This window comes from Rhizobium sp. S163, from assembly GCF_030380805.1.
Classification (GTDB): domain Bacteria; phylum Pseudomonadota; class Alphaproteobacteria; order Rhizobiales; family Rhizobiaceae; genus Rhizobium.
Genome location: NZ_JAUDSA010000035.1, coordinates 1 through 57,671 on the forward strand (window position 1 = coordinate 1; position 57,671 = coordinate 57,671).

Genomic DNA, 57,671 nt, shown 5'->3' on the forward strand with positions numbered 1-57,671 from the left:
CGACAAAGCCGAAGGCTTTGCGCTGGCGCGGGGTGGAGCAGCCCGGTAGCTCGTCAGGCTCATAACCTGAAGGCCGCAGGTTCAAATCCTGCCCCCGCAACCAAAACTTCTTTTCGAGACAAGTCTTAGAACAGATTTAAGGCCCGCTGTAGGGCAAGTTCGAACTGAGCATCCCTATCAGCTCGTCGTCTTGAGCCGCATGTTTGGTTGATGGAGCCTTCAGTCGTTACTCCTCGTTCCGCCGACAATCATATGCTCATTCGAGAGCATCGAACTAGCTTGGCTCTCGCCACAACACGCTGATTTTGCTCGAATTTAGTGTATCCGTTAGCTGCGTGCTGCCCAGACCAATCCCCGCCGCAATATCAGTCGCATATGTGCATTATCGAACTCTGCGGCGACGTGACCAAGGGCAGAATAGAACACACGGCCGGCGCCAAATCTACGTTTGAACACAACCGGCATACTCACATTGGCGGCTGCCGGATCATGTTCGCCGGTGAAGGTGGTGGTCGCGAGGATTTCGATCGAGGGGTCGTAGTGCAGGTAATATTGTTCGGATCGATACTCGAAATCCGGAATGTCTCGCATCAAAGGGTCTTCCGGGCGGGTTACCGCGACGCGAAAATCGATGATATTGCCGGGATGGGCGACCCAGGTGACGCCGGAGACATAGCGGAACGGCGCGCTTTCCTTGAATGAGGTCGCGAGCGAGCCGTGGTGTCCACCGAGCCCAAGTCCTCCGCGTACGGCTTCCACGAGGGCGTCGGCATGGGCCCTTTCGAGGCTTTCGCCCGTGATCACGGGCACGAGAAGATCGGCTTGAGCAAGCTGCGGCGAACGGAAGATGCCGAGATCGTTGGTGACTTCGGTCTGGAAGCCGTCTTCGGCAAGAAGGCCGGCGACGATGCGAGCGCATTGCTCCGGCTCGTGACCCTTCCAGCCGCCCCAAACGATGATCGCCTTGCGCATGATCTTTCCCTATCTCTGATGTGCTGAACCGCCGGGCTGCGGCGCGCCGGCGGTTCAACACTGTGCAACGATCTCAGCTGCGGATCGTGGCTTTCCCTTCTTCGACTAGCCGCGCCGCCGCTTCGGCGGGCGTCGTGCGCTCAAACGCCAGCTCGTCGGCGATCGGGCGCAGGACGCGCTGGTCGAACTCGGTCGATCCCAAAGGCGCGGGTGCCGGGTAGTCGCCGACCTGATCCTTGAGCAGGTCCACGTATTTCACGGTGTCCTGCTCCGTCGGGTTCAGGTTTGGCAAAATCGCCTCGCGGACAACCGGCGACAGCGGGACACCGCGTTCGACACCCAGGATCTTGCCGGCCTCCGGGTCGTTGACGAAGAAGCTGATGAACTGCGCGGCGGCTTCGCCGTTCTTCGTCGTCGCGCCGACGCTCCAGATGAGAGCGGGGCGATAGTAGTGGCCTGATGGCCCGCCTTTCTTCTCGCGAGGCAGCATGGTGATGGCGAGCTTGTTCTTCGAGAGGAGCTGGTAGCCCACGAGCTGGTTGGAATAGGCCATGCCCATTGCCGACTTGCCGAGCGCCAGGCAATTGGTGTCGATCGTGTTCTGGTCCAGCGTCTGCACATCGGCGGCAACGGTTCCGCCCTTCTTCCGCAGGTCCTCCCAGAAGCTGTACCACTCCGTGGCGTCCTCGACGTCAAAGCCAAGCGCCGCGTCCTTGTAGAGGCTCTTTCCGCGCTGCCGCAGCCAGGCGTCGAACACGTAGGTGTAGCGCGCGCCGTAGGGGCCGCCCGCGTAATTGGTCTTGCCGATCGCCTTTGTGAGCTCGACCGCCAGCTTGGCGTATTCATCCCAGGTGAGATCAGGCGCGGGCAACGGGATGCCTGCCGTTTCGAATGCCGTCTGATCGAAGAAGAGCGCGAAGGAATTGAGGCCAAGACCTACGCCGTAAAGCTTTCCGTCGACGGTCGTTAGTTTCAGTATGTCCTTGCCGAAAGCATCGACCTTCAACGTAGAGGGTATGAATTCGTCTAGCGGCAGGCAGGCGCCGCGCTTGGAATAATCCGAGATTGTTCCGGGCTCGAGCTGAAACACATCCGCGATCGAGCGGCCGGCCATCTGTGTCGCAAGCTTGGTCCAGTATCCGTCCCCGCTAAGGGATTCGCCGATAATCGACACGCCTGGCGTCTTGCCTTGATAAAGCCGGGCGACATCGAGCGTGCGCTTCGCCCGATCGTTCGAGCCCCACCACATGGCGCGCAGCTGTGTGTCCGCCGCGAAGGCCGGCATGCCGGCGCCGAGTGCAAGGCCGCTCGCCACGCCGGCGGAGCCCATCAGAAATGAACGTCGATTGATCTGCATGCTGGTTCCTCCGGTTGTCTGCCCGGCGTCCTCCAACGCCTTTCGGGCATGTGGCGGGAAGATTACGCAAAAACCTTCTGTTTGCAATAAAATATCTTTCTGTTGCAAATTTGCGTAAATTGCATAAGTCTGCGTCTATGAACGAGATTAAAACAAAGCGGCCACGTCAGGCCGATATTGCCGCCGCCGCAGGCGTCTCCGTATCGACCGTGTCGCGTGTGCTGGCGAATGAGCCCGGTATCAGCGAAAGTGTTCGGCAGCACATTCTGCGCGTTGCCGCCGAACACGGCTACCAAACCAAAGGCTCCTCGGAGCCAATGGCGGGCGGTCTTGCTTTGATTGCCAGCGATGGAGCAACTGGGGGGCTGAGCGTCTTTTACGAAACGATCGTGGAAGGCTTGCGGGGGGGGGCGGCGAACGCGGGAATGTCCTTCGAAGTTAGGCTAGTCCGTGAGGATCGCGCCATGCCGGATATCATTCGCGACCAGATGGAGGCCACTAACGCGGAAGGCCTTTTCCTAGTCGGTATCGACCCCAACCCTGCGCTTCGACAGTGGATCGAGGCGGAGAAGATTCCGGTCGTTCTCGTCAACGGTACTGATCCGAATCTTCGCCTCGACGGCGTCTCTCCAGCCAACTTCTTCGGCGCCCTACAAGCCGGCGAACGGTTGCTTGCGGCGGGACATCGCAATATCCTGCATTTCACCGGTTCTCACCGCCACACCATCCGCGAACGCGTCAGGGGCTTCGACGCGGCGATCGCATCCGTGGAGGGAGCCGCGAGCAGGATGGTTCCGATGAGTTTCCAAGGCAGCGCCAGCCGGGAAGCCCACGAATTGATGGCCGCCATCCTGGATGAAAGCGCAGGATTCACCGCCGCTTTCTGCATGAACGACTTTATTGCCGTCGGTGTTCTGGAGGCCGTCACCGAGGCGGGCCTTCGTGTGCCGGAAGACTTCGCGATCGTCGGCTTCGACGATCTGCCCTGCGCAATGATGACCAATCCGCCGCTCTCCACCATGCGCGTCGATCGGGGCGCTCTCGGCCGCGAGGCCATTGGCCTGATGATCGACAGGTTCCATGATCGGTCGGCGCCGGCCCGCCACGTATGCCACGCGGTCGTCCCTGTTGTGGGCGGCACCGTGCCAATGCAGAAAACCGATGAGTGATAGAGATGACCTATGATCCGGCCAGCGCCAATCCGTTAGCAGGCAACCCGCTGGAGACGCGCGAGGACATGAGCCGCGCGCTCCTTGCTCTCTTCGATCCGTTGCTCCCCTATTTCTCAAAGGGCAACGCACGCGTTCGTCTGGATGGTGCCGGCGCCCATTTTGACCGCGCCGCCGCGGACCTGGAAGGGTTTGCCCGTCCTCTCTGGGGTTTGGCGCCGTTTGGAGCGGGAAAAGGCGACTTTGCCCACTGGCAGCGTTTTGCGGAGGGGCTTGCGAACGGCACGGATCCCGAGCACCCGGAATATTGGGGCGCGGTCAACGGTCGCGATCAGCGAATGGTCGAGCTCGCGGCGCTCGGTTTCGCGCTGGCGCTTGTCCCCGACAAGATCTGGGAGCCCCTGAGCGAGCCGGCGCGAGCTAATGTCATCGCCTATCTCAAGCATGCGCGGCAGTTCGATTATGCGGATAACAACTGGAAGTTCTTCCGCATCTTCGTCGACATCGCCCTTGATCGCGTCGGCGCCGAGTTCGACCGCAGCCTGACAAGGCAGTACCTCGAGGAGCTTGAGGGCTTCTATATCGGTGACGGCTGGTATCGCGATGGCAATGTGCGCCGCATCGACCACTACATCCCCTTCGCCATGCATTTCTATGGGCTGATCTATTCCAAGCTCGTCAATGACGACTACGCCAAGCGCTACCGCGAGCGCGCTGTTCTGTTTGCCAGGGATTTCCGCAACTGGTTTGCGCCCGATGGCGCGACTATCCCCTTCGGCCGCAGTTTGACCTATCGCTTCGCCTGCGCCGGCTTCTGGTCGGCACTCGCCTTTGCCGATCTGGAGGCGCTTCCCTGGGGCGAGATCAAGCATCTCTGCCTGCAGCACCTGCGCTGGTGGAAGGACAAGCCGATGACCAATCGCGACGGCATCCTGTCGATCGGCTTCGGCTATCCGAACCTGTTGATGTCGGAAAGCTACAACTCGGCGGGATCGCCCTATTGGGCGTTCAAGGCCTTTCTGCCATTGGCGATCGCGGATGACCACCCGTTCTGGACTGCGGAAGAGAAGGCTCCGGCTCCGAGCCAAAGCGTCTCGCAGCAGCGCCATCCCGGCATGGTCCTGATGCGGGCAGGTGGCGATGTGGTGGCCCTGTCATCGGGACAAGAAAATCTCCAGATGCGCTTCGGCACGGAGAAATATGCGAAGTTCGCCTATTCGGCGCGCTATGGCTTCAGCGTCGAAGCCGATGAACGGAGCTTCGCCGGCGGTGCGTTCGATTCCGCGCTTGCCTTCAGCGACGATGGACTGCACTACCGCGTGCGTGAGACCAATGTTAAAGCGAAAGTCGCAGGCGACGTGCTCTATTCAAGATGGTCGCCATTCAAGGATGTTTCCGTCGAAACTTGGCTGGTTCCAACAGCGCCCTGGCACATTCGCGTCCACCGGATCAATTCGCCGCGCCAGCTGCAGACGGCCGAAGGTGGCTTTGCGATTGCCAAGCGCGACTTCGATCTCGATGTGCTTGGGGCAGCGCCGGGGAGTGCTCACGTTATCGGGGAAGCTGACTTCTCCGGCATTCTTGACCTGGGCTCGACGGTGAAGCGAACCGGGCTGGCGCAGAAGGCTCTCCCTAACACCAACGTGATCGTCGCCAAGACACTTATCCCTCAATTGCGCGGCGAAATCCCGGCCGGTGAGACTATTTTCGTCACGGCCGTGCTAGCGCTCGATGACCCGGCCGCGGTTTCCAGCGCATGGATTAGCCCCCCGTTGGCACCGGACATTTCGGCGCTTAAAGCCCGGATTGCCGAGGATAGCGTCACTGTCAGCGCCATCGAAGCGCCGGGGCAAATGTCATGAACCGACCGGGTATTGCACTTGCCATGCACCCGCGTCGAACGGAGCATGTCCTCCCCGATCGCCTTCTTGACCGGCTGGAAAGTTTGGGCCGATTGCTCGACCGGGAACCGCTTCAGACCTTCGCTGACGAGAGAGCCAGGCGAATATTGCCCGACACGGAAATCCTCATAACCGGATGGGGCGCCCCGTATGTCGGCCGCGATGCGCTTTCACTGGCCGGAGGGCTGAAGATTATCGTCCATGCCGCAGGAACAGTTAAGGGGCTCATCGACGAGGAAGTGTTTCGCGCAGGCATTTCCGTTAGCCATGCGGCTGAGGCCAATTCGATCCCGGTAGCCGAGTACACGCTTGCCGCTATCCTTTTCGCCGGCAAGCAGGTCTTCCGCTTCCGCGACACTTACGTCGCGGACCGCAACCGCGATCGTACCAATGCGATGCAGAGGCTTGCGATTGGAAACTACGGCCGCACGGTTGGCATAATCGGCGCGTCGCGCATCGGCCGGCGCGTGATCGAGCTGCTGAAGCCCTTCAGTTTCAAAATTATCCTTTTCGACCCCACATTGTGCGCATCGGAGTGCGCGGCAATCGGTGCTGAGAAAGCTGACCTTGAAACCCTGATGCGCACCGCCGACATCGTCTCGCTGCATGCGCCTTCCCTGCCGTCGACGCGGCACATGATCGATGCTGAAATTCTAGCGCTTATGAAGAATGGTGCCACGCTCATCAATACTGCACGTGGTGTTCTCATCGACGAAACAGCACTTCTGGCGACGCTTTCGACCGGCCGAATCGATGCAATCATAGACGTGACCGACCCTGAGATACCAGGGGCTGCGTCCCTGTTCTACGACCTGCCGAACGTGTTCCTCACACCTCACGTTGCCGGCGCCATCGGTCTAGAGCGGGTGCGACTGGGTGAGATGGCCGTCGACGAGATAGAGCGACACCTTGGTGGTATGCCACTGGCTTACGGGATCACCTGGGCCGACCTTGCTAGAATTGCTTAGGGCGGCGTTGTTTGTTGATAGTCATTCCATTGCACTAAGGAGACGTTCGAAGAGGTCGCGACCGAGTGCAACGTTCTTGCTGGTCCCGATTTCGATCGGCGAGTTCCTTTGTGAGTTGCCTATCGACGCCCATCTCCACGTTGCGCTCCATGAATACGAAGGCTTCATTCGCATCAAAAGAATCGATGAATCCACGGATCGCGGCAATCGGCTCCTGCATTGGAACCAGAATTGCTCGTGCTGCCTTGCCTGCCGGTGCTGACATCTCGTTCAGAGACCAGTTTCACGCGGATTCACCAAGCCGTCGACAAAAGAGTGCGACGGTTCCAACCGAACGTCCGCCGGGCACGTAGCGTGAGCGACGTATAATTGCGCCCTTGGATCCGCTTCTTCAAAGCGGCGGGATGAGTCGCCAATGCTCACGCCTTGGCGAGATTCTAATTTGCACTTCCCCACGGTAAGAATTGACGGATCGCAGAAGCTCGCCGTCGCTTGACAACCATCGAAGATCAGCTCCGTGAACACACCTACACCAGAGTTCTGCGACCAAATGCACCAGCTGTATCTAGGTCAAGAAAAGTTCACGCAATTCGGCTCTCGGGGAGAACGGTAGCCCGATAATCGATCTCGTCGGCATCGACAAGCCGACCGGGCAGAGCGTGTCCCCTTCCCGCGATTAAAAGGGCAGGACTTCTGCAATGACCATGAGTAGGGTACGGTCGGTGGTGCCGGAGTGCGGATTGCGATGATCTAACGCACTTCGCCAAATAGCAAACTGGTTGGTATCTTTCGGCCGATCGAGACCGCCGTGGTGCACGTCGTGTCGATTTGGCCCTACGGCAGCCAGTCAACTGCTTTCGTCGTATCCGCAGTAATGGAACGTTCGCCAGGAGGGCGCAGGCATATGCCGTTCCGACTTGGGTGTGTCGCGGGCACATTTGGAGCCAATGAGTGCTCGATCTCGATGTCGGTTTTGTTCGTTCATAGAAGCGCTTAGTTTAGCGTCGGGCTGTGGCCCGAGCGATTGGACGCGTGGCCACCGATCCCAACTCATCCCGACGCAACCTTGCGGCGCGTAGTCTGGATGTCGTTCTCCTCGAACAGGAGCAATCTCTGGCTATGCTGAGTAAGAAATCCCAGGAGTGAGCACGGCGTCCATTTCTTGCGCCGCCCCTGGGCTTTGCGCGCCCGACCGGTCGACACATACGCATGTGTGGTTCATGAAAACCGGAGAAGGCCGTGAGTTGTGACGCGTATCGTAGCTGCACCTTGAAGGGCGAAAGCTATGGATCGCAAGACATCTCCGCCGGCTTGGCTGCTTTGAGAGGCGGATCCATGGGGCTGTTCGGAATTCTGCTGGGACTTGGTTTGCTGATGTGGTTCGCCTATCGCGGCTGGAGCGTTTTGCTTCTGGCGCCTGCGGCTGCCCTCATCGTTGCCGCGGCTTCAGGCCAGCCGCTGTTGCCGCACTGGACCTCAACGTTCATGGGAGGCACGGCGCGGTTTGTCACGCAGTGGTTCCCGATGTTCCTGCTCGGCGGCATCTTCGGCAAGATGATGGATGACAGCGGCTCCATTACCTCGATCGCGCGTTTCCTGACCGAGAGGCTGGGCGTGAAGCGAACCATGCTATCGGTGGTGCTGGCATCCGCGGTCGTCACCTATGGCGGCGTCAGCGTGTTCGTCGCCTTCTTCGTACTCGTACCCATGGCGCGCGAAATGTTCCGCGCGGCCAATATTCCGGCCAGACTGATGCCGGCGGCGATCGGCCTCGGCGCGTTCACCTTCACCATGTCGGCGATGCCCGGCACGCCCTCGACGAACAACGCCATCCCGATGCCCTACTTCGGCACGACGACCTTCGCGGCGCCCGGCCTCGGCATCATCGCCTCGATCATCACCTTCGCCTTCGGGATGTGGTGGCTGGCCCATATCGAGGCCAGGGCACGGGCCGCCAATGAGGGGTATACGGAGGACGAAACGCCTGTCGTCATAAGCGAAAAGGTGCGCGAACAGGCAACGACCTCGGGCGACTTCGACCCGAGCGAACTCACCCATGGCAAGAAGAGCGAACAGGGACCGTCCTTCCTCTTCGCCGTTTTGCCGCTGATCGTCGTCATCGGTGTCAATTTCCTGATGGCGCTGGTGGTATTGCCCCAGATCGATTTCTCCAGCGCCGAAGCAGCACTCGGCATCAATATCACCTCGACGGTTGGTGTCTGGGCCGTGCTGATTGCGCTGGCTGCGGCGATCGTCACGGTGATCGGACTGAATTATGGACGGCTGGGTGCATTGCGCGAAAGCCTCGACGCAGGCGCCAATTCGGCAGTGCTGCCGATCATGACTGTTGCGAGCCTCGTCGGCTTCGGCGCGGTGGTCGCGGCCATGCCGGCTTTCAACGTCGTCCGCGATGCCGTCCTGCAGATGCCGGGCGGCCCGCTCGTATCGCTGGTCGTGGCGATGAACGCGCTGGCGGCGCTGACGGGCACCGCTTCCGGCGGCATGGCCATCGCGCTCAATGCGCTGGGCGCCGAATACATGAAGCTTGCAGCCGAACACGGTATCGATCCCGCGCTGATGCATCGCCTGACGACGATCAGCGCCGGTACGCTCGATGCTTTGCCGCACAACGGCACGGTGCTTCTGCTGTTGCAGATCAGCAAGCAGACGCACTCAGGAAGCTATCTCGACATGGTGATGACCGTGATCGTCGGCGTCATTATCTCGCTTGTCGCGGTCTTCGTGCTTGGGTCGATGTTCGGCTCGTTCTGAAGTGGCCAGATCGTAGTGCCAGCATGAGTTCGATGGAGTGCCTGAAAGACTGGATGTCAATCGTTCCTATTCGACCAACCTTAGGGAGATTCGTGCCATGAAGAAGATGCATCTCTTGATCGTCGCGCCTTTGCTGATGGCAAGTACGCCGGCATTCGCGCATGTTGGCCCCGGTGACCATGGGTCCTTCGTCTCCGGGTTCCTGCATCCTCTCACGGGGCCGGATCATGTTCTCGCCATGGTCGCAGTCGGCCTGGCAGCGGTGATGCTTGGGAGCCGCGCGCGGCTCGCCATCCCCGTCGCTTTCGTCAGTGTCATGATCGTCGGCTTTGTCGCCGCCCTTGCGGGTATGCACCTGCCTGTTGTCGAGCCGGTTATTCTTGCCTCGGCCGTCGTCATCGGACTGTTGGTCGCGGTTGCGCGGCCGGCATCGCCCACGCTAGTCGCGGCCATTGTCGGCTGCTTCGCATTCTTTCACGGGCATGCGCATGGCGCCGAGATGGCAGGTGCGAACGCCTTTTCCTTCGGCGTGGGCTTTGTGCTGGCGACGGCATTCCTGCACGCGGTGGGGATGGGAATCGGCATCGCCGCCGGTCGCCTGACGCGCGGCACGACAGCCCTGCGGATAGCCGGTGGAGCCACCGCGCTTGGCGGCGTGCTGCTGCTGGCGAGCTGAGGCGCATGGGCATTTGAACCGCGAGGGTCGGTGTTCGGCCCAGCCACGGGCGATTGTTTCGGGAGATTTATGTGACGTTTCAACCAACATTGGGCCAACCAATATCGGGCGGCTTGCCGCTTCAGTTGCTGCGGCTGGTCAGTCCAAGCCAGCCGGTCGGCGCGTTCGCCTATTCCCGTGGCCTCGAATGGGCGGTCCACGATCGGACCGTTCGCGACGAGGCGACTGCACGAGACTGGATCTTCAGGCTGATCGAACACAGCTACGCCGTCTGTGATGCGGCGCTGTTCCTGCGCATGATGCATGCGCTCGAAGCTGATGATCGCGCGGCGTTCCTGAAAGCCGATGCTTGGCTGTCTGCCGCGCGAGAAAGCAAGGAAGTGGAGCTGGAGGACAAGCAGATGGGCGCATCGATGCTGACGGTCCTCTGCGATCTCGGCGTCTCCTCCGCCAAGACTTTCAGCGGCAGGAAGCTGACCTACCCGGCGGTCTTTGCCCTCGCGGCCACATATTGGAAGATCGCGCCGGCAGATGCGCTGCGCGGGCTGCTGTGGAGTGCGGTGGAAGGGCAGGTATCGGCTGCCATTCGGCTGGTGCCGCTGGGGCATACCGCCGGCCAGCGCCTTCTTATCGCCGCGGCCGAGATCATCGAGCGTGCCGCGCGCACGGCGGAGACGACTGGTGACGATGAGATCGGCAATGCGGCGCCGGCAATGGCAATGGCAAGCGCATGGCATGAAACGCAATACAGCCGGCTGTTTCGCTCCTAGGCCCTGACTGGGCAAAGAGAGCCGCGCGGATGCAGCCGAATTGATCCAGGGGGATGAGTGCATTGATTTCGTTGTTCCGCGGCCTTCGGTCCATTCTGATACTTGCTGCCGCGGGTGTGCTTTTCGGTGCCTTCCTGATGTTCTGGGAAGCGATCTTGATGCTCGTGGAAACCTTCCGGATGACCCGGCTCAATCCGGATATGTCGGTCATCGTATCGGTCCTGCGTGCGACCGACAAGATCCTCCTGGGCATCGTGTTGATGGTGGTCGGCTGCGGCATCGCGCTTGGCTTTGCCCTCGATATCCCGCCGGAACAGCGATCGAGATTACCGCAGTGGATGATCATCGATACCGTCGCGGAACTGAAGAACCTCTTCTTCCAGATGATCATTCTCTACCTCGTCGTGCACTTTGCGGCCCAGGTAGGTGAAACGCAAACGCCTCCGCAATGGGAGGCACTGGTGTTGCCGGTGTCGGCGCTGCTTCTCGCAGGCGCGATGAAGTTGACCGCCAGTTCGCACCATCTTTCGGAAGAGAAACGACACGACAGAAGCGAGAAGCAGAAGCCAGGCGATCAAGCGTGAAGCGCTTTCAGCGATCGCGGTCGACTTCGAACGGGACGTAACACGCCGAGATAACAGAGGGACAGCAAGGGCCGTCAGGCCGGATTGAGAAAGGTTTTTCGCTAATGGTCAATGGTTGGCATGCCGAGCTCGATTTGTGGTTCGCGAATTCCCACGGGAAGACGCGTCTGATGCGCCGGCGGCATGTCGGGCCGCTGGCTGTGCAGCGCGCTTTTCACCCGGAAGACGATGGGTCGGCGCATGTCTACATCCTGCATCCGCCAGGCGGCGTGGCCGGCGGCGATGTTCTCAACATCACCTGCGGCCTTGCGCCCGAGGCGCGCTGCGTTCTGACGACGCCTGGTGCGACCAAGTTCTACCGCAGCGAAATCGGCACGAGTACGCAGCGCATACGGATCGATGTCGGCGCCGGTGCGGTCTGCGAGAACCTCCCGCAGGAGACGATCCTTTTCGAAGGCGCGGATGCCTCGATCAGCACAAGCGTGACGCTCGGCGAGGATGCAGCCTACGTCGGTTGGGATTTCGTCAGCCTAGGCCGCCCCGCCGCGGGCGAGGGCTTCGCAACCGGACGACTTGCCCAGCGCGTCGAGATTTTTCGCGGCGACAAGCTGATCTGGTTCGAACGAATGGCGTTTTCGCGCGCACCTGACGTTCTGGACGCGCCGGTTTTCTTTGCCGGAAAGCCCATCGTCGGGACGATGGTCTATGCGGGGCCGGCGCTGGAAAACACCGTTCAGCATATCCGCGACGAACTCGGCGAGCAGGCGCGCGGCGTCTTCTCGGCCAGCCAGCTAGAGCGCGTGATCGTCTGCCGCTATCTCGGAAGCCGCATGTCCGAGGGCAAGGCACTTTTTCTGCAAGCGTGGAGCATTCTTCGCGAACGCGGCCTGATGAAGAAGGCCGTCGCTCCCCGCATCTGGGCAACGTGAACAGCAAAACAAGGAGGCAAGCTCATGGAACTGCTACCGCGTGAAAGAGACAAGCTCCTGATCTTTACGGCCGGATTGGTCGCGGAGCGGCGCAAGGCGAAGGGTCTGAAACTGAATTACCCCGAAGTCATAGCCTATATCTCGGCAGCCCTCCTGGAAGGCGCCCGCGAGGGGCGGACGGTGGCGGACCTCATGTCCTACGGCGCGACGCTGCTGACCCGCGAGGAGGTCATGGAGGGCGTGCCAGAGATGATCCACGACATCCAGGTGGAAGCAACCTTTCCCGACGGCACGAAGCTCGTGACCGTCCACAACCCGATTCCCTGAGGAGGCTATCATGATCCCTGGCGAATATTTCATCGAGAGTGGCTCGATCGACATCAATGCGGGCCGGCAGACCCTGAAGGTCGATGTCGCCAATTCCGGCGACCGACCGATTCAGGTCGGTTCTCACTACCATTTTTACGAGACCAACGAGGCTCTGCTATTCGATCGCGGGCCCACGCGGGGATTTCGGCTCAACATTCCGGCCGGCACGGCGGTCCGCTTCGAACCGGGCCAGGAAAGAACGGTGGAGCTTGTGGCGCTCGACGGCAAGCGTGAGGTTTATGGGTTCAACGCCAAGATCATGGGCAAGCTGTAGGAGGCTATGATGGCAACGATCACAAGGCAGACCTATGCCGATCTCTACGGCCCGACCAAGGGCGACAGGCTTCGGCTGGCCGATACCGAGCTCGTCATCGAGATCGAGGAAGACCGCACGGTTTACGGCGAAGAGGTGACCTTCGGCGGCGGCAAGGTGATCCGCGACGGCATGGGGCAGGGGCAACGCCCCTATGCCGAAGTCGCCGACGTCGTCATCACCAATGTCATCATCATCGATCACTGGGGCATCATCAAAGCCGATGTCGGCATCAAGAACGGACGCATTTCCGGGATCGGTAAGTCGGGTAATCCCGATATCCAGCCGGGCGTTAACATCGTCGTCGGCGGCGCGACGGATGTGATCGCGGGAGAGGGCAAGATACTCACCGCGGGCGGGATCGACACGCATATTCACTTCATCGCGCCGCAGCAGGCGGAAGAGGCGCTGGCGAGCGGCACGACGACGCTTGTCGGCGGCGGTGCCGGCCCGACGGTCGGCACGCTCGCGACCACCGTGACAGCCGGCCCATGGGCGATCCACCGCATGCTTGAGGCGGCGGAAGCGCTACCGATCAATGTCGGGCTGCTCGGAAAGGGCAATATCAGCCTGCCCGATCCGCTGCGCGAACAGGTGCGTGCCGGTGTTGTCGGGTTGAAGCTTCACGAGGACTGGGGCACGACACCGGCGGCGATCGACAATTGCCTGACGGTTGCCGACGAGATGGACGTTCAGGTGGCACTGCACAGCGATACGCTGAACGAAAGCGGCTTCGTACGCGACACCTTCGCGGCCATGAAGGGACGCACGATCCACAGCTTCCACACTGAGGGCGCCGGTGGCGGCCATGCGCCGGATATCATCACGGCAGCGGGCGAGGACAATGTGCTGCCATCGTCCACCAATCCGACAAGACCCTATACGATCAACACGGTGGACGAGCATCTCGACATGCTGATGGTCTGCCACCATCTGAGCCCGCAAATCCCCGAGGACGTCGCATTCGCGGAATCCCGCATCCGGCGCGAGACGATCGCGGCCGAAGACATTCTCCATGATCTCGGCGTGTTCTCGATGATGTCGTCGGATTCGCAGGCTATGGGCCGTATCGGCGAAACGACGCTGCGGTGCTGGCAGACGGCGCACAAGATGAAGGTGCAGCGCGGTCCGCTGCCCGAGGATAGCGGGCGCAACGACAATTTCCGCGTCAAGCGCTACATCGCCAAATACACGATCAACCCGGCGCTGACACATGGGTTTGCCGATCAGATCGGCTCGATCCAGGTCGGCAAGCGCGCAGATCTCGTGCTCTGGAAACCGGCTTTCTTCGGGATCAAGCCGCAGCTGGTGCTGATCGGCGGCATGATCGCGATCGCGCCGATGGGTGATCCCAACGCCTCGATCTCGACGCCGCAGCCGGTGCACTATCGTCCGATGTACGGCGTGCTCGGAAGGGCTCTCGGCTCGACGGGCGTTACCTTCGTCTCGCAGGCCGCACTCGACGACGGAATTGGCGAAAAGCTGAAGCTCTCCAAGCAGCTCGCAGCCGTGAAGGGCACGCGGACGGTGCGCAAGAAGGACATGGTGCACAACAATCTGACGCCGAAGCTGGAGGTCGATCCGCAGAACTATAATGTCCGCGTCGATGGCCAGCTCATCACCTGCGAGCCGGCGGATGTATTGCCGATGTCGCAGCGATACTTCCTCTTCTAGGAAGCCTAAAGCCCGGGCGTGAGGTCGCGCTTGGGTCGGACCAACACGCCGCGGGCACGAGGCACGCTGTCTCTTCCAGGCCGAGCGAAGGAGCAGAGATCAATGAATTTGGATCGTTTCCGTGATCATCCATCCTTGTTCTTCGTGGATTGGTCGCTGCGCGGCGTCGGACAGGTCGTCTTTCAGAACAATCCGCTGTCGGGACTTGTCATCCTCGTAGCACTTGCGTGGAACTCGTGGATCTATGCCGCGATCTGCGTTCTCGGCGTCATCGCCAGCACGGCGACCGCGCTCGTTCTAAAGGCCGACAGGGCGGTGATGCGGGATGGGCTTTATGGTTTCAACGGTGCGCTGGTGGGCTTGGCGCTCGTCGCCTTCACCAGCGAGGATTTTCGCACGGGCGCCGTCCCGTCCGTTGCCATGGTTGTCTATCTCGTATGCGCCGCCGCCTTCACCACAATGGCTTTCGCCAGCATCGGCGCGGTTCTGGCACCCTACAAGACCGCGCCTCTGACCATGCCTTTCGTTCTCGTCGGGTGGCTATTTCTGTTCGCGGTGCTGAAGTTCGACGCGATCGATGCGGGGCCGATGGCAAAGCCGGTGTCGCCGGAACAGTTTTCCGATACGGTGCCCTATGTCTTTGCCACCTGGTACGAGGGGATAGGGACCTCGATCGGGCAGATATTTTTCCAGGACAACTGGATTTCGGGCTACCTCATCATAGCCGCCATTGCCCTGAATTCCCGCATCAGCGCCGCGATGGGGCTGCTTGGTGCTGTGGTCGGCACACTGGTGGCGGCCATCTATGGAGGTCCGGAGGGCGCGGTTCGCGACGGTCTCTTCGGCTACAATTCCGCGCTGACGGCGATGGCGCTGTGTGGTGTTTTTCTTGCCTTCAATTGGCGCAGCCTGATTTATGCGGTCTTCGGCGCCGTCATCTCCAGCTGGCTCTGGGCCTCCGTCGCCATTTTCCTGACACCCATCGCAATGCCGGTCCTGACCTCCACCTTCGTGCTCGTGACATGGCTGATGCTCCTGGGGCAGGGAGCGTTCAAAGCGCTTGAGCCGGCATCCGCGGAGTAGCCCACGGCGCCTAAGGAAACCCGGGCCGGATAGAGCCGGCGCAAGCACCTATTCCGCAGCGACGTTGGTCACCGGATCGGGTTCGACGCCGAAGAGCCGCTGCTTCAGCGTCTCGCGAAGGCTCTGAACGACCAGGTAGAGAACCGGGATCACGACAAGCCCAAGAACCGTGCCGAGAAGCAGGCCCCCAAGAACGGTGGCGCCGATCGCCTGGCGGCTCCCCGCTCCGGCGCCTGTTGCGACCACCAGCGGCACGACACCCAAGATCGAGGCGAGCGCGGTCATCAAGACGGGCCTGAAGCGTTGAGACGTCGCCTCGGAGGCCGCGTCCAGCGTGCTCATCCCTTCCTCGCGACGCTCCTTGGCGAATTCGACGATCAGGATGGCATTCTTGGCCGCGAGGCCGATCAGCAGCAGCATTCCGATCTGCGCGTAGATGTTGAGGTCGATCCCGCCGATGACGAGTGCGCCCAGAGCTCCGACCACCGCGACCGTGACCGACAGCATGACGGCAACGGGCACGCTCCAGCTCTCATACTGGGCGACGAGGAAGAGATAGGTGAAGACGATGCCTGCGATCAGGATGATCACGGTCTCGTTGCCCGATTGTTGCTCCTGAAGCGCGAGCCCGGTCCATTCGAAACCGAAGCCGTCGGGCATGGTTTCATTGGCGAGGTTGCCCATGATCCCGAGCGCCTGACCGGAGCTGGTGCCGGCCGCAGCCTGGCCGTTAATCGCGGCCGATGAAAACAGGTTGTAGCGGTTGACCGAGCTCGGCCCATAGATCGTCTGAATAGAGATCATGCTCTGCAGCGGAACGAGCTCGCCGGACTGGCTGCGCACCCTGAGCCGCTGGATGTCGTCTATACGCTGGCGATAGCTGGGCTCGTCCTGCAGCCGGACCTGATACACTCTCGAGAAAATGTTGAAGTCGTCGACATAGGCTGATCCGAGATGTGCCTGCAGCGTGCTGAAGATCGCCGCCGGCGAGACGCCGTAGAGGTCGGCCCGTTTTCGGTCGATGTCGAGATAGACCTGGGGCACGTCGGCGGAGAAGGTGCTGAACACGCCCGCAAGGCCGGGTGTCCGGTTTGCCTGGATGATCAGGTCGCGCATGACCTCGGCGAGCGCCTGCTGGCTCTGACCGGCGCGCGCCTGCAGGCGGAGGTCGAAGCCACCTGTCGTGCCGAGGCCGGGGATCGCCGGTGGGTTGAAGGGCACGATCGATGCCGTCGAGATGGCAGCCAGTTGCGGGCGCAGCTTGGCGATGAGCGCGAAGGCGCTCTGGTCCGCTGGGCGCTCGCTCCATGGCTCCAGCGCGGAAATGATCATGCCGGTGTTCGAGCCGCCGCCGCCTACCATGCTGACACCGGCGATGCCGATCGTATTGGCGATCCCGGGGGTCTGCTGCAGGAGAGCGCTGACTTGCGTAATCGTCTGCTGCGTTCTTTCCAGCGATGCGGCGTTCGGCAGCTGGACGTTCATGAACAGGTAGCCCTGGTCCTCGGCCGGCACGAAGCCGGTGGGCAGAACGCGGTAGAAGCCGTAGATGCCGCCGATGACGGCGACGAAGAGCACGCCCGCCAGGACGAGACGGCGGGCAAACATCGTAAACAGCCCGAGATAGAAGCGGCGGGAGGCCTCCAGGCCGTTGTTCATCCGCCCAAAAAGGCCCGTCTTGCGTTCAGGGGCGGGCCTCAAAATGAGGACGCAGAGCGCCGGGCTCAGCGTGAGTGCGTTGATCGTCGAAAACACCACGGTCACCAGGATCGTGACGGCAAATTGGCGGTAGAGTTCGCCGGTGATCCCGGCCAGAAATGCCACCGGGACGAAGAGTGCGGCGAGCACAAGCGTGGTCGCGACGATCGGTCCGGTGACCTGCTGCATGGTGGCGAGCGTCGCGGCTCGTATATCCATCGCCTTTTCGCTCATCAGTCGCTGGGCGTTTTCCACGACAATGATAGCGTCGTCGACCACGAGGCTGATCGCCAGGATCACGGCGAAGAGCGTGATCGTGTTCGCCGAATAGCCGAGAACGTAGAGAACGGCGAAGCCGCCGATCAGGGAGACCGGGATTGTCAGCGTCGGGATGACGGTGGCGCGCCAGTCTTGCAAGAACGCGTAGACGACGGCCACGACGAGCACGAAGGTGATGGCGAGCGTCACGAAGATCTCGCGGATGGTTTCGCGCACGAAAGAGGTTGTGTCGAAGACGAGCGTGTAGGCCACATCATCGGGGAACTGCTTAGAGAGCCGCTCGACTTCGCCAAGCACGGCGTTCGACACCGCAAGCGCGTTGGCATCGGATGCCTGATAGACGACGACTGTCGCGCTGGGGCGGCCGTTCAGCGTCGAGGCCGTGTCGTAGGACTGGGCGCCGAGCTCCACGCGGGCGACATCACGCAGACGGACAACGCCGCCGTCGCGATTGCTGCGAACAATGATATTGCCGAACTCGGCGGCATCGGCGAGTCTTCCGCGCGCCGTCACCGTGAGCTGTAGCTGCTGCCCGGTCATCGCCGGAGGCGAGCCGATCTGCCCGGCTGATGCCTGGGCGTTCTGGGCTCGGATGACGGTCATGAGGTCGGCCGCCGTGACGCCCAGCGCCTCCATGCGATCAGGCATCATCCAGATGCGCATGCTGTAGGTCGGCCCGAACACGGCGGCTTCGCCAACGCCGGGAAGGCGGGAGATGGCGTCGCGGATGTTGATCGTCGCGTAGTTGCTGATGAAGACTTCGTCGCGAGTGCCTTTCGGCGAATAGAGCGCAAGGCCGAGCAGCATGCTCGACGAGCGGCTGCGCACCGTGACGCCCGCTTGCGTGACCGCTGCCGGCAAGCGGGGGGTCGCCAGAGCGAGCCGGTTTTGGACATTGACCTGGGCAATCGCGGGATCGGTCCCGGCCTCGAAGGTCACGGTCAGGCTGTAGGTGCCGTTGTCGGAGCTCGAGGAAGACATGTACATCATGCCCTCGACGCCGTTGACCTGCTCTTCGATCGGCGCGCCGACGCTGTCGGTCATCACCTGCGCGTTGGCCCCCGGGTAGCTGGCGGTGACCTGGACTTCCGGCGGCGTGATCTGCGGGAACTGCGCGACCGGGATCTGCATGAGCGAAACCGTGCCGGCGATAAGCATGACGACCGCGATCACCATCGCGAAGCGTGGGCGGCCGATGAAGGGAGCGGAAATGTTCATTTGGACACCGCCGGCTGGGACGCGTCCTTGTCCTCGACGATCTCGACCGCGGATCCCGTGGCGACGTTCTGAAGCCCCTCGATGATGACGCTTTCACCACCTTTCAGCCCGTCCTCGACGATCCAGCTTCCTTCCCGCTGCTCGGAGACGCTGATCCTGCGCTCCTCGGCCTTCTTGTCAGGTGTGACCAGCATCACGTACTTTCCCTCGCGGTCCTGTTGCACCGCCCCCAGCGGAATCGTGGGCCGTTCCTTCCGCGCGGTTTCAGAGACGACGACGGTGACGAACTGGCCCGGGATCAGCAAGGAATCGCTGTTTGGAAAGACCGAGCGGACAGCTAGAGTGCCGGTACCTTCATCCACCTCGTTTCCGAGGAAGGCGATGGGTGCGTTTTGCGGATAAATCTGTCCGTTGGATAACCTGAGACGCGTCTGGTAGCGCTGGGCCAGCTCGTCCTTGCTGACATTGCCGGCGGCTTCGCGCAGATCCAGCAATGAGCGGTCGCTGACCGAAAAGACCACCCTCACGGGATCCATCTGCACGACGCGCGCCAATGCGGGTGAGGCGGTGGTGATGAAGCTTCCGGGAGAAAAGGCAGCGGTTCCGATCCGGCCCTTCAACGGAGCCACGATGCGGCTGTAGCTGAGATTGAGCTGCGCTTGCTTGACGGCCGCTTCCGCCGATTGCAGGTTTGCTGCGGCGGTGTCTCGCGCGGTTTCGCTTTGCTCGATCGTCGCGCGCGCAACGGTCTGGTTGAGGGATTGGTTACGCACCATCTGGCGCTCGGCATCGAGCAGCGTCGCCTTGGCGCGGGCGAGGTTGGCATTGGCATCGGCCAGGGCGATCTCAAGCGCCCGGCTGTCGATCTTGAATAGCTCCTGGCCTTCCTCGACCACGGCGCCTTCCTCGAACAGTCTTTCATCGACGAAGCCATCAATCCGGGAGCGAATGTCCACGGCATTCAGTGCTTCGACGCGCCCGACGAATTCGTGCTTTGGCGAAACATCTTCAACTGCAACGGTGATGGTTGCCACTTTCGGCACGTCCTGAGCCTGTGCCGTTGAATGCGAGGCTGCGATGAACGAGGCGAGAAAGACACTAGAAAATCTGCCAGGAATTCTCATCCGTCACACTCCTGAAAGCGTCAATGGCCATGGCCGAAGCGGTGGATGGAACGCGAGTTCAGACGTTCCGCTCCGACGGCGGCACTCGAAGCTTATTTCTGCAGGGCATGGCCCGGAAAGCGGAAAATGCCGTTTAAAAAGTGGTTTCACGCTCATTGTCGTAGAAATGGATACTGTGCACGACGCTGGGATAAACTGCACAGGCACGAGCAAGTGGCCGCGTTGTCACGAACGCGAACGGCGCCGCGAGTGGTCCGGTGGGCTTAGGAGGATGTTTCCGGGAGCGGTTAAGAGCGGTTCGCTGTATCGCCGCTCGCCAGCAGAGAGCTCCAAGGCGGGCCGCCGGCGAAATGGGCGGCGGAAAGTCTCGGCGCCTCGTTGGTCCGGAGCCATCCGGTCTCGCGGGCTTCCTTCGGCGTCATCCCGAACTCGCGCCGGAAGGTTCGGCTATATGTCGATGGGTCCATAAAACCCCATTCCTCGGCAATCAGCGAGATGGAGCGCGTGTCTTTGTCGTCGGAAAGGATATCCCTGGTGCGCAGCAGGCGTTGGCGGCGGATGTAGTTGGAAATGCCGCCGCTGGCCTCGAAAATCCGATAGAGCCGGGACCGCGAGATGTTGAGGTCGCGGCACAGTTTTTCCGGCGATAGATCGCGCCTGGCGAGTTGCGCGGAAATGAGCTTCTTGGCGCGCGCCATGATCACGCCGTTGATTGGTCCTTCGGCTTCGACGATGTGATCGCGCGATGGCGCAAGGCAGGCGGCAAGCAATGTGGTCGTCGCGACCGCGACATGTTCGGCGTCTCGCTCCATCCGGTTGGGAAGCGAGCGGTGCAGTAGCTGGAGGTAATCCACGATCATGGCCGCCATCTCGGGGCGAATGGCGAGATCAAAGGGTTGTGAGAACGCGAAGTCGCGGGGAAGCAGCAGCGCAAGCGCTCCGTCATCCTCGCCTTCCGCCTCATAGGGGGCGGCAAGGCAATGCCAATGCAGTTGGCCGGGGGTGGTCAGCTCGCCATTGTCCGAGACCGTCAGCGGGACGCTAAGAATCCAGTGATCGAAAACGGGATCCTTCTTGCTAGTCCAACGGCGACGATAACCGGTGCCCCGGTAATCCAGGGACATCAGCGCTAGGCTTCCGAGCTGCCAGACCTGCTGGCGCGCGCTGAACGCACTGAACTTTTCGCGCAGCAGCGTGACATCGCCGAGATTGGCATTCCAGGATCGGTAGAGATCAAATTGTTCGGTCGGGGGCGCGGCGGATGTGTCGATGTCGACGACGCATGTGAGGGGAGCTTGGCCCTCGTCCTTGCCGGTAATGTTGATGTCGTGCTGCATGATCCATCCTGCTGTTGATCATCTATGTCTGACAGAAGGTTGGTTGCCCGGAGGGGAGGATGTAGCGCGCGTTTACGGGCAGGGTGTGGCGGATCGCCAATGCGCTTGTGGCTTTCATAAGCATTACTCCGTGTTCGATGGCGATCACGAAGCGTCGGCTTGTCAGCAACAAGGCGCTGGCCGGCAGGACGAGAAAGCCATTTCGGTCGAACTTAGAAAGCTGAGTTCAGGCAGGACATTAGTGGTTGCAATTGCGTGTCGATATCACGCAACTCTATTCATATGTTCCGGTTTGAATATATGCATTCCATCCCAATCCTGTGCAGAGTGTCCATTTCTGCCTCACCAAGCGGAAGGAACGAAATCTCGCCAAAATCGTCAGTTGCCCATCGACATGCCAAGAGAGTTGCTGATTAGCAGCGTGTTCAATGTGGGATTGCTGCCACCTGCCTGATCCATCTTGAGCGAGCCCGGATGCAGCATTCCCTGCCAGCCCAGCGCCCGCACTTCCTTCGGCGACAGTCCGAATTCGCGCTTGAACATGCGGCTATAGGTCGATGGATCGGTAAAGCCCATATTTTCCGCGATCTGCGCGATCGAGTGCACATTGGCGCTATCGGCTAGCGCGCGGCGCGTCTCAAGCAGGCGTTTTCGACGGATATAGTTCGAAATTCCACCCGCGGGTTCGAAAATCCGGTAGAGGCGCGAGCGCGATACGCCGACACTCTTGCACAGATACTCCGGGCTTAGGTCGGGGTCAGCAAGCTTGGCATCGATCGCCCTGATTGCGCGGGTCGTTATCACGGCATCGATGGGAGCCTGTGCCTGCGCCAGCTTGTCGTGAGACGGCGCGAGCACGGCTGCGAGCATGTGTATGGTTGCTTCGGCGACCCTCGCAACGTTGCTCCGGCGCAGATGAGTGAGATTGTGATGCAGCAGGATCAGATAGTCGGCGAGGAATTGGGCGTCTTCGTCCGCGATCTCTGGGTCGAGGGAGGCATCAACCGTGTTGTACGGCAAAAAGAGCGCGATCAATCTCCCCTTGCTTTCGCAGGCATGCGGCGCCGTGAGGTTCGTTATGCCAAGCTTTCGTCGGGAGGTGCTATCGGCGGTGCTCGATGCTCCGCTGCTTTTGACGCTGACGACCCAATTGTCGACGGCCGGCTTTTTCTTGTGCTCCCACCGCAGGAGATGATCGGGAGACGCATCGATGACGGCAAAGGCGATATCGCCGATCTGCCAGACTTTCTCCGTCGCCTCAAAGGTAATCGTCTCGCCGCTCTTCAGGCCGACATCGAGGATGGACGAATGCCAGTTTCGGAAAACCTCGAACCGCTCTGGCGCGCGAGCGCGTGAAGTATCACATTCGATTGCGCATCTCAGTGGTTCGTCCGCGAAAGCCGCGGCGGATGTCGACCCCAATTCTACCCGTGCATTCATGATGTCGCTCCTTGAACACAAGACTAAGCAAGCATGAAGTGACCAGTATCGACGTAAGCGATGGTGCCCCCGGAGGGAAGCTGATTTACACCATGACGGCAATGTTGACTGTGTGCAGAAGGTAAACCTAAAGCGAAGATCACTAATACAATTCTTGCTATGTAAAAGAAAGACGCAAAGCGTGTCCGTTTTCCCGGTTAACGTGTTTCCGGATGGTGGGGAGCTGGAATCAGGCTGCCCCGCCCGTGAAAGGTCCGCTGTGTCAAAGGGTGTTCTTGTGCAGCCGCCCGTCCTTCATGATCGCCAGGAAATTCTTCTGCGGATTTTCGACTAGGGTCAGATCTTCCGTCGGGTTGCCATCGACGACCACTAAGTCCGCCAGGGCGCCTGTCTCGATGACGCCAAGCTTGCCGGGATAAGGATTGCGCATGTTGGAGAGTTCGAGCAGTTGCGCATTGCCTGATGTCGCCATCTGCAGCACCTCGGCGTTCTTGTACCAGTTGCTCAGATGAGTCAGCATGATGTTCTGCCGCGGTCCGAGTTCTGGAGAGAAAAGCACGTCCGATCCCCAGGCTGTCTTGATGCCGTGCTTGCGCGCATATTGGTAAAGCGTTGGGGTTCCGAGGAAGATCTGCTTGGCGCGTTCGACGCCGGGTCCGCTTTGAGAGGCTGCGTCCGCCATCGTGAGGAAGGGCTGGGTGCTGAGCCAGACACCCTTTTCGGCCATCATGATCGCTGTTTCTTCGTCGATCAGATGAGCGTGCTCGATGCAGGTGACGCCCGCGCGCAAGGCGCGTTGAACGGCGCGGGTGGTGTAGGCGTGGAGGGCGACATAGGTGTTCCAATCTGCCGCGACGCCGGCCGCGGCGCGCAGTTCGTCCTCGCTGAAGGTGATCATATCAAGTGGGCTGCGGGGCGATGAAACACCGCCACTGCCGACGATCTTCACCTGTGATGCGCCCTGCAGAAGCTGTTCGCGTACCCGAAGCTGCAATTCGGCTACACCATCGACGATCGCAGCGCCGCCAAAGAGTTCGCCGCTGCTTAGCTTGTTTCCGTCCCTCGGAATCTCGGTGGGAAGACGCAGGTCGCCGTGCCCGCCTGACGTGGTGATCATGGCGCCGGACGGATAGATCCGTGGCCCGGGAATAAGGCCGGCGTCGATTGCTTGCTTGAAGGAGAAAACGGGGCCGCCAAGATCGCGCACGGTCGTGAAACCGCGCATCAAGGTGCGCTCGGCTTCAGCGGTGGAAGCGGCGAAGACGATACCGGGATCTCCGCCGAGGAGCAGGTTCAGCGGCACCGCTGCGAAAATCGTGTGCCAGTGCGCATCGATAAGGCCCGGCATGATTACGCCGTTTCGGCAGTCCAGAACGGTTGCGCCGTCAGGCGGCGGCGCGTGGGAGCGATCGACATCGGCAATCTGGTTGTCGCTGATCAGCACCTGGACATTATCGACGACAGTGCCGGCCTTGCTGTCGAAGAGCCGGGCATTGCTCAAGAGGGTCTTGTTTGGTTTGGCTGCCGTCTGCCCCAGACCCTGCGCGGGCAGGGCGCCGACCAGGGCGGTCGCCGCTAAGCCCGATAGGAGATCACGTCGCGAGAATGCTTCGAGCCGACGCGAAGCCCTCTGCAGGTCAGGATGCGAGCAGCCGCAGCCCGCGTCGTGGACAAGGTGGCGATACTTCTCTCCCATCCGCAGCATTGTCTTTCCTCCCTGGTTTCATTGCGTTGCGGCCGATCTGCATGGCCGCGAAATGATCTGTAATGGCATTGCCCACCACCTAGAACGGCCAGATGAGCGGGACGATGAAGACGGCAACGACGAAGAACCAGGCAAGTAGCGGCAAGCCCAGCTTCCAATACTCACCGAAAGTGTAGCCGCCGGGGCCCATGACTAAGGCGTTCGCCGGCGCTGCTATCGGCGTCAAGAAGGTTGCCGCTGCCGCGACGGCGGTGCTCATCAGGACGGGACGTGGGGAGATGCCCATGCCGGCCGCAGCCGCAACGCCGATCGGGATCGCGATCAAGGCGGTCGCCATATTGCTGATGAACTGTCCAAGCACCGCAGTCGTCACAAACAGACCCGCGAGAAGCATGGTCGGGCTGCTCTGCCCGAGAATATAGAGAAGGTGGTCGGCGGCGAGTTGCGCCGCGCCGGTTTCCGTCATCGCGGTGCCGAGCGGTTTCATCGCGGCGACGAGCACCACCGTCGACCAGCCGACCGCATTGTAGGACTGCTCCGCTGTGAGGATTCCCGACAGAACGATTGCTCCTGCTGCCAGCAAGCCTGCCACCGCTGGCGGCACGAGGCCGGTCGCGAGAAGAAGGATCATCGCTGCCGAGATCGCGACGGTACGCCTAGCGTCGCCGCCCATTGGCGCCGCTTGCCTACGAACGAGATCCGGGGAGCCAACGGTCAGCACATCCGGGTCGCTGAGGCGCGTGTCCAGCGCCTTCCAGGTTCCCTGCAACAGCATCGTGTCGCCGGCGCCGAGCACGACCGCGCCGGTTTGGTTGTTCGCCTCGATGTCACCTACCGGCTCCCCCGCCTTCTGGACCGCGAGGACGATCAGGTCACCGCTCTCGGTCACCATGCCCGGGAAGACGCTTTGCCCAATCAGGCCGGATCGCGGTGGGATCGCCACCTCGGCCAATCCCGATTTGTGGGTGAAGAGGATGTCATCTGCGCCTGCCGTCTGCTCGCGGAAGGAGAGGTGCGTCTCCGCCGCGAACTTCGCGACGACATCGGCATCGCCACGCAGGAGAACATGATCGCCTTCCGCGATGCGCGGCCGGCTGATCGGCCGCGCCGTGTCGCCCTCGTGTACGGCCACCAGTTGCATTCCCTGGTGAGGCGCGATCTCGATTGTCGATGGCGTCTTGCCGACATAGTGACAAGAGCCACGAATGCGCAGGCGGTGCATGTCATTGCCCAATCCATATTGCTCGACCAGCGTCCGGGCGTGCTGGCTGAAATCCGCGGGGATGGCTATTCCGTTTCGTTGCGGCAAAAGGCGCTCGCCAAGCAGCACGATGATCGCCATGCTGCCGAAGAGGAGCGGAAGGCCGACCAGGGCGAATTCGAAGAAGCCGAAGCCTGCGAAACCCGCGTCGATCGCGGCGTCCGAGACAAGGACGTTCACTGGCGTACCGGTCAGCGCCAGCATGGAGCCGGCATGTGCCGTGAAGGCAAGCGGCATGAGAAGTTGCGAGGACTTTCGGCCAAGGCGGACTGCAATCACGATGACGACGGGCAACAGCGCCACGACAGCCCCGGTCGTCCCGACGAACATCGCCAGGATCGCTGCGAGGCTCATCATCAGGACGAGAAAGCGGTTGCGGCTTTTTTCGCCTGCGGCGCGGATCAGGTGCTTACCGATCCAGGCGGTCACACCGGTAATTTCGAGCGCTGAGCTGACAACGAAGAGCGTCGCGATGAAGATGACAACGGGATCGCCGAACCCCGCAAGCGCCTGATCAAGACTGAGGATCCCCGAGGCCCACAGGGACAAGCACACCAGCATGGCGACAACCGCGACCGGCAGCTTGTTCCACACGAAAAGAACGATCGCTGCAGCGACGATGATCGCAACGAGGGCTACCGGGCTCAATTCCACTATCCCTTTGAGAAGACCCGATCTTGAGGTGATTTCAACGGTGCTGACTGCCGACCAGGCCAGTGAAATCGACCGACAGGATGAGCCGTGGGATACTAGATGTCATGAGCCGGGCGTCCCGAAGCTACGCTGTGCGTCCCGGAGTATTCCGGGTCCGATCGATTTCATGGCTGGAGCTATTGACCCCGTGCGGGGCCTAGAAGCAGGTGAACATGATAGGGCTTGGAGAGCGTTCTTGCGATGGTAACCGTGTGTGTTGGCGAAAGGGTCTCGCATCGCCGCCCTGACGTGCCGAGATAACGATGCGCTGGCGGCGGCTGTTCATGGTATTGGCTCTCGCCGCATGTCTCGTGACATGCGCCGGCCCGCAGGCGGGGCTTTTGAACGTAACCCACCCTGCAAAGGAAGCCGATCAGATCACGCTCATCGCGGCGACGACACGGGCGCCTGTCGAGGACCCCTCGGTGCTCTACGGCGGGGAGCGAGGTACATCGGTGTCTTACACCAGGATCGGGATTTCAGTTCCTCCAAATCGAAAGGCCGGCACGCTTGAACTTCCGCGCCGTTCTCCCGGCGATCCCGAGCGGACCTTCGCCGCGACATCCGTAACCCCGATCAAGCGCGAAGATGTCGCCGCCGCGTTTCGTGCCCCAGGGGTCCACAAACGGCGCGCCTTCGTTTTCGTGCACGGCTACAGCACGACTTTCGACCGCGCGGTTTTCCGCTTTGCGCAACTCGTGCACGATTCAGATGCGGATGCTGTCCCGATCCTGTTTTCATGGCCGTCGCGGGGGCGGTTTCTCGACTACAAGCGCGACCTTGATAACGCCTCCTACTCTCGATCGGATCTGGCAAATCTGCTTGAGGCCGCGATCGACAGCCAGTCGATCAACGAGGTGGTGGTGCTCGCCCATTCCATGGGCGCGTGGCTCACGGTCGAGGCGATCAGGCAGGTCGCTCTGCGGCGGGGCGGTGTGCCGAGCAAGGTCTCAAGCCTCATCCTCGCTTCCCCGGATCTGGATGTCGGCGTCTTTCGCCGGCAGGTGGAGGATATGGGGCCGAATCGGCCCAAGATTACGATTTTCGTCGCGCGCAACGATTTGGCGCTTCGGCTGTCGCGGTTCATTGCGCGTGGAGATGCCCGTCTTGGCGGCATCGACCCCTCACAGGAAGATTACCGCAAGGCCCTTTCGGATCTACAGGGTGTTACGGTGCTGGATCTGAGCGCATTGAGTTCGGGCGATCGGGTCAATCACGCGCTGTTCGCCACCAGCCCCGAGGCCGTCCGGCTGATCGGCGATCGGCTGGTGCAGGGGCAGCAAATCTCGGACGCTGATGTTGCGAGACCCACGACGGCTGTCGATGCTATCGGCGCCGCCGCGACATTTGCGGTTGCCGCGCCAATATTGATCTTCGACATGGCGACCAGCCAATGAGACGCCCAAGCCAAAAATGGGACGACCGGCGCAATATTGGGATTCGCCGCGCATCATTATTGCCGCGGCAATTGCTAGCGTAAGTGCGGCGCGTGCGTGAGTATCGCCAAAGGTCGACTTTTCAGCAAAAGGGTGCGGGCATGAGCGATCTGATTTTCATCGGGTTCCCAACGGAAGCGAAGGCCGAAGAGGTGCGGCAGAAGGTCCTGTCGCTTCAACAGGAATATCTCATCGAACTGGAAGACGCGGTTGTCGTCGTGAAGAACGAGAAGGCTCAGATCAAGCTCAATCAGATGGTCAATCTCACCGCAAGCGGTGCTGCCTCGGGCGCCTTGTGGGGAACATTGATCGGGGCGATCTTTCTGATGCCGTTGGTTGGAACCGCGCTGGGCGCTGCTTCCGGTGCGCTTGCGGGCCAACTCAGCGATGTCGGCATCAACGACGAGTTCATGAAGAAGGCCGCGTCGGCCTTGCAGCCGGGCACGGCGGGGCTCTTTCTGCTCGTGCGCAAGATGACTGTTGATAAGGTGCTGGCCGATCTCAAGGGTATTGGCGGCGAACTGCTGCAGACGTCCTTCGATGAGACCAGGGAGGCCGCCTTGCGCGAAGCTCTGTCCGCGGCGCAGGCAGAAGCGGAGACGGCGCCAGCGGCAACCTCGTAACGCCGCCATGCATGGGAGGTTTCATCGATGCCGGCACGCTAGACGGGGAGGTCTTTCTTGACCCCGATCCAGACGACCTGCTGCATCATCCTCGCGACGATCGTTCTTTTTGCGTGGAACAGGCTGCCCGTCATCGCCGTCGCCTTCGCGGCGGCGCTTTCACTATGGGCGACAGGGCTCGTGACGCTGGATCAGGCATTGGCCGGCTTTGGCGATCGCGCCGTTCTTTTCGTCGCCAGCCTCTTCATCGTCAGTGCCGCGCTTGAGAGAACCGGTGTCACCGCGTGGTGCGGACAAGCGCTCATCTCGCTGGCCGGTCAGAACAACCGTAGCCGGCTTCTGTTCGTTCTCATGATCGCGGTTGGGTGTCTCACGTCGCTTCTGAGCGGCAGCGGTGCCGTGGCGGCTCTCATCCCCATCGCGGTGTTCGCGGCGGTGCGGCTCAATCAATCGCCCGCGCAGTTATTAATGCCCTTGGCCTTCTCCGCCCATGCCGGAGCAAACCTGCTGTTGACCGGGGCGCCTAAGAATTTCCTGGTTTCGGAGGCACTTGAAGATGCCAGGCTTGAAGGCTTCGGTTTTACCGAATTCGCCCTTGTCGGCGTTCCGCTTCTCGCCGGAACCGTCTTCGTTATCCTGCTGTTGGGCAAGTATCTGCTCCCCAGGCAGACAAATGCACGGCTCCCCGCCGATTTCAGCGGCCACGCCCAGACGCTGGTCGAACATTACGGCCTTGAAGACGGGCTTTTCCGACTTCGCATACGGCGAGACTCGCCTCTGGTTGGGATGCCCACCGACAACATCGACTTGGGTGCTGCGAGCGACATACAGGTGATGGCCGTCCAGACTACCGCATCCGGTTATCCGGTGCGCGACAGGGCCATGATTGCCGATGATTACCTGCTCGTGCGCGGCGCCGCCCAGGCTGTCGCCGAGGTTGCTGCACGGCTCCATTTGGCTGTCCGCGAGGATGCGCCGACTGGCAGCGGCAGCACCGCATTCAATCGCAGGTCCGGCCTGGCCGAGGTGATGATCCCGCCGCGATCCAAGCTGATCGGTCAATCGATGTTTCCCGGCTTGGCTACCGAGAGCGGCGATCTCGTCGTCCTGGCGGTGCATCGCGGCGGCGCGGAAATTGACTATGCCAGGCCTGAGCTCAAGGCCGGCGACACGATCCTGCTCGAAGGAAGCTGGGAAGCGCTCGATATGCGCCTGGATGATCCCGACGTCCTCGTCGTCGATTCCCCTGACCTCGTTCGCCGCCACGCCGTGCCGATGGGGCCTGGTGCCAAGGTCGCCGTTGCGACGTTGATCGGGCTTGTCATCATGCTGGCATCGAACATCGTCCCACCCGCCGTCGCGGGCATTTTGTGCGCCTGCGTGCTTGTTGCTTCCGGCGCGATCACCGTCGAGCAATCCTATCGCGCCGTTCATTGGACGACGGTTATCCTGATCGGCGCGATGATGCCGATCTCAACGGCGATGATACAATCCGGCACGGCGAAGTTCGTCGCCGACGAACTGGTCTCCGCGCTCGGCTCGGCCGGACCGAGCGCTCTGGTCGCAGGTCTCTTCGTGCTCACGGCGGTGTTGGGGCAGGTCATGAGCAACACGGCGACGACCATGCTGGTCATTCCTATCGCAATGGCGGCGGCCTCCGCCATGCATATCCAGCCGCACCCGGTGCTGATGAGCCTCTGCATCGCCGGATCCGCATCCTTCATGACGCCGATCGCGACAACGACCAACATGATGGTGATGGGCGCGGGCGGCTATCGGTTCGGCGACTACTGGAAACTCGGCACCCCGCTTATGGCGTGGTTCTTCATCGTCGCCGTCTTCCTGGTCCCGCGGATATGGCCGTTCAACTAGGTGTCGATGTCAGGAGCAGGCGACCGCGAACAGGTCACCGTCATACCGATTAGAGACGTCAGGCATGCTTTTGGGACAGGCAACCGATTGCCCGGCCAATGATATTTGTGAGGATGGTCGCTCGAAGGCAATCGGAGGGGATGTCGACTGGATGAATAGCCGAGCGGTCATCACTCTCCTGGCGATCCTTGCTGCGATAGCGGTCTTGTGCGTTCTCCGAATGGCTGCCAGCGTCTTCGCTCCCGTTGCCGGCGCGCTTTTCATCATCGGTCTGGCCTGGCCGCTCCAGCAGAGCCTGCAACGGGCTCTCCCCAAGCTGTTGGCGCTTGCGGTGGTGGTCGCCGTGATAGTCTGCGTCTTCATTGCCCTGGCGTCGATATCCGCTTGGGGTTTCGGGCGCATCGGTCGCTCAGTCGTCAGCGATGCCGCTCGGTTCCAGTTGCTTTATGGCAATCTCGTTCAATGGCTCGACGGGCACGGCATCGTCATCGCCGGCGTCTGGGCGGACTACTTCAACTTCAGTTCGCTGCTCCGCGTACTGCAAGGCGTGACCGTTCGCTTGAACACGATGATCTCCTTCTGGGTCGTCGTGGTCGTTTATGTACTCTTGGGGCTGCTCGATACCGAGGCCGTCGCGCGCAATATTCGAAAGGCTCTAAGCGAAGAGAAGGCCGATGCGATCATCGGCGGCGCGTTGCAGACGGCAGCCAAGCTGCGGCGCTACATGGCCGTGCGCACCGTAATGAGCCTAGCCACCGGCACGTTGGTCTGCGCGCTTTCCGCGCTCTTCGGTCTGCGGTTTGCCGCAGAATGGGGCGTCATCGCTTTTACGCTAAACTACATACCGTTTATGGGACCTTTCGTGGCAACGTTGCTGCCAAGCGCTTACGCCCTGGCGCAATTCGGCTCGCCGGAAGCTGCGATCGTCATCTTCGTCGGGCTCAACGTCATACAGTTCGTGATTGGAAGTTACATCGAGCCGCGTGTTGCAGGTTACGCGCTCGCGATGTCGCCATTCCTGGTGCTGTTTTCGGTGTTTTCTTGGTCGTTCGTCTGGGGCGTGTTCGGCGCTTTCATAGGCGTCCCAATCACGATCGCGATCCTTACCTTCTGCACACGCTTTTCCGCGACGCGCTGGATAGCGGAGATCCTCGGCGCGCCGAGCGAACGTGATGGCAAGTTCCTATGAAGTCAGGCTGAATGGATGGTCATCGGCGAAGCCTGGTCATGCGGATCACGCGGCCGGTGTGAGCACTGAGAGCGATCTCAAAATCGCTGCTGCCGCGCCTTGCGTGATAAATGAATGTTCTGCCCCTGCAATCGACGCGGCGCACATTGCGGAACCCGCGGTTCTGAAGGAGCTGTTGCCCTTGCCTGCAGCTGATCGCGCGGCCGAAGTTGAGATCAGAGCCGACGTGAATGTTGACAGTCACGGCATAAGCCGGAGCCGGAGGCGACGCTGTCAGCACGAGAGCGCAGGTCAAAGCAAACGCAGTCCATATATTCAGGCGCATCCTGCCACTCCATCAATGAAAAGTTCGGCGAGATATTTGTGGAATTAAGGTCTTGTCAATGAGTGGTCACGGCAATGACCCATATTAGGGACGCATCGCCCATCTGCTGGACGATTTACGCATAAGGAATGTGTAATTGCCGAGTATTGCGCCGTTGCACCTGAACGGCTGGCTAGGGTCATTCACATGGATCGTAGAATATCTTCGCCATTTTACGCTCGCCGTGAGGAGGACGCGTAGTCGACGAGCCGCTGCGCCTTCATTCCGCAACGCCCCACCGTTAACAGCATTGCTAGCCAATGGCGAATCTCGTCCGTCTGAGGCTGCGGCGCACTGAGCCTTGACAAGTCTTGTTACTGGTGGACAGGCCAAGTTTGATCTTTGCTCGCGCAGCGTATCCGCTCGACAAGCGGGTAAATGGGATCTTCGACATCGGTGGACCAAGGAATGGATCGTTTATTCGACCGCATCTAACTGATGGTGCCAGGCCTGCTTGCGGACTCAGCCAATTGCGCAGTTGCTTTGCAAGCTTTCTGCAGGGATTCGGGCCTACGCACGCACGGCGTCCCTCAAGGGTCATTCGGCCGTCAGGTGCTCTACGAGGTGTCTCGCGTGAACGGGCAGGGCAGCGAAGTTACGCGAGCAGACCAAAAGGTGTCTTAGCGCCCAAGCGTCCGTGAGTGTAAGCACGCCAAGTGGAAGCACGTCCTGATATCGCTTGGCGTAGATATCTGGAACGATCGCAAGCCCCACCCCACTTGCGACCATCGCGCAAATATCTGCGAAGCTGTGAAGGCGGATGCGTAACTTGAATTGCCGGCCTTCGCGGGCGGCATGGGTCGCGAGATGCCCCTGCAACGCGCTGTCAGCAGGCAAGCCGATAAATGGTTCGTCGATCACGTCGCGGAACGCTACCGATTTTCGTTGCGCCAGAGGATGGTCGAAAGCAGTGATCAGAACGAGTCTGTCGGTTTTGAACGGTCGGGTCTCGAGCGAGCCGGTGTCGGTCGTATCAGCAGCGATGCCCAGATCGGCAAGAGCTCCAGCGACGGCTGCAACGACGTCAGGGCTCTGCCGTTCCTCCAGATCTATGTCTATCGTCGGATGATCCACAAGAAAGCGCCGAAGGGCTTCTGGCAGATGGGCCATTGCGGCGCGGCCCGAAAGCAGGCGGATCTGGCCGCGCAATCCGGTCGCGAATAGTTGGAGGTCGCCCCGCATCTGCTCCATCTGCCCGAGCACAATGCGGGCGTGGTGGGCGACAGCCTCACCTGCTTGCGTCGCTCGCACGCCACGCGCGCTGCGGTCAAGAAGCGGAACTCCGCTCATGTTCTCCATCCCACGAATACGCGCACTTGCGGACGCTAGGGCCATGCCTGAGCGTTCGGATCCTTGAGTGATGCTCGCCGCCTCCACGACATGGAGAAACAGGCGAAGATCCGTCATGTCAAAGCGCATATTTCCTCCCGGCTAGGACCCTTCGGATTTGACGAAGGCTTCCCTTGTATCTTCCACATTGTGCCAAGTCGCCTTCCGCATTTTATTCGGACGCCATTGGGAAAACCAGGAAACACCATGAACGTGACCGAAAAAATCCTGCGCGCCTTTATCTTAAGGCTGCTGCTGCTCTTGCTGGCCGTGTTTGCGGCGCGCCATCTTCCAGATCATGGTCTGCGTGCGACACCGGGGCCGTCGAGCGAGCAGGCCGCGGCGGCACCCGTGGACTGTTATCTGGATACCTTGATTACCGATGAGGCCAGCGCGTCGATCAGCGACATGCTCCTTCATGATTGATGCGTGATCTGGGACTTTCGAGGCGTGCTTTCCAGCATCGGCGCATGGGCACGCGTTATTGGCCACAATACGATTTTTGTTGATGATCGCGATTCGCTCGCGCATGGTTTCCAGATCCGATGAGCGACAACAGCACGCGTGAGATCGATCTGATGACACCGTCCCTCCATGACGACAAGAATAGCCAGGCTCACAACAACCGGCTCAAGGTCGGCTTCGTTCTCGCGCGATCGTTCACGCTGTCTGCACTTGCGATGTTCGTCGACACATTGCGTCTTGCAAGCGACGAGCAGGACCGGTCCGGACGAGTGAAAGCCGACTGGCAGGTGCTTGGAAGTACGCGTCACCTCATCACTTCGAGTTGCGGCGTGCAAGTCGCACCGACGTCGGATTTCGTAGATCCCAGCCGGTTCGATTATATTGTTGTCGTTGGCGGATTGCTCAACAGGGAAGAGCCTGTCGACCGTGAGACAGTGGCTTTTCTAAAGCTGGCAGATGCCAAGAAGATCCCATTGCTCGGTGTTTGCACCGGCACGTTCATTCTTGCCGAGGCCGGCATGATGAAGAACCACGACGTCTGCGTCAGCTGGCTTCACGCAAAGGCTTTCCGGGACCGGTTTCCCGACTTGTCTGTACGCTCGGACAGGATATTCAATCTCGACAGACGTCGAGGCTCCTGCGCCGGAGGAAGCAGTTCCGCCGATATGGCTGCAGCCCTCGTCCGGCGCCACATCAGTCCCGAAGCGGAGCGAAACGCGCTTGAGGTGCTGCAGATCGAGAAGGCCCGCTCTCATCTGGAAGTCCAGCCGCGAAGGCCGCTCTATGAGGAATACAAAGATTCGCGCCTGAGAGCGGTCATGATCCTGATGGAGCAGCATCTCGACGGTGACATGCCGATCGCGCAACTTGCAGCATCGGTCGGCGTTACGCGCCGGCAGCTTGAACGGATTTTTGAGAGAGAGGCGGGCATGTCGCCGGCGCGAGCCTATGCAAAGGTCCGGCTTGAGCGCGCCAAGGTACTTTTGGCGCAGACAAAATTGCCGATGATCGACATCGCCATGGATGTCGGCTTTCACACAGCCTCGCAGTTTACCCGCTCTTTCAAACGCGAATACGGGCAGACGCCGTCATGCTTGCGTTCCACCCTTTCGGGAGCCAACTGATGCACCGAGTTGGGGCCATTACTGAGCTTTGGCGCTATCCCGTCAGTTCCGTTACAGGCGAACAGGTGGACAAGGTTGAAGTCTCCAGCGCCGGGATGATCGGGGATCGCCGGTATGCCCTGGTCGATCGCGCAACGGGTATCGTTGCGCATCCGGAGCGGGATAGACGTAGGCGAGGCTATCTTCATAAGGTCGAGGACTGCAGCCACTGGCATCGAGATTCTTGTGCCGGAATGCGATTGGCAATCCGTCGACGACCCCGGCCTTGCCGCCAGCCTCAGCGAATTCTTAGGCTTCGATGCAGACGTGCGACCCTATAAGCGCACGCTGGAAGCGAGCCGGCGCGATGCGTTCGCGCTCGATCGGTATGACGTATCGCCGCTGCATCTCTGACAAGCGCCTCGGTGGACCATCTGAAGACGTTGCATCCCAGCGGCAATCCCGATCGCCGCCGTTTCCGGCCCAATATCCTTATTCAATCGGAACCCGATATTTGCGGGTTCGAGGAACCCTTGTTCCGTTCGATGACACGAGGCTCCCATCCGGCGCCCGTTACAATGTTGTCTTGCCAATAAGGCCTCGTAGGACGTTGGCAATCGATCGGGCCGCGGCGTGGCTGACTGCAGCTCTGCACGCTTGATCCGACTACGCACTGGTTAGCATGATCGACGGCCGCACCTCAGATCTGTGATCTGATCTCGTCAGCAATCGTGTGAAGATATTTCGAGCCGATTGCGCCAACGAGGCTATAGCCGAGCCCGTTACTGGCCCAGCTCCATCCACGAATGTCGTGCTGGTCGCTCGCGACGATCGGCTTATCCTGGTCGACCTGCATGCGACGGGTCAGCATCACCAGCCGGTTCCCCCTGTCGTCGTCGTACATCAGCATGAGGCCGGATCCATGTGGCGTTGGGACGACGCGACCGCCCATGAGCCGGTAGCCGGCCTTGCTGAGATCGGGGATGATGGCCGGACCACCGATTGTCGCGGACGCCAGGTTTTTCAGATCGTCGCCGCCGTCTGCCCGCACCTCGACCGGTCGCAGGCGATCAGCGGCAAACGCGCTGTAACTCGCCGACGCCTCCTGCGCCAAGGCCGCGACGCCTTCCGTCGGAGGCATACTGTAGCCCTTCAACAGCCAGCCGCCTGAAGCGCCGATTGCCAACAGGATGACGGCAGCGGCAGCCATCGGGGCAACTCGGCTTCGCTTCGCGGGTCGTTGTTTCTCGATGATGTTTGCGAGGTTCAACCGGCTTGGAATAGGCTCGGCAGCGATCGGACCCAAAGCCGATCTGAGCGCCGTAGAACCCTGCTGATAGGCTGAGACGCGTTTCGCGGCATCCTGGTTCGTCCCAAGGAAGGCAGCCACCTCCTGGTGCCGTTCTGCATCGAGGGCTCCGTCGACGAAAGCCTGAAGGTCATCTTCGTTGATCGGTCTATTCGTCATTTGACCCTCCGGATAAATGGACCAACAGGTTTGGCGCTCGTTGGTTTGGTCTCAAGAAGAAGTCTCAATTGCTCCCGTGCGCGAGACAGGCGTGACATCACTGTTCCAACGGGCACGTTAAGCACCGTCGCTGCCTCGGCATAGCTCAGGTCCTCGACTGCGACCAGTAGTAGGATGCTCCGATAGTCCGGCGGCAACCGCTCGATGGCCGCAAGGACATCCTGGCCGAACAAGGTGCTGTCCTGGCTGGCATCGACCGCCGCGGTCGCTTCCGGCATTTCGTCGATCGTGACGAGACCGGCGCGCCTGGCCTCCTGGCGTATCCTGTTGACCGCGAGATTGTGCAGGATGGCGAATACCCAGGAGCGGGCATTGGCATCGCGTCGGTGCGCCCAGTTCGTGACGACCCGCTCAAGGCAATCCTGGACGATATCGTCAGCCGTTTCGCGATCGCGGATCAGCCCGCGCGCGTATCGTCTCAGCGCCGGGATCATCGGCTCTACCTGCGTCAGCAGATCATCCATGTCTCAAATCCTCGAGGGCGAATGGCCCGCAGTCAAACCGCGGACCATCTGGTTTGTGCCAGTCAGGTCACATCAATCGGCCTGCACCTGCAGGACCTTGCCGGGCTTGCCGTCGACCGATGAGGCAACGACGATATACCTGCGTTCGTCCTTGTGCTTGGATTCGACGATCTGTCGGATCGGGCCGACTGCGTTGACGATCGCGGAACCGGCCGGGTTCGTCATGAAGTTGGACAGGCCTTGAAGGGGGCCGCTGCCATCCGCCTTGTCTGACAGCGCCAGCACATACATCGTCTTCGGTTCCAGTCCCGTCACCGATGCCTGCAACACCTGCGTCAGCCCCTGGTCGAAGAGCGTGACGCTCGTCGGTGCCGTCTTGCCCTTGTCGCCCTTTGCCGACAGCGTCAGATGAGCAGCGACGCCTGCGGTGCCGAGCGGCTGCAGGTTCTGCATGCCGTCGCCTTCAGGAACGGCGTTGGGCACATAGTTGACGGCTTGTGCCGCCTGGCCGATCGGGATCGTCGCAATGACCTTGTTGGTCAGCGTATCGATTGCGGCCATCGCATCGGCGTTTTCAAGGCCGACATAGACGCGCGTGCCGTCGCCGGAGGGCCAGACACCGTGTGGCAGTTTGCCGACGGGGATGGTCGCGACCTGTTCGAAATTGTCGGTGCGGAAGACCTTGACCTCGTTGAGGCCGCCGACGGTGATGTAGGCGAAGCTGCCGTTCTTGTTGGTGACGAGGTTGACGTGGTTGGTAATCGGGCCGGTGTCGATCGTCTGGATCAGATCGAAAGGCGGCTGGGCATTGAAGACCTGGGTCTTGCCGACGTCCTTGAGCGTGAACCAGACCTGTTTTCCATCCGGCGATGCCGCGATGTTCGGGCAGAAGGGGCTTGCCTGCTTCACGTGGCCGACGAACTGGTGATCGGCGACGGTGACGACGACGGTCTCGGGATTGAAGGACGAGCAGATGTAGCCGTACTTGCCGTCAGGCGAGAAGATCTGCATGCCGGGACCTGCAGGCACCTTGATCTGCGTTTTCTCCTCGAAGGTGGCGGCGTTGATGACGGAGATATAGTCTTCGCCGCGGACCGTTACCCAGACTTCCTTGCCATCCGGCGTATAGAATGCCTCGTGCGGAGAGCGGCCGACATAGGTGGTGTGCTTCACCGCGTTCGTCGCGGTGTCGATGAAGGTCACCGAGTTCGAGCCGATCGAGACCACCGCGATCGTCTTCTTGTCGGGCGAAAAGCCCATGCCGTGGACCAGCACCTGGCCCTTGTAGAGCGGCGAGAGATTGCCGGGCTGGGGATCGCCGAGCTTGATGACGCCGAGAAGCTTGTTGGTCGCGGGATCGGTCACCGACACGGTGTTGGAGAATTGCTCGGCGGCGTAGACGCGGTCCTTGCTGCTGACTGGAATGTCCGGATCAGCGGCGGCGAAGGGCGCCTGTCCGGCGAAGGCGGAAAAAGGCAATAGCATGCTGCCCGCCAGCAAGCTGGCGGCAAAAGATGTACGAATGTTCATTGGGAGGACCTCTGGGTTACATCTTCATGTTGGGGTCCATGCCCTGCATGGTCTTGCTGGGCGCGGATCCGGTGGGGGTAGTCTCCGGAGCGACCTGGGTTGGGGCCGCTTCGGATGGGGGGAGCGGATCGCCGATCGCAAGCTTCATCGCTGCGATCTCCTGCTGTTGATCCACAATAATCTCCTGCGCGATGCGCTTGAGCTGTTCGTTCTTGCCGTACTTGAGGACGGCGAGCGCCATCTCGATGGCGCCCTGGTGATGGGGCGTCATCATCGCCACGAAGTCGCGATCGACATCGCCTGATGGCTTGACCTCCATGTCCGCCATCATCTTGTTCATGGCCGCGTCGTTTTCCGCGAGATAGGCCGCCTCAGGACCGGAGTCATCCATCTGCATCGCCGAATGATCGTGCTGCGAGGGATCATGGGCGGAGGCAGCGCAGGCGCCCGCAGTTGCCAGAATGGTGGCCGCAAGAGCCATCGACTTTCGGGAGGACCAGAGGTTCATCGGCTTCTTCCTTGTTGCTACATCGAGGTAGACACCCGGGCGCAGATTCCATTCCCGAGGGGAGCAAATTATTTTCTCACGCTTGCTGGAGGGACCCGCCAAGGTTGCCCAACACGCCAAGCTGGCCGAAGATGATCGTCGCGGCAGTGTAGCAGTGGAAGGACGTCACCTTGCCATCCTTCAGATGGAAGACGTCGCAGCACGGCGCGTGCATTTCCTTGCCTGTGGCCGCAATCGTGCCGGCTGCCAGCGCGAGAGGGCCGGTATGGGTGCCGTTGAGGGTCAGCTCCACGATGACCACGTCGTCGGTCACGTAGAAGTTTCCGAGCTCGCGGTGCATGTCGTGGAAGGCAGTGGCGTAGATGTCGACGGTCTTGCCGATGTCGGCGCCGTAATATTTCGCGCCAGCCGACACGTCCCAGAAATAGCCGTCCTCGGCGAAGAGAGCGACGAATGCCGCCACATCCTTCACTTCGGCGGTCCGGTAGAGTTCCCGGATGATTTCTTCGTTGGTAGACATGTTGTTTCCTTGGCTTTGCTAGAGTTGGATCAGCGGATGGATTTGAAGGCCTTGCGCATTTCCTGCGCGAAGAGGTCGGGTTGCTCGAAGGCGGCGAAGTGACCGCCCTTGTCGACCTCGTTCCAGTAAAACAGGTTCGGCCAGTGGGCTTCCGCCCACGCCTTCGGCGCGCGGTAGATCTCCTTCGGAAAGATCGTGGCGGCCATCGGCAGTTCGATCCGGCCGGCGTCGAAGCCGCCGCCGTTACGGGCGTTTTCCCAGTAGATGCGAGCAGACGAGGCGGCCGTGTCCGTGAACCAGTAGAGCGAGATTTCATCGAGCATCTCATCGATCGTCAGCGCGTCTTCCGGCTCGCCGCGATTGTCCGTCCATGCCTGGAATTTCTCGTAGATCCATGTCGCTTGGCCGACCGGTGAATCGGCGAGCGCATATCCGATCGTCTGCGGCCGCGTCGCCTGTTCCTTGAAGTAGCCGAACTGATCGTTCGCGAACTTCATCGCCGCATCCATCGCTGCCTTTTCCTCGGGCGTCGGGTTCTCCGGGAGTTTCTCCGGAAAGACGAGCGGCCAGTTCACATGGGCTGCCATAAGTCCTTCGGGGCGGACATGTCCGAGCGCATGGGTCACGCCCGATCCCCAATCTCCGCCCTGCGCGACCCACCTGTCGTAGCCGAGGCGCTTCATCAGCGTGGCCCAGGCATTGGCGGTCCGAACGACAGTCCATCCTTCCGAGGCCGGCTTGTCGGAAAAGCCGAAGCCGGGCTGTGACGGAATGACGACGTGGAAAGCGTCCTCAGCCGAGCCGCCGTGCGCGGTCGGGTCGGTGAGGGGGCCGATGACCTTGAGGAACTCGACGACCGATCCCGGCCATCCATGCGTGAGAATGATCGGCAGGGCGTTCTCATGCTTCGATTTCACATGGATGAAGTGGATACCGAGACCATCGATGCGGGTGCGAAACTGTGGAAACGCATTGATACGCTTCTCGAATTTCCGCCAATCATATTTGCGCTCCCAATAGGCGATCAAAGACTTAGCCTTGTGGAGCGGAACGCCTTGCGACCAGTCCGAGACGATTTCCTGATCGGGCCATCGCGTATTCTTGAGACGGCGCTTCAGATCGTTGATCGCGGCCTGCGGAACGGACACCTTGAAAGGCGTCACCGCGTCGGTTGCCGGTGAAAGCATTGGTTCCGCTTGCGCCGCAATCGCCTGGGATGCCAGCGACGCAACGGCAGGTGCTGCAAGGGCGAACTGAAGGATGCGTCGGCGCGTTGCGACGGTCGATGGGGCGGTCATTTCTTATTCCTCGATTTGATTGCTGTTTGAGCCCGCTCTCAAGCGTTTCGGGATCGGAGGCGTCCGCTGGGGGGCGCGATCCGATCCCGATGGCGTCAGGAGACGCGGCCGCGCGGGTCATCGATGTGCTGCTTTGCGACATCGTAGCGGATACCCTGTCGGTCGAGGATTCGGACATTCTTCACGACAGTGCTCAGAGCCTCGAGGAAGATCGGCGAGTTCTCGTGCGCTTCGTAGGCGGCTTCGTCTCTCCAGCCCTCGACAAGGTGGAAGGTGTTCGGATCCGTCAGATCCTGTGCGAAGGCGTAGAAGACGCATCCGTCGATCTCAGTTGCCGCCTTCATGTCAGGGATCACCGCGTCGATGAAGGTCTGCCGATCGTCAGGGTGAACGCGATAATAGGCGCTGACGAGCATGTTCGTCGGCAGTGTCTTGTCGTGATCGGCCATGGCCGTTTCTCCTTTGGGTGGCTGTGTGTTTGGGATGCGTCGCGCCTAGCGTGACGCGATCAGAACCGTGCCGGATTTGCCTGGCTTCTCGACAAGCGCGGCAGCCTTGCCGACATCCGCGAGATCGAAGTTCTGCTCGACCTGAAAGAGCTCCGGCTTGCCGGCTGCGAGCTCAAGCGCGAGCTTCAGATCGGCTCTGCGGACGTCTACGGGCAAGCCCGCCCATCGACCGACCGTCACGCCCGACAGCCGGATGTCACGTGTCGAAAAGTAAAGCGCGGGGACCGAGATCGGCTGTCCGGAAAGGTCGCCGTAGGAGACCAGGCTACCGCCTTGGGCAAGCAGGCCGACCGCCGCACTGGCGGTCTCGCCGCCAACAGGGTCGAGCACGACGCCGATGGGATGGCCGTCGGCAGCCGCAACGACCTTGTCCTGCCAGTCCGGCTTCTCTGTGGAAACCACCGGGAGATCCGGAAACACAACGTTGAGCTCGTTCACGCCGGCTTCGCGCCGGACGACACCCACGACGTCGAAGCCGCGATCGAGAAGCAGTCCGATCACCAGTCTGGCGACCGCCGAGCCTGCGGCGGTGAGAACGACGACGTCGCGGCCCGGCTTCGCGCCGGATGTCTCGACGGCCCGCAAAAGGAGTGCGGTCGTCAGCGGATTGACGTGCAGCTGTGCTGCGGCTTCGTCCGATACGTTATCGGGGATTTCGGTGACGTATTCGGCCGAGACGATTGCCTTTTCGCTCCACGCGCCTCGGCCGGGGAAGAAGGCGACGCGGGTGCCTGGCTTCAGATCGACGCCACTGCCCGCTTCCTCGACGATGCCGTAGCCTTCGAAGCCGACGCGCACGCCCTCTTTCGGCAGCGTTGCTCCCGGCTGGTAGCGTCCTGCTATACCGAGAAGGTCGCCGTGGTGGACCGGCCGGAGAAGCACCCGGATCAGCACTTCGTTGTGCTCTGGATGTTTGGGATCTTCGACGTCGACTGCCTGAAGAACGTCCTCAGGCTTGCCATGCTTGAAATAGACTGCGGCACGCATCGCGAGCTCTCCTTGAGAATGAGAAGTGGAGCGGCTGTTCGCCGCTCCTGTTTTGCGGTTAGACCTGGGCCTGACCACCGTCTGCGAAGAGCTCGGCGCCGTTGACGAAGCTTGCATCGTCGGAAGCGAGGAACAGAGTTGCCTTGGCGATCTCCTCGGACTCACCGACGCGGCCGAGCGGGATGCGCGAGGCGAGATAGTCGAGCAGGCCCTGCTGCTGCTCCTTGTCGTCGCCGGCAAGCTCGACGAGGCCAGGGGTGCGTGTGGCGCCGGGCGAGACGACGTTGACGCGGATGCCGGTGCCCTTGAGATCAAGCGCCCAGGAGCGGGCGAGGTTGCGGACGGCGGCCTTGGAGGCGGAGTAGACGGAGAAGGCGGCGGTGCCTTCGGTCCCTGCGGTCGAGCCGGTCAGAACGACCGACGAGCCGTTGCCGAGCAGCGGAAGAGCTTTCTGCACCGTGAAGATCACGGCCTTCACGTTGCGGCCGAAGGTGTCGTCGACCTGCTCCTCGGTGATCTGGCCAAGCGGAAGCATGCTGCCGCCGCCGGCGTTTACGACGAGGGCGTCAAGGCGACCCTGTTCCGCTTTCACCTGGGCGAACAGCTTGTCGAGATCAGCATTGCTCGAGGAGTCGGCCTGTACGCCAACCGCGCCATGGCCGATCTCGGCCACTGCCTTATCGAGCGCATCCTTGCGGCGGCCGGTGATGTAGACGCGAGCGCCTTCGGCGGCGAAGAGCTTGGCGGTCGAGAGGCCGATGCCGCTGGTTGCTCCGGTGACGACGGCGATCTTGTTTTCAAGTCTGTTGGTCATTTTACTCTCCTGATGCTGGGCGCGCGAAAGGGTTCAGCCCGAATGCGCGGCCTGTTGAAATTCTGAAACTGTTCGGGAGGTGGCGTTGGCTGTGGCCTCGTCGCCGTCCGATGAGGAGAAGTTAGTTCGTCAGCTTGGCGGCGAGAAGCCGCTCAGGGTGGAGACATTATCCATGGGGATGGATGGTCTCCGTCGTCACATTGCGTCTGGCATCGACGGCTTCGAATACTTTCGCCGCCCATTCCGTGAAGGCACGCAGCCGCGGGTTTGGAAAACGGTCGGCCGGGTAGACGAGGTGCAGCGGATGATTGTCCGGCTTCCACTCGGGCAACAGTTCGACCAGCGCGCCGCTCTCGAAGTGTGGTCTTGCGAGGAAGCCGAAGCTCTGGCCGATCCCCAGCCCTGACAGCAGCGCGTTCAGATGCGCGGTGCTTTCGTTGACGGAAATGCCGCTGGAAGTCGGGAGATATTCGCTTCGCTCATCGCCGCGTTGAAACCGCAATGGAAATCGCTTTCCGGATGAGGCGGAGAAGTAGCTGACGATCCGATGCGTCTCGATATCCTCCGGCCGCTCCGGCACCTGGAGACCATCCAGATAGCTGGGTGACGCGCAAATGACGTAGTCCAACTCGCACAGTTTCCGCGCCTTCATCGATGAGTCACCCAGCGCCCCGCCGCGGATGACACAATCGATCCCCTCACTCACGAGGTCGGCGGGTCGATCGCTGACGCCGAGCATGAGATCGATATCAGGATACTGGTGCTGAAAGTCGGAAAGCGCGGGGATGAGGATCTGGTTTGCCAGCACGGAGCCGATATCGACGCGCAACTTTCCCTTCGGCGCGCTGCGGGAGCCGGCGACCGTGCCGTCCATGTCATCAAGATCGGCGAGCAGCTTCAGCGCGCGCTCGTGATAGGCCACACCCTCCGTGGTCATCGTGACCGAACGCGTGGTGCGCTCGACCAGCTTGGTCCCGAGATGCCCCTCAAGATCCTGCACGAGTTTGCTGACGGAGGAGCGGGGCAGGTTCAGCGTGTCCGCAGCTTTGGCAAACGAGCCGGCCTCGGCGACGCGGACAAATGTTCGAATGGCGAGTATCTGATCCACGGGAGGTCCGGCTGCTGTTGATTAGATGATCACCATCTATACCGGATCGCTGAGCTTCGTCATGCAAGTTATTGCTTGATTTGGATAATCGCACTGTCGATGCGGTTTGTGAACTTGCGGGTCGCCATTGTGAAAACTCTGCCGGCCGCCTTTCCAGCCGGCGACGATCCTGCCGATTTCGCGCAGGGCCGCCTTCGGCCCGGCTGCGTCGACGAGAATGATCGTCGCCTCGTTGCCCACCGCAAGGCCGTAGGGAACGCCGAGCTGGCGGGCGGCTGATACTCCGACCATATCGAATACTTGCGCGATATCCGCGTCGCGCGAGAGCTGGGCGACGTTGGCATAGAGATTGGCCATCCGGATCAACGACGCATCGCCATAGGGCGTGAAGGGGTTGAGTACGTTGTTGGTTGCAACTGAGGTGACGACACCATGTGCCGCGAGGATATGGGCGGGAGCGACGCCACGTGGCACTAGATGGTCCTGGCCGCGACCGTTGAGGAAGAGATCGGTGGCCGGCAGCACGGTGAGGGCGATCCCTTCCTCGGAGAGGTTCTTCGCAATCTCGATGACCGATGCCTCCGGCAATGCCGAGAGGTTGGTGACGTGGCCGATCGAGACCCGGCCTTGCCAGCCGCGGAGTTTCGTGGCGGCGATGACGGCGGGCAGGTCGGTTCTGTTGGGGTCAAGGCTGAAGTCGAGGTGAAAATCGACGGCGACGTCGTGTTTCACCGCGAGTTCGAAGATCCTCGCGATGTGGCCTTCGGGATCGGGGTCGGTGTAGGGGCAGCCACCGATGAGATCGGCGCCGCCGGCGAGCGCTGCGTCGAGCATGACCAGGGTTTCGGGCTCATTGGTGAGGCCGTCCTGCGCGAAGGCGCAGATCTCGATGTCGATCGCAAAGGCGTAATCCGCCCTGATGCGCTTGATCGCCTCAAGGCAGCGAAAGCCGGCGCGGGGATCGATCTCGACGAAGGTCCGCATCCGCACCGTGCCATGCGCGATTGCCTTCTCGACGACGCGGGCGGCTCGCTCGTAAACGTCCTCCTCGGTGAAGCCGGGCTTTGCGCGTGCTGTCTCGCGCACCGCTTCGGTAAGCGTTCCCTCGCAGATCGAGCAGCGATCGAGGATGCAGGCCTTGTCAAGATGCACATGCGTATCGACGAAACCGCCGAAGGCGAAGTTTCCTTTCCCGTCGAAGCTCGTGACAGCATCGCAGCTGAAACTCTGCTCGATCGCGGCGATCAGGCCATCACGCACGGCGATATCTACGAGGGCACCATCTTCCTCGATACGGACATTGCGGATGACAAGGTCGAAGAGATGATCGGACATGCTGCTCATAGACCGATGGCTCCGCCATCGCTGCGAGGGTCGTGCGCAGCTTCCATTCGTCCGTCTTCGTGGATGCGGATGAGCCCTGCTTGGCCACCAAGCGGGCTGAGCGGGCCTATTGTCGCGACTTCGTGGCCCATGGCGCTGAGTGCTGCCAGCGTATCTGCGCCGATATTCTCCTCAAGCTTCAGGTTGTCACGACTATCCGAGAAGGTGCGGCCGAGCAGGAAGCGTGGTCTCGAAAGGGCCGCCAACGGGTCAAGGCCATGGTCAATCAGCAGACTGAGCAGTAGCGCCAGTGTCTGCGGCTGGCCATCGGCCCCCTGTGTTCCATAGACCAGATGCGGGCGCCCATCCTTGAGCGCGAGGCCGGGGTTCAGTGTGTAAAAGGGTCGCTTGCCTGGCTGAATGCAATTCGGGCTTGCTGGATCGACGCTGAAGGCCGCACCCCGGTTTTGCCATAGAATGCCGGTGTCGCCGGCGACCACGCCGCTACCCCAATCAAAATAGATGCTTTGCAGCAGGCAGGCGGCGCGGCCTTCGGCATCGACGGCAGCCAAAAGCGCCGTGTCGCCCTGCCTGTAGGGGGCGGGCCACTCGGCGGCGCGGCTGGGGTCGATCGCCGCAGCCTTAGCGGCCAGGCGCGCAGGATCGAGAAGCATTTTCGTGGCATCGTCGCCAAACTCCGGATCCGCGATCAGGTGACGATCAAGGAAAGCCTGTTTCACGGATTCCACAAGCGCATGGTAATAGGCAGCGCTCTCAGGTGCCTTATCCTTGGGCGCCAGCTGGGCAAGCACAGCCATGATGCCAAGGGTGGTAACGCCCTGCGTCGGCGGCGGTGGCGCTAGCAGAACGGTGTCACCATAGCCGAGCCGCACCGGATCGACGATACGCGTCCGCGTTGCCACGAGATCGGCGGCCGTCAGCGGAGAGCCTACGGCGGCAAGGCCGCAAGCTATACGGTCTGCCAACGCGCCCTCGTAGAATTCTCTGGCGCCATTTTCAGCGATGGCCTTGAGGGTTTGCGCCAAAGCCGGCTGGCGCTGGATGCCGTCGCGCTGGAAGAGGTCGCGAAAGCCCGGCCATGTCTCGGATTCGCCCGCGCGGAAATCGTGCCAGAATGTCTGCGACGGGCTGACGGCAAAGCCGTCCTCGGCGAGCGTGATGGCATCGTCGAGCAATGCAGCAAGTTGCTCGGAGCCACCCCATACCGTGGTGGAGTGATCGAGCACCTTCTCCCAGCTATCGACCAGGCAGGCGGTCGTCAGCGTCGAGGCCGGACCGCGTGGCGGGATCGGGCCGTTGATCTCGGCATTCGCGGCAGCCTGACCGATGCCGAGGAAGGTCCGCGCGTCGCCATCCTGGTCGCAAACCATCCAGACGGCGTCGCCACCGAGACCGCAGAAATGCGGGTAGGTGACGGCGAGCGCGGCACCCGCGGCGACCAGCGCTTCGATCGCATTGCCGCCGCGCGCCAGCACCTTGGCGCCAGCCTCGCTCGCCTGCCAATGCGGTGCCGTCACCATGCCGTCGCGCGATTGTGCGACGGCTGTTTTGGTCTGCCGGCTCCGGTAGTTCATCAGCGGACCACGGCTCCGTTCTCGGCAACCAGCTGGCCCCCCTTGAAGACGCGGCGCGGCTTCGGAATGGCGACGACGGCTTCCGGGATATGCTCGGCCGCGAGCGTCACGAAATCGGCTTTTGCGCCGATGGCGATGCCATAGCCTTCGAGGTTGAGCGCCTTGGCGCCGCCTGCAGTCACCACTTCGAAAGCGGCGGCGAGTTCCGTATCCGTGTAGAAACCGGAGCGATAGGCGATGATTTCGGCGCGGCGCAGCATGTCGCCATCGCCGAAGGGCCACCAGGAATCGCGGATATTGTCGTTGCCCGAGAAGACGGTGACGCCGGCCGCCCGCAGCAGCGCGACCGGCGGGAAGTTGTGGTTGCCCGGCGCGTTGGTCATGATTGCGACACCGCTCTTCGCAATGAGTGCGGCGATCTTCTTCATCGCATCGCGTCCGAGATCGCCGAGGCCATAGGCGTGGCTGACGGCGACATGGCCCTGCATGCCGAGCGCCGTCGTGCGGGCGCAGATTTCCTCGATGGTCATCGCGCCCATCGTGCCGGCGTCGTGGAGGTGGATATCGACATCGACGCCGCGCTTTTCGGCAATGCCGAAGACCACATCGAGATGTCCCTTGATGTCGCGGTCGAAGGAGAGCGGATCAAGCCCGCCGACCAGATCGGCGCCCATGCCAATCGCCTCTTCCATCAGTTCAGGCGTGCCGGGGCTTTTCAGAATGCCGCTCTGCGGAAACGCAACGAGCTGTATGTCGATGATATCCTTGTAGGCTTCGCGTACGGCAAGAATTGTCTCCAGCGATTTCAGCCCCACCGAGCCGTCGACCATCACATGGCTGCGCATCTGCAGCGCGCCGTTTGCGATGCAGAGGTCGAGCTGCTTGCGGGCGCGCTCGTCCATCGGTGCTGCGGCCGCCATGTTCTCGGCCTGGAAGGCGACGCGCTCATGCACGTCAAAGCCGTTGGTGCAGGCTTTGTGCGGAATCCACTTGTCGCCGTAGAAGCTGGTGTCGAGATGGATGTGCCCCTCGACGAAACTTGGGACCAGAAGCGCGCCGGCAATGTCGACGGTCTTGGCGGCGGTCGTGCTCGTGCCGGCCTTGTTGATTGCCGAGATGCGGCCGTCCGAGACGAGGATGTCGTTGAGCGAGCCATCGGCCAGCTTGGCGTTCGTGAACAGTGTTTCGGTCACCGGGGTCTCCCTTGATGTCTTTGTTCTATCGTCATTTTTGATGCTCCTCCCCATTCATCAGGGGAGGAACGATGTCGTTCGATCGGAGCGGCGCGCCGATCAGTTCTGCGGCAGGGTGCCCTGCACGCCTTCGATGAGCCAGGTCATGCCCTTGATGTCGGCATCGGCGAGTTCCTGACCCTTGGCGACCTTCACGTCACCCTTCTGATCCTTGATCTCACCGGCAAAGGGCTTCAGCTTCCCACTGATGATCGCGGCTTCGGCGGCCTTCATTTCGGCGGCGACCGATTCCGGCAGTTCCGGATTGCTCGTCGTCATCTTGACGTAGCCGCCCGGCCCGAGACCCAGCCAGCGGCTTTCCGCCTTCCAGTCGCCGGCCATGACGGCCTTGGCGGCGTTGATATGGGCGGCACTCCAATCCAGTTCGAAAGAAACCAGCTGCTTCTTCTTAACATAGGCGGAGAAATCGCCCGTCGAGCCGATCGACCAGACGCCTTTCTCCTCGGCGGCCAGTCCCTGCACCGGCGTGTTGGGGCTGCCGGAGATGACATCTGCGCCCTGCGCGATCAGTGCCGCGACGGCGTCCTTTTCCTTGCCGGGATCGACCCAGGCATTGGCCCAGACAACTTTCAGCGTCACGTCGGGGTTGACCGAGCGGGCGCCGAGCAGGAAGGCGTTCAGGCTGTAGATGACCTGCGGCACCGGGAAGGCGCCGACCCAGCCGAGAACGTTGGTCTTGGTGGTGCGGCCGGCGGCGATGCCGGTGAGGTAGGTGCCCTCATAGTGGCGGGCTTCGAAGACGCCGAGATTGTTGCCCGCCTCGATGCCGGCGCAGCATTCGAAATGCGACTTGGGCAACATCGGAGCCAGTTTCTTCAGCGAGGCATATTGCGAGAAGGTGGTGCCGAAGATCAGCTTGTTGCCCTGTGCGGAAAGCTGGCGGAACAGGCGCTCGCAATCCTGAACCTGTGCGATGTTTTCGAGCACCGTCACCTTCACCTTGTCGCCGAATTCCTTTTCGAGCGATTTCCAGGCGTTAGCCTGGAAGTATTCCCAGCCGGTATCGGAGATGGCGCCCATGTGGATGACGCCGACCTTGAGCGGCTCTTCGGCGGCGAAAAGCGGTCTGGCGCCGGCGCCAATCGCAAGCGCGCCGGCGGCGCTGGTTCTCAGGAAGTCGCGTCTGGAAAATGTGGTCATTTCGGTTCCCTCTGTTGTTGTTTGGTTTAAGTGATGGACGGCTGTTTCAGCCCTCGGCGGCAAATGGCTTGCCGAGGGAAGCGGGGACGTTGAGGCGCATCAGCGCGGCGTTGCGCGAGATCAGCACCAGCACGACGATCGTGACGAGATAGGGAAGGGCGGACATGAGCTCGGACGGCAGCCCGATGCCGGCGCTCTGGGCAAAGAGCTGGGCGATCGTGGCGCCGCCGAAGAGATAAGCGCCGAGGAAGCAGCGTCCCGCCCGCCAGGTGGAAAAGACGACCAGTGCCACGGCGATCCAGCCACGCCCGGCAATCAGCCCCTCGGTCCAAAGCGAGGTGTAGACGATCGATACGTAGGCGCCCGCAATGCCGGCGCTTGCACCGCCGAAAAGCGTGGCGAGGTAGCGGATCGTGTTAACGGGATAGCCGAGCGCATGCGCAGATGTGGGCGATTCGCCGATCGCGCGCAGGATCAGCCCGCTGCGGCTGCGGTTGAGGAAATACCAGACGCCGGCGAAGAAGGCCCAGGACAGCCAGGCCAGCGGATGAAGTTGGCCGAGAATGACGCCCAGCAGCGGGATTTTCGCGGCAATCCTTGATGCTGTCGAAGGCTCCATCACGATCGCCATGCCGATGTAGGGCTTGCCGATGAACGAGGCGAGACTGGTGCCGAAAATCGTCAATGCCAGCCCGACCGCGATCTGATTGGCGCGGAAGCCGACGGCGAGAACCGCGAACATGAGGGCGAGCAACATCGCCGCCAGCATGGCCGCGACTACTGCGAGCCACAGGCTGCCGGTCGCCATCATCACGATGAAGGCAATCACCGCGCCGATGACCATCATGCCCTCGACGCCCATGTTTAGCACGCCGGAACGTTCGGCGACGAGTTCGCCGAGTGCAGCGTAGATCAGGGGCGTGCCGGCAACGAGTGTGGCCACAAGAATGGGAAGGATCTGGTCCATCATGTGGCGGCTCCCTGGCGGTTGGAGGACTGGAAGCGGATTCGGTACTGAATGAAGACGTCTGTCGTCAGCAGGAAGAAGAGCAGCGTGCTCTGCAACAGGCCGGTGATCGAAGACGGCATGCCGAGCGACATCTGCGCGACATCGCCCGAGAGATAGAGCAACGCCATCAAGAGGCCGGAGAGCAGGATGCCGACCGGGTGCAACCGCCCGAGAAAGGCAACGATGATCGCCGCGTAGCCATAGCCGGGCGAGGCGGTCGGGAAGATCTGGGCAAGCGGGCCGGCGATCTCGCCGACGCCTGCGATGCCGGCAGCCGCACCGCTCGCAAGCATGCCGATCCAGACCGCGCGGCTGACGCCGAAGCCGGCATAGCGGGCGGCGCCTTCGGAGAGGCCCGTGACCTTGAGCTGGAAGCCGGCGAAGCTGCGGTTCATGAACAGCCAGCCCGCGACAACCGCGCCTAGCGCGAAGAGGACGCTGACATTGGCGCGGGTGTCCGCGATCAGGATCGGGAAGAGGGCATCCGGCGCCAGCGGCTCCGACTGCGGGAAGTTGAACCCGGCCGGATCGCGCCAGAGGCCGAAGATCAGCCAGGACAGCCAGAGGGCCGCGACGTAGTTCAACATCAGGCTGACCAGGATTTCGCTGGCATTGAACTTTACGCGCAATAGCGCGGGGATGGCCGCCCAGAAGACGCCGCCGACAGCGCCGGCGATCACCATCAATGGCAGAACCCACCAGCCGCCGGCCGGGCCAAACTTCAGCGCGACATAGCCGGCGAAGATGACGCCCACTGTCAGCTGCCCTTCGGCGCCGACGTTCCAGATGCCGGCGCGAAAGCCGATCGCGAGGCCGACGCCGATCAGCACCAGGGGTGCAGCCTTGATCAGCAGCTCGCCGAAACCGTAGAGATCGGCGAGAGGCGCGGTCAGGAAGATGATCAGCGCTTCAAGTGGGTTTTGGCCGGCGAGCGCGAAGAGCGCCATGGCAACGATCGACGTCAGCGCAATCGCGATGACCGGCGACATCAGGATCATGATGCGCGAGGGATTGGGGCGCGGTTCAAAGCGCATGGGCAAGCTCCTTGCTGGCGCGTTCGTCTGGCTCGTCGCCGGCACTTTGGCCGGACATGGCAATGCCGATCGCATCGCGGTTTGCCTCGGCAATCGGTATGGCCGCCGTCAGCCGGCCGCCGGCTATGACGGCGATTTTGTCGGAGATCTCGAAGAGTTCGTCGAGTTCCTCGGAGATGACGACGATCGCCGCACCCCGATCGCGCAGGTCGAGCAGCGCCTGGCGGATGATGAGTGCCGCTCCGACGTCCACACCCCAGGTCGGCTGCGAGACGATCAGCACGCCCGGCTCCTGCAGGATCTCGCGGCCGATGATGAATTTCTGAAGGTTGCCGCCGGACAGGCTGCCGGCCTGCGCCTGGGCGCCTGGCGTCCTGACGTCGAAGGCCTGAATGCAGCGCTCGGCATAGGCCTTAACGCGATCGAAGCGGATGAGACCGGCGCGAATAGCGCCGTTGCGATTGGCGGTGAGCAGCACGTTCTCCAGGAGCGGCAGCGAGGGGACCGAGCCCTGCTTCAGCCGATCCTCGGGAACGGAGCAGAGGCCAAGCCGCCTCCGGCCGGCCGGATCGCGGTGGCCCGTTGGCTTGCCGTCGATGGTGATTGCATCGGCATTCGATAGCGGCGTTTCGCCCGAGAGTGCTCCCAGCAGTTCCTGCTGACCGTTGCCCGAGACGCCGGCAATGCCGAGAATTTCGCCGCCGCGCACCGCAAAGCTAATGTCGCCAAGTGCCGTGCCGAACGGATCCTGGGTAGGGAGCGTCAGACCGGACACGCTGAGGCGTGTTTTGCCGGCCAACGTGTCGCCGCGATGGCGAAAGCTCGGGAGATCGGCGCCGATCATCATGCGGGCCATCGAGGCTGGGCTTTCCTGTCTAGGATCGCACATGCCGGTGACCCGGCCGCCGCGCAGGATGGTTGCGGTATGGCAGAGATCCCTGATCTCGTTCAGCTTGTGGCTGATATAGAGAATGCTGCATCCCTCGGCCGCGATCTGGCGCAGCGTGACGAAGAGCGTTTCGACCGCCTGCGGCGTCAGCACAGAGGTCGGCTCGTCGAGAATGAGCAGGCGCGGATTTTGCAAAAGCGCGCGGATGATCTCGACCCGCTGCCGCTCGCCGACTGACATCGTGTAGATATGCCGCTCCGGCTCTACCGGCAGGCCATAGCGCGCGGCGACTTCGTTGATCCTTCTCGACAGCGGTTCGATCGGCGGGCGGCCCGGCAGCGCCAGCGCGATGTTTTCCGCCACCGAGAGCGTGTCGAACAGCGCGAAGTGCTGGAACACCATGCCGATACCGAGCTTCTGCGCATCGGCGGGCGAGGCGATCGAAACCTCGCGCCCATCCCACAGGAGCTCGCCGGAATCCGGTCGTACCATGCCGTAGATGATCTTCATCAACGTCGACTTGCCGGCACCGTTCTCGCCGACGACGGCGTGGATCTCACCCGGACGGACGCAAAGGTCGATCCGGTCATTGGCGACCACGGCCGGATAGGCCTTGCGGATTCCTCGCAGCTCGAGGCGGTGTTCGGTATGTGGCGATATCGTATGTGGCATGATGACAATCTTGGCTACATGATCTCTATAATCACGTATGCAACATTGATGCCAGTCCGTATCGATTGTCGCGGCGAACGATGCGCCGAGGCGCTAAATTTATGGAATCGTTGATATAAAACCCGAGTCGCACCTGGCTGCGCCCAAGTCGACAAGCAGTCCCGGTTGGTTCCACGTCTACATAAAATGCAAAATCATGTATACGTGATTGAAAAAGCGGCAATCAGCCCGCGGTGCGAGCGGAGAAGCGGGAGAGGATCGAGCCAAGATCAGGCTCAATGGCCGCCTCGTCCTCGAACAGCGCCCGGCTTTCTACTGACGACAGATGATCATCCATCAAGCGCTCAGCGGCGGCGATATCGCCCTTCTTGAGGGCAGCGATGAGCCCGGAGTGCTCGCTGATGGCGCATTCGCTCGAATGCGGGCGGCTATACATGGCAAGGATCAGCGAACAGCGCGACACCAGTTCGGAGAGATAGCGCTGCAGGAGTGCATTGCCCGCAAGGTCGGCAAGCTTCAGATGGAACTCGCCGGCAAGCCGCGTCGAAAGCCGGACGTCGCCCTTGGCATGGGCGCCCTCCTCCTCCTGGACATGTTCGCGCAGGCTCTTCTCGATGGCGGGGCTCCAGCGCTTGACCACCGCCTTCATGACCTCGCGCTCCAGCGCACGGCGCACCGCGAATGCATCGCGTGCTTCCTCAAGGCTCGGCTGAGCGACCGTGGCTGTGCGTTTGTGATAGGTATCGACCAGCCCCTGAGCCTGCAATTTTGCCAGCACGGCGCGTACCAGAGTACGGCTCATGGAAAAGTGCTTGCCGATCTCATCCTCGGGCAGCTTGGTACCGGCTTTGATCGCCTGCTCGATAATGGCCTGTCTCAGGGTGCGATGGGCGATATCGACCCGGTCGGAATTCGATGACATGGGACTTCAATGAATGTTTCGGTGGCGTATACGCTATATCGCCATCATGCGTACAACAAGTGCCGCGCCCTATATCGCAGATAACAGTTACCGCGCTCCTGCACCGGATGCGCGATGTATACTGCGATATCGCGCGGGCGATTCCATAAGAACCCGCCGGAATGCCGCTGCGAATGCACTGTCGGAGGCATAGCCCAGCGACTGCGCAATGCGCGGCAGGGGTTCGTCACCGCGGCGAAGGCGGGCGGCGGCGATCCGCATCCGCCAACGGACAAGGTAGTCCATCGGGGATGCCCCAACGGTCACCTTGAAGCGTTCGGCAAACGTCGAGCGGGACTGGCCAACGAGGCGCGCAAGCGTTTCGACCGTCCAAGGGTGCGCGGGATCAGCGTGGATTGCCCGCAGCGCCGGTGCCAGGCGATTGTCCGCAAGGCCCGCGAGCCATCCGGGATGCTGAGCGCGGTCCTGCGCGAGGTAGGCGCGCAGAACGTAAATGAACGTTAGGCGCAAAAGATCGTTGCAGGCGACACGAGAACCAGGTGCCGTACCGTTCCATTCACGGTCCAGTTGCTCAAGCAGCCAGCCGATCGGGCCGGCATCGTCACTTTTGATGACGACGAGCGGTGGCAGCGCATCCGTCAATAGCGAACCATCTACCGTGTCGAGATTGACACTTCCGCCGAGCAACACGAAGTCAGAGCCGTCGCCGATCGTCACATCGAGGCCGGCATTGGCGAAAACCTTGCTTGCCGGGACCGAAGGCACCTTCGGATCGCTGCAAAGTGTAAACGACCTGCCGCTGACGACAAGGCAGTCTCCGGCCTCAACACGGCGAGGTGCGGCGCCGTCCTCGATAATCCATGCGGCACCGCGCCGCACGGCATTGAACTTCAGATAGCTCGGCGCTGGAAAGGCGACTGACCACGGTCCCGAGGCAGCAAACCGCACGGAAAACAGCGCGCGGGCATCGATTGCGCCCAGAACGTCGGAGAGAGCATCATGCATGTTTTGGACGATCACGACAAAATTCCGGATTCTTCAGGCTGCAGTCACCGAAAATCTACACGATATGCGTTGCGGACACCAGAAAAACGAAGGAGTGAAGACATGTCCGAGCAAAAACCAATCGGATCGCCATTCGGCGCAGCGAGCACGGCACTTAACGTCGTCGAGGGCCTCGATCTTACCGGCAAGACGGCGATCGTGACGGGCGGCTATTCCGGGCTTGGGGTGGAAACAACGCGGGCGCTTGCAAGCGCCGGCGCGCATGTGATCGTTCCGGCGCGCGATCGCGGCAAGGCCGAGCGGACGCTGGCCGGAATAGGGAACGTGACCATCGAGACGATGGACCTCACCGACGCCGCATCGATCGCCGCCTTCTCGAACAGGATTGTTGGACAGGGCAGGGCTGTCTCCATCCTGATCAACAGCGCCGGGATCATGGCAACGCCGCTGGCCCGCGATGTCGACGGCCATGAGAGCCAGTTCGCCACCAACCACCTTGGACATTTCCGGCTGGTGGCCGGTCTTTGGCCGGCTCTCGTTAAGTCGGGTAACGCCCGCGTCGTCTCGGTCTCCTCGCGGGGTCATCAGATCTGCCCGGTCGATTTTGACGATATCGACTTCCGCGCGCGCCCCTATGACAAGTGGCAAGCCTATGGTCAGGCAAAGACCGCCAATGCGCTTTTCGCGCTTGGTCTTGATCAACGTGGAGCGGCATTCGGTGTGCGGGCGTTCTCCTTGCACCCCGGGGTCATCCTGACGGACCTCGCCCGCCATCTCAGCGAAGACGAGATCAATGCGTTTGATGTCTATGACGAGAACGGTGATCGCCGCGTCGATCCCTCCCGCGATTTGAAGTCACCGGAGCAGGGCGCCGCGACGAGTGTGTGGGCCGCAACTTCACCGCAGCTGGTCGGGATAGGCGGTGTCTACTGCGAAGATTGCGAGATATCTCTACCTCAGGAAGAGGCGCCGGGAGACAAGGGCGTTGCGCCGTGGGCGATGGATCCCCAAGCGGCCGATCGGCTATGGGATATCTCGAAAACGATCACCGGTATCTCGCCGGGAGATATGTGACGCCTTGGCCTGCGGCCCGTGGAAAGCGGCCGCAGGCCAAACAAGGGGCGGGAAATGGTACGCCGTGTGTGCGCTGGATGTCACGGTTTTGTCGCTCGCCCTATCGTGCCGCAACAAACCGCAATGCGCGACAGAGCATGACCGTAACGATCGTTGAATGGTCCTCGTCGGCGCCGACCTCGAATTTCACCGCCTTTTCGCCGACAACGGGACGGATGGCCTCCGCAAACTCTCGCGCGTTGTCGATCATCCGTCTTGCCTCGCGCACTTGATGATAGCGACCCGTCAGGCTTTCCAGGTCCTGCCAGGGCGCGAGTTCCTGCTCCCAACGGCCGGCGGAGATATGAAGCCGCAGCGGGGTAGGGGCACGGATCGCGGCGCCCGCCTGCATCAGCCCGGCTCGGTCCCACCAGATGGAGGGGCTGAAGCTGATATAGCCTGAGAACAACTCAGGGCGGCGGCTCAATATGTCGAGGACGAAGTAGCCGGCAAGCGAGTGCCCCATCAGCATTCGGCGGGCCGGATCGGCAGGATAGGCCGTCTCGATATGCGGCTGTAGCTGCGTGCGCAGAAACGCGACGAATGCGTCCTGTCCACCGCAGGCGCCACTGGACGCATCGGGTAGAGCCGCCTCATCCGGCGCATGGCGCGTGAGGTCGAACTGCCGGCGGTCTATGTTGTAGCTTTCGGTATCAGGGTAGCCGATGCCAACAACAATGGACGGTGATATCCCGGTCGCCTGTGGGCGCCGTGACACGCGCTTCATCGTTTCCGAGACGGTCACGAAATCGGAATTGCCATCGAGCAGATAGAGAACGGGGAAACCCGATGCCGGCGGTTCGACGTCTGGAACCGACACGAAGATCTCGTAATCGAGACCGCTCACGATCGATCGCTGGCGGAACCTTTCGCAGCCGGGCAGGACATAGGGTGTCCGGATCGATGTCTCGGGACATTCTGCCGATTGCTGGTGATGCTTTTTCATGCTGCGACCGAACCCCATCATTTCGTCCAATATGCTCCCGTGAGCGGCACGGCCATGAAGCCGTTGAACTCCTGTCGCACGGCCTCCACATCGATATCGGCAAACAGATCGGGATGCACCCAGCGGGCGATCAGCTCAAGTGCCAGAAGATCGAGCGGCGAATTGAAGAGCTGTTGGGAAATGCCGTGAATATTGCCCTTTTCGATCGCCGGTAGCGATGAGAACCCCGGGCGCGCGAGAAGGCGATCGAGTGACGCTTGTGTCTCCGACGCACTGTAGTTCGGACCGACCAGCAAGCCGCCGCGCTTTTCCATATACTGGCCGCCGCTGGCGATATAGATATCCGGCTTGGTTGCGAGCGCATATTCCAGGCTGATCTGCCCGGATGGTCTTCCCTTCAGAACCGCGCCGATATTGGCGCCGCCGGCAAAATCGATGAACCGGCCCACATTGCCCGAGCCCGGCGAATTGCAGCATGCTTCATCTGTGGACGCATGCGTCTCCATGAAGACGACCGGCTTTTGCAGAGCGCCCGCCTTGCTGATCCTGTCCGTCAGCATGCGTTTCTGTTGCTGCCGGAACGCGACGACTTTTTGCGCCTGTTCATCGCGGCCGATCGCCTTGCCGAGGATATCAAGGCTCTTGTCGGTATTGACGAAGGGATCGGCGGAGAAATCGACGAAGATCACAGGAATGCCGGCTTCATCGAGCTGTGCAAGCTGCTGCTCGGCCGGACGCGAGTGCAGCGATAGGACAACCAGATCGGGCTTTGCCGCGATCACCTGCTCCACCGCCATGTCCTGCGTGTTGCTCGTAGATTTCGGCAAGGTG

50 protein-coding genes, 1 tRNA gene and 2 pseudogenes (1 of these 53 running past the window's edge) are annotated in these 57,671 nt (G+C 61.4%); 23 read left to right on the top strand and 30 right to left on the bottom strand.

What is annotated here, in order from left to right; genetic code table 11:
- The first annotated feature begins 26 nt into the window (after positions 1 to 26).
- A tRNA-Met gene (locus tag QTL96_RS24245) sits at positions 27 to 103 on the top strand.
- Positions 104 to 327: 224 nt separating this feature from the next.
- Here the strand turns inward: QTL96_RS24245 and QTL96_RS24250 are convergent.
- Together QTL96_RS24250 and QTL96_RS24255 are read right to left on the bottom strand one after the other, a co-directional pair.
- Positions 328 to 972, bottom strand: coding sequence for a ThuA domain-containing protein (locus QTL96_RS24250; protein ID WP_112941114.1), 645 nt, complete (start codon positions 970 to 972; stop codon positions 328 to 330).
- A 73-nt stretch (positions 973 to 1,045) separates the two neighbouring features.
- A complete protein-coding gene (locus QTL96_RS24255) occupies positions 1,046 to 2,329 on the bottom strand; it encodes an ABC transporter substrate-binding protein (protein WP_289729509.1) in 1,284 nt (427 codons plus the stop codon).
- A gap of 137 nt (positions 2,330 to 2,466) precedes the next feature.
- On the opposite strand from QTL96_RS24255, the gene QTL96_RS24260 reads away from it, so the two are divergent.
- The 12 genes from QTL96_RS24260 (at position 2,467) to QTL96_RS24315 (ending at position 15,537) form a co-directional block, all read left to right on the top strand.
- Positions 2,467 to 3,498, top strand: a complete 1,032-nt coding sequence (locus tag QTL96_RS24260) for a LacI family DNA-binding transcriptional regulator (RefSeq protein WP_289729510.1) — start codon at positions 2,467 to 2,469, stop codon at positions 3,496 to 3,498.
- A 5-nt stretch (positions 3,499 to 3,503) separates the two neighbouring features.
- A complete protein-coding gene (locus tag QTL96_RS24265) occupies positions 3,504 to 5,360 on the top strand; it encodes a DUF2264 domain-containing protein (RefSeq protein WP_289729511.1) in 1,857 nt (618 codons plus the stop codon).
- A complete protein-coding gene (locus tag QTL96_RS24270; RefSeq protein WP_289729512.1) occupies positions 5,357 to 6,367 on the top strand; it encodes a hydroxyacid dehydrogenase in 1,011 nt (336 codons plus the stop codon). Before QTL96_RS24265 ends, QTL96_RS24270 begins: the two co-directional genes overlap by 4 nt.
- A gap of 1,335 nt (positions 6,368 to 7,702) precedes the next feature.
- Positions 7,703 to 9,139 carry an SLC13 family permease gene (locus QTL96_RS24275; protein WP_289729627.1) on the top strand — a complete coding sequence of 479 codons (1,437 nt, stop codon included), beginning with the start codon at positions 7,703 to 7,705 and terminating at the stop codon, positions 9,137 to 9,139.
- A 97-nt stretch (positions 9,140 to 9,236) separates the two neighbouring features.
- Positions 9,237 to 9,815 carry a HupE/UreJ family protein gene (locus tag QTL96_RS24280; RefSeq protein WP_289729513.1) on the top strand — a complete coding sequence of 193 codons (579 nt, stop codon included), beginning with the start codon at positions 9,237 to 9,239 and terminating at the stop codon, positions 9,813 to 9,815.
- 125 nt (positions 9,816 to 9,940) lie between these two features.
- Positions 9,941 to 10,585: an urease accessory UreF family protein gene (locus QTL96_RS24285; RefSeq protein ID WP_354669144.1), complete on the top strand. Its 645-nt coding sequence runs from the start codon at positions 9,941 to 9,943 to the stop codon at positions 10,583 to 10,585.
- Between the two features lie 53 nt (positions 10,586 to 10,638).
- Positions 10,639 to 11,169, top strand: coding sequence for a YqhA family protein (locus QTL96_RS24290; protein ID WP_289729514.1), 531 nt, complete (start codon positions 10,639 to 10,641; stop codon positions 11,167 to 11,169).
- A gap of 170 nt (positions 11,170 to 11,339) precedes the next feature.
- Entirely contained in the window at positions 11,340 to 12,098 is a 759-nt protein-coding gene (locus QTL96_RS24295; RefSeq protein WP_289729515.1) for an urease accessory protein UreD, read from the top strand.
- Between the two features lie 24 nt (positions 12,099 to 12,122).
- The gene (gene ureA / locus QTL96_RS24300; RefSeq protein WP_037179616.1) at positions 12,123 to 12,425 is read left to right on the top strand and encodes an urease subunit gamma; all 303 of its coding nucleotides are present in this window, start codon (positions 12,123 to 12,125) and stop codon (positions 12,423 to 12,425) included.
- Between the two features lie 10 nt (positions 12,426 to 12,435).
- Positions 12,436 to 12,741, top strand: coding sequence for an urease subunit beta (locus QTL96_RS24305; protein WP_112820449.1), 306 nt, complete (start codon positions 12,436 to 12,438; stop codon positions 12,739 to 12,741).
- A 6-nt stretch (positions 12,742 to 12,747) separates the two neighbouring features.
- Entirely contained in the window at positions 12,748 to 14,454 is a 1,707-nt protein-coding gene (ureC, locus tag QTL96_RS24310) for an urease subunit alpha (RefSeq protein WP_289729516.1), read from the top strand.
- A gap of 102 nt (positions 14,455 to 14,556) precedes the next feature.
- The gene (locus QTL96_RS24315; RefSeq protein ID WP_112820447.1) at positions 14,557 to 15,537 is read left to right on the top strand and encodes an urea transporter; all 981 of its coding nucleotides are present in this window, start codon (positions 14,557 to 14,559) and stop codon (positions 15,535 to 15,537) included.
- A gap of 48 nt (positions 15,538 to 15,585) precedes the next feature.
- Here QTL96_RS24315 and QTL96_RS24320 read toward each other — a convergent pair whose 3' ends face one another.
- The 6 genes from QTL96_RS24320 to QTL96_RS24345 form a co-directional block, all read right to left on the bottom strand.
- On the bottom strand, positions 15,586 to 18,732 hold the full coding sequence (locus tag QTL96_RS24320; RefSeq protein WP_113168403.1) for a multidrug efflux RND transporter permease subunit: 3,147 nt from the start codon (positions 18,730 to 18,732) through the stop codon (positions 15,586 to 15,588).
- Complete coding sequence (locus tag QTL96_RS24325; RefSeq protein ID WP_296434902.1) at positions 18,729 to 19,766, bottom strand: efflux RND transporter periplasmic adaptor subunit; 1,038 nt, start codon at positions 19,764 to 19,766, stop codon at positions 18,729 to 18,731. The genes QTL96_RS24320 and QTL96_RS24325 overlap by 4 nt, the downstream gene beginning before the upstream one ends.
- 377 nt (positions 19,767 to 20,143) lie before the next feature.
- A complete protein-coding gene (locus QTL96_RS24330; RefSeq protein ID WP_113168401.1) occupies positions 20,144 to 21,193 on the bottom strand; it encodes a helix-turn-helix domain-containing protein in 1,050 nt (349 codons plus the stop codon).
- Between the two features lie 378 nt (positions 21,194 to 21,571).
- Positions 21,572 to 22,633, bottom strand: a complete 1,062-nt coding sequence (locus QTL96_RS24335) for an AraC family transcriptional regulator (protein WP_289729518.1) — start codon at positions 22,631 to 22,633, stop codon at positions 21,572 to 21,574.
- A gap of 262 nt (positions 22,634 to 22,895) precedes the next feature.
- On the bottom strand, positions 22,896 to 24,338 hold the full coding sequence (locus QTL96_RS24340) for an amidohydrolase family protein (RefSeq protein WP_112941125.1): 1,443 nt from the start codon (positions 24,336 to 24,338) through the stop codon (positions 22,896 to 22,898).
- A gap of 79 nt (positions 24,339 to 24,417) precedes the next feature.
- Positions 24,418 to 26,247 carry an SLC13 family permease gene (locus QTL96_RS24345; RefSeq protein WP_289729519.1) on the bottom strand — a complete coding sequence of 610 codons (1,830 nt, stop codon included), beginning with the start codon at positions 26,245 to 26,247 and terminating at the stop codon, positions 24,418 to 24,420.
- A 470-nt stretch (positions 26,248 to 26,717) separates the two neighbouring features.
- Between QTL96_RS24345 and QTL96_RS24350 the strand changes: the two genes are divergently transcribed.
- The 4 genes from QTL96_RS24350 (at position 26,718) to QTL96_RS24365 (ending at position 31,412) form a co-directional block, all read left to right on the top strand.
- Positions 26,718 to 27,689 (top strand): alpha/beta fold hydrolase, encoded by a 972-nt coding sequence (locus tag QTL96_RS24350; protein ID WP_289729520.1) that lies wholly within the window; start codon positions 26,718 to 26,720, stop codon positions 27,687 to 27,689.
- A 140-nt stretch (positions 27,690 to 27,829) separates the two neighbouring features.
- The gene (locus tag QTL96_RS24355; protein WP_112941128.1) at positions 27,830 to 28,351 is read left to right on the top strand and encodes a DUF1269 domain-containing protein; all 522 of its coding nucleotides are present in this window, start codon (positions 27,830 to 27,832) and stop codon (positions 28,349 to 28,351) included.
- Positions 28,352 to 28,408: 57 nt separating this feature from the next.
- Positions 28,409 to 30,223, top strand: a complete 1,815-nt coding sequence (locus QTL96_RS24360) for an SLC13 family permease (protein WP_113008598.1) — start codon at positions 28,409 to 28,411, stop codon at positions 30,221 to 30,223.
- A 151-nt stretch (positions 30,224 to 30,374) separates the two neighbouring features.
- Positions 30,375 to 31,412 carry an AI-2E family transporter gene (locus QTL96_RS24365; protein ID WP_289729521.1) on the top strand — a complete coding sequence of 346 codons (1,038 nt, stop codon included), beginning with the start codon at positions 30,375 to 30,377 and terminating at the stop codon, positions 31,410 to 31,412.
- Positions 31,413 to 32,313: 901 nt separating this feature from the next.
- Here the strand turns inward: QTL96_RS24365 and QTL96_RS24370 are convergent.
- Positions 32,314 to 33,195 (bottom strand): LysR substrate-binding domain-containing protein, encoded by an 882-nt coding sequence (locus QTL96_RS24370; protein ID WP_112941130.1) that lies wholly within the window; start codon positions 33,193 to 33,195, stop codon positions 32,314 to 32,316.
- A gap of 117 nt (positions 33,196 to 33,312) precedes the next feature.
- Here QTL96_RS24370 and QTL96_RS24375 point away from each other — a divergent pair, with 117 nt between their 5' ends.
- The 5 genes and pseudogenes from QTL96_RS24375 (at position 33,313) to QTL96_RS24390 (ending at position 35,087) form a co-directional block, all read left to right on the top strand.
- Positions 33,313 to 33,531 (top strand): hypothetical protein, encoded by a 219-nt coding sequence (locus QTL96_RS24375; protein WP_289729522.1) that lies wholly within the window; start codon positions 33,313 to 33,315, stop codon positions 33,529 to 33,531.
- Positions 33,532 to 33,546: 15 nt separating this feature from the next.
- Positions 33,547 to 33,654 (top strand): annotated as a pseudogene (locus QTL96_RS24380) (hydroxyproline-2-epimerase); the annotation flags it as partial.
- 29 nt (positions 33,655 to 33,683) lie between these two features.
- Positions 33,684 to 34,694: a GlxA family transcriptional regulator gene (locus QTL96_RS24385; RefSeq protein WP_112941250.1), complete on the top strand. Its 1,011-nt coding sequence runs from the start codon at positions 33,684 to 33,686 to the stop codon at positions 34,692 to 34,694.
- Positions 34,694 to 34,780 (top strand): annotated as a pseudogene (locus tag QTL96_RS31300) (MOSC domain-containing protein); the annotation flags it as partial. The gene QTL96_RS24385 and the pseudogene QTL96_RS31300, both read left to right, overlap by 1 nt.
- A gap of 28 nt (positions 34,781 to 34,808) precedes the next feature.
- Positions 34,809 to 35,087 carry a hypothetical protein gene (locus QTL96_RS24390; RefSeq protein WP_289729523.1) on the top strand — a complete coding sequence of 93 codons (279 nt, stop codon included), beginning with the start codon at positions 34,809 to 34,811 and terminating at the stop codon, positions 35,085 to 35,087.
- 286 nt (positions 35,088 to 35,373) lie between these two features.
- Here the strand turns inward: QTL96_RS24390 and QTL96_RS24395 are convergent, their stop codons facing one another.
- From QTL96_RS24395 to QTL96_RS24485, 19 genes are all read right to left on the bottom strand, one after another.
- Positions 35,374 to 36,141 (bottom strand): anti-sigma factor, encoded by a 768-nt coding sequence (locus QTL96_RS24395; RefSeq protein ID WP_289729524.1) that lies wholly within the window; start codon positions 36,139 to 36,141, stop codon positions 35,374 to 35,376.
- Complete coding sequence (locus QTL96_RS24400; protein ID WP_289729525.1) at positions 36,138 to 36,665, bottom strand: RNA polymerase sigma factor; 528 nt, start codon at positions 36,663 to 36,665, stop codon at positions 36,138 to 36,140. The genes QTL96_RS24395 and QTL96_RS24400 overlap by 4 nt, the downstream gene beginning before the upstream one ends.
- A gap of 72 nt (positions 36,666 to 36,737) precedes the next feature.
- On the bottom strand, positions 36,738 to 38,195 hold the full coding sequence (locus QTL96_RS24405; protein WP_289729526.1) for a YncE family protein: 1,458 nt from the start codon (positions 38,193 to 38,195) through the stop codon (positions 36,738 to 36,740).
- A gap of 16 nt (positions 38,196 to 38,211) precedes the next feature.
- A complete protein-coding gene (locus QTL96_RS24410; RefSeq protein WP_289729527.1) occupies positions 38,212 to 38,703 on the bottom strand; it encodes a DUF305 domain-containing protein in 492 nt (163 codons plus the stop codon).
- 76 nt (positions 38,704 to 38,779) lie between these two features.
- Entirely contained in the window at positions 38,780 to 39,223 is a 444-nt protein-coding gene (locus QTL96_RS24415; RefSeq protein ID WP_289729528.1) for a nuclear transport factor 2 family protein, read from the bottom strand.
- A gap of 29 nt (positions 39,224 to 39,252) precedes the next feature.
- On the bottom strand, positions 39,253 to 40,521 hold the full coding sequence (locus QTL96_RS24420; protein WP_289729529.1) for an epoxide hydrolase: 1,269 nt from the start codon (positions 40,519 to 40,521) through the stop codon (positions 39,253 to 39,255).
- A 95-nt stretch (positions 40,522 to 40,616) separates the two neighbouring features.
- Positions 40,617 to 40,970, bottom strand: coding sequence for an antibiotic biosynthesis monooxygenase family protein (locus QTL96_RS24425; RefSeq protein ID WP_112941140.1), 354 nt, complete (start codon positions 40,968 to 40,970; stop codon positions 40,617 to 40,619).
- Between the two features lie 45 nt (positions 40,971 to 41,015).
- Complete coding sequence (locus QTL96_RS24430) at positions 41,016 to 42,017, bottom strand: zinc-binding dehydrogenase (RefSeq protein WP_289729530.1); 1,002 nt, start codon at positions 42,015 to 42,017, stop codon at positions 41,016 to 41,018.
- Between the two features lie 58 nt (positions 42,018 to 42,075).
- A complete protein-coding gene (locus QTL96_RS24435; protein WP_112941142.1) occupies positions 42,076 to 42,831 on the bottom strand; it encodes an SDR family oxidoreductase in 756 nt (251 codons plus the stop codon).
- A gap of 166 nt (positions 42,832 to 42,997) precedes the next feature.
- Positions 42,998 to 43,939, bottom strand: a complete 942-nt coding sequence (locus QTL96_RS24440; protein ID WP_289729531.1) for a LysR family transcriptional regulator — start codon at positions 43,937 to 43,939, stop codon at positions 42,998 to 43,000.
- A 36-nt stretch (positions 43,940 to 43,975) separates the two neighbouring features.
- A complete protein-coding gene (locus QTL96_RS24445) occupies positions 43,976 to 45,283 on the bottom strand; it encodes an amidohydrolase family protein (RefSeq protein WP_112941144.1) in 1,308 nt (435 codons plus the stop codon).
- Positions 45,280 to 46,857: a gamma-glutamyltransferase gene (locus QTL96_RS24450; protein WP_289729532.1), complete on the bottom strand. Its 1,578-nt coding sequence runs from the start codon at positions 46,855 to 46,857 to the stop codon at positions 45,280 to 45,282. The genes QTL96_RS24445 and QTL96_RS24450 overlap by 4 nt, the downstream gene beginning before the upstream one ends.
- The gene (locus tag QTL96_RS24455) at positions 46,857 to 48,050 is read right to left on the bottom strand and encodes an amidohydrolase family protein (protein WP_289729533.1); all 1,194 of its coding nucleotides are present in this window, start codon (positions 48,048 to 48,050) and stop codon (positions 46,857 to 46,859) included. The genes QTL96_RS24450 and QTL96_RS24455 overlap by 1 nt, the downstream gene beginning before the upstream one ends.
- A gap of 99 nt (positions 48,051 to 48,149) precedes the next feature.
- The gene (locus QTL96_RS24460) at positions 48,150 to 49,250 is read right to left on the bottom strand and encodes a BMP family ABC transporter substrate-binding protein (protein WP_113199764.1); all 1,101 of its coding nucleotides are present in this window, start codon (positions 49,248 to 49,250) and stop codon (positions 48,150 to 48,152) included.
- A 46-nt stretch (positions 49,251 to 49,296) separates the two neighbouring features.
- Positions 49,297 to 50,217 carry an ABC transporter permease gene (locus tag QTL96_RS24465; RefSeq protein ID WP_112941251.1) on the bottom strand — a complete coding sequence of 307 codons (921 nt, stop codon included), beginning with the start codon at positions 50,215 to 50,217 and terminating at the stop codon, positions 49,297 to 49,299.
- Positions 50,217 to 51,293, bottom strand: coding sequence for an ABC transporter permease (locus QTL96_RS24470; RefSeq protein ID WP_112941148.1), 1,077 nt, complete (start codon positions 51,291 to 51,293; stop codon positions 50,217 to 50,219). Before QTL96_RS24470 ends, QTL96_RS24465 begins: the two co-directional genes overlap by 1 nt.
- Positions 51,283 to 52,854, bottom strand: a complete 1,572-nt coding sequence (locus tag QTL96_RS24475) for an ABC transporter ATP-binding protein (protein WP_289729534.1) — start codon at positions 52,852 to 52,854, stop codon at positions 51,283 to 51,285. Before QTL96_RS24475 ends, QTL96_RS24470 begins: the two co-directional genes overlap by 11 nt.
- A gap of 223 nt (positions 52,855 to 53,077) precedes the next feature.
- Complete coding sequence (locus QTL96_RS24480; RefSeq protein ID WP_112820388.1) at positions 53,078 to 53,776, bottom strand: GntR family transcriptional regulator; 699 nt, start codon at positions 53,774 to 53,776, stop codon at positions 53,078 to 53,080.
- Positions 53,777 to 53,863: 87 nt separating this feature from the next.
- Complete coding sequence (locus QTL96_RS24485) at positions 53,864 to 54,796, bottom strand: AraC family transcriptional regulator (protein ID WP_289729535.1); 933 nt, start codon at positions 54,794 to 54,796, stop codon at positions 53,864 to 53,866.
- 87 nt (positions 54,797 to 54,883) lie between these two features.
- On the opposite strand from QTL96_RS24485, the gene QTL96_RS24490 reads away from it, so the two are divergent.
- Positions 54,884 to 55,855, top strand: a complete 972-nt coding sequence (locus tag QTL96_RS24490) for an oxidoreductase (RefSeq protein ID WP_289729536.1) — start codon at positions 54,884 to 54,886, stop codon at positions 55,853 to 55,855.
- Between the two features lie 100 nt (positions 55,856 to 55,955).
- Here QTL96_RS24490 and QTL96_RS24495 read toward each other — a convergent pair whose 3' ends face one another.
- Positions 55,956 to 56,840, bottom strand: a complete 885-nt coding sequence (locus tag QTL96_RS24495) for an alpha/beta hydrolase-fold protein (RefSeq protein WP_289729537.1) — start codon at positions 56,838 to 56,840, stop codon at positions 55,956 to 55,958.
- A gap of 17 nt (positions 56,841 to 56,857) precedes the next feature.
- Positions 56,858 to 57,671, bottom strand: the 3' portion of a protein-coding gene (locus QTL96_RS24500) for an ABC transporter substrate-binding protein (protein WP_289729538.1). The gene runs 272 nt beyond the window's last position; only the last 814 of its 1,086 coding nucleotides appear in the window; its start codon lies off the right edge, out of view; its stop codon occupies positions 56,858 to 56,860.

Coding starts and splice junctions, on each gene's coding strand:
- QTL96_RS24250 (WP_112941114.1), bottom strand. CDS start 972: ATGCGCAAGGCGATCATCGTTTGGGGCGGCTGGAAGGGTCACGAGCCG.
- QTL96_RS24255 (WP_289729509.1), bottom strand. CDS start 2,329: ATGCAGATCAATCGACGTTCATTTCTGATGGGCTCCGCCGGCGTGGCG.
- QTL96_RS24260 (WP_289729510.1), top strand. CDS start 2,467: ATGAACGAGATTAAAACAAAGCGGCCACGTCAGGCCGATATTGCCGCC.
- QTL96_RS24265 (WP_289729511.1), top strand. CDS start 3,504: ATGACCTATGATCCGGCCAGCGCCAATCCGTTAGCAGGCAACCCGCTG.
- QTL96_RS24270 (WP_289729512.1), top strand. CDS start 5,357: ATGAACCGACCGGGTATTGCACTTGCCATGCACCCGCGTCGAACGGAG.
- QTL96_RS24275 (WP_289729627.1), top strand. CDS start 7,703: ATGGGGCTGTTCGGAATTCTGCTGGGACTTGGTTTGCTGATGTGGTTC.
- QTL96_RS24280 (WP_289729513.1), top strand. CDS start 9,237: ATGAAGAAGATGCATCTCTTGATCGTCGCGCCTTTGCTGATGGCAAGT.
- QTL96_RS24290 (WP_289729514.1), top strand. CDS start 10,639: ATGAGTGCATTGATTTCGTTGTTCCGCGGCCTTCGGTCCATTCTGATA.
- QTL96_RS24295 (WP_289729515.1), top strand. CDS start 11,340: ATGCGCCGGCGGCATGTCGGGCCGCTGGCTGTGCAGCGCGCTTTTCAC.
- ureA (WP_037179616.1), top strand. CDS start 12,123: ATGGAACTGCTACCGCGTGAAAGAGACAAGCTCCTGATCTTTACGGCC.
- QTL96_RS24305 (WP_112820449.1), top strand. CDS start 12,436: ATGATCCCTGGCGAATATTTCATCGAGAGTGGCTCGATCGACATCAAT.
- ureC (WP_289729516.1), top strand. CDS start 12,748: ATGATGGCAACGATCACAAGGCAGACCTATGCCGATCTCTACGGCCCG.
- QTL96_RS24315 (WP_112820447.1), top strand. CDS start 14,557: ATGAATTTGGATCGTTTCCGTGATCATCCATCCTTGTTCTTCGTGGAT.
- QTL96_RS24320 (WP_113168403.1), bottom strand. CDS start 18,732: ATGAACATTTCCGCTCCCTTCATCGGCCGCCCACGCTTCGCGATGGTG.
- QTL96_RS24330 (WP_113168401.1), bottom strand. CDS start 21,193: ATGCAGCACGACATCAACATTACCGGCAAGGACGAGGGCCAAGCTCCC.
- QTL96_RS24335 (WP_289729518.1), bottom strand. CDS start 22,633: ATGAATGCACGGGTAGAATTGGGGTCGACATCCGCCGCGGCTTTCGCG.
- QTL96_RS24340 (WP_112941125.1), bottom strand. CDS start 24,338: ATGCTGCGGATGGGAGAGAAGTATCGCCACCTTGTCCACGACGCGGGC.
- QTL96_RS24355 (WP_112941128.1), top strand. CDS start 27,830: ATGAGCGATCTGATTTTCATCGGGTTCCCAACGGAAGCGAAGGCCGAA.
- QTL96_RS24365 (WP_289729521.1), top strand. CDS start 30,375: ATGAATAGCCGAGCGGTCATCACTCTCCTGGCGATCCTTGCTGCGATA.
- QTL96_RS24370 (WP_112941130.1), bottom strand. CDS start 33,195: ATGCGCTTTGACATGACGGATCTTCGCCTGTTTCTCCATGTCGTGGAG.
- QTL96_RS24375 (WP_289729522.1), top strand. CDS start 33,313: ATGAACGTGACCGAAAAAATCCTGCGCGCCTTTATCTTAAGGCTGCTG.
- QTL96_RS24385 (WP_112941250.1), top strand. CDS start 33,684: ATGACACCGTCCCTCCATGACGACAAGAATAGCCAGGCTCACAACAAC.
- QTL96_RS24390 (WP_289729523.1), top strand. CDS start 34,809: ATGCCCTGGTCGATCGCGCAACGGGTATCGTTGCGCATCCGGAGCGGG.
- QTL96_RS24395 (WP_289729524.1), bottom strand. CDS start 36,141: ATGACGAATAGACCGATCAACGAAGATGACCTTCAGGCTTTCGTCGAC.
- QTL96_RS24400 (WP_289729525.1), bottom strand. CDS start 36,665: ATGGATGATCTGCTGACGCAGGTAGAGCCGATGATCCCGGCGCTGAGA.
- QTL96_RS24405 (WP_289729526.1), bottom strand. CDS start 38,195: ATGAACATTCGTACATCTTTTGCCGCCAGCTTGCTGGCGGGCAGCATG.
- QTL96_RS24410 (WP_289729527.1), bottom strand. CDS start 38,703: ATGAACCTCTGGTCCTCCCGAAAGTCGATGGCTCTTGCGGCCACCATT.
- QTL96_RS24415 (WP_289729528.1), bottom strand. CDS start 39,223: ATGTCTACCAACGAAGAAATCATCCGGGAACTCTACCGGACCGCCGAA.
- QTL96_RS24420 (WP_289729529.1), bottom strand. CDS start 40,521: ATGACCGCCCCATCGACCGTCGCAACGCGCCGACGCATCCTTCAGTTC.
- QTL96_RS24425 (WP_112941140.1), bottom strand. CDS start 40,970: ATGGCCGATCACGACAAGACACTGCCGACGAACATGCTCGTCAGCGCC.
- QTL96_RS24430 (WP_289729530.1), bottom strand. CDS start 42,017: ATGCGTGCCGCAGTCTATTTCAAGCATGGCAAGCCTGAGGACGTTCTT.
- QTL96_RS24435 (WP_112941142.1), bottom strand. CDS start 42,831: ATGACCAACAGACTTGAAAACAAGATCGCCGTCGTCACCGGAGCAACC.
- QTL96_RS24445 (WP_112941144.1), bottom strand. CDS start 45,283: ATGAGCAGCATGTCCGATCATCTCTTCGACCTTGTCATCCGCAATGTC.
- QTL96_RS24450 (WP_289729532.1), bottom strand. CDS start 46,857: ATGAACTACCGGAGCCGGCAGACCAAAACAGCCGTCGCACAATCGCGC.
- QTL96_RS24460 (WP_113199764.1), bottom strand. CDS start 49,250: ATGACCACATTTTCCAGACGCGACTTCCTGAGAACCAGCGCCGCCGGC.
- QTL96_RS24465 (WP_112941251.1), bottom strand. CDS start 50,217: ATGGACCAGATCCTTCCCATTCTTGTGGCCACACTCGTTGCCGGCACG.
- QTL96_RS24470 (WP_112941148.1), bottom strand. CDS start 51,293: ATGCGCTTTGAACCGCGCCCCAATCCCTCGCGCATCATGATCCTGATG.
- QTL96_RS24475 (WP_289729534.1), bottom strand. CDS start 52,854: ATGCCACATACGATATCGCCACATACCGAACACCGCCTCGAGCTGCGA.
- QTL96_RS24480 (WP_112820388.1), bottom strand. CDS start 53,776: ATGTCATCGAATTCCGACCGGGTCGATATCGCCCATCGCACCCTGAGA.
- QTL96_RS24490 (WP_289729536.1), top strand. CDS start 54,884: ATGTCCGAGCAAAAACCAATCGGATCGCCATTCGGCGCAGCGAGCACG.
- QTL96_RS24495 (WP_289729537.1), bottom strand. CDS start 56,840: ATGAAAAAGCATCACCAGCAATCGGCAGAATGTCCCGAGACATCGATC.